Genomic DNA, 56,727 nt, shown 5'->3' with positions numbered 1-56,727 from the left:
CTTGTATTTTATCTTCATCAGTACCCGGCAGTTTATCCTTTGGTAACTCTCGATATAGTTTGTGAAGATTTGGATAGAAATCTTCCCCATATGCTAAATGAAGTTGCCAAAGCATAACAACTTTCACAAACAAGTCATCAATATTTTTATACTCTTTATCTGTTTGTTTTAAATATGCAAAGGCTCTATCGTAATCCCCCTCTTTTTCTAAACGCGTTGGTTGATTCGAGAATAATTGTTTTTGTGCAGCTAAAGAATATAGGTTAACAGTTACTTCAGTCATTCCACTGCGGTCATTCCACGTCCAAGGGTATTGTTGCCTTGTATGCCCTGCTTCATGCATTTGTCCCCATCCAAATTCATTTACATTTAAAGCACTTACAATTGCGCCATTATCAGTAGTAAATGCGACTCCATCCTGACCTGCATACATGTACATACCCGGTGGGTTGTTAGGATTTTCTACAAAAGCCCAAAGACGGCGAGTTGAGCGATGTAACGGATTGGAACTTGTTTCAGATAGTCCCGATATTTTATCTTGCGCTAAAATCATGTCATCATATTTTTTTAATAGAGGAACAGGATCTTGATCCACAATATATTTCTTGGCACTATCACGAGTAACAGTAAGTACTGCTTTCTTTGACTTTAATTGAACAGCCTGCGCATCTGGATACTTGTCCATCATCGCAATCCAGTCTGCTTTCGTATGCTTTCCTAATTCAAAGAATGGAACAGGGCTCCCGCCTTGTGTTACTTTCACCCTAACTGTTCTTTTCCCTTCACCGTTATCAAACCATAATAAACCACCATTTGGAGAAGAAATTGTGTTAGAACCAGGAGAAAGGCGGAATGTTTTTCCCCTTTCTTTATCATATTCATTTGTCCCAATAGCTGCGCTAAGCATTTCTAATCCTGATAGTCCCGATACTTCAACTGTGACTTGTTCATTCGGTTTTACATAGATTCCTGTTGGCACATAGTTTCGTTGCCCACTTCTTCTTTCTCTTTCTGCTTCACCCAGATAATGTCCTGTACTTGGAAGATCAAACGTCCTCGCTTCATATTGCGCCTGGGTTTGCTTAGTTTCAGCATGAATGTTCAAACTATTTACAGTCATAGATGTAAATAATGTCGTTGTCATAACAGCAGATGCCATCAATACTTTCATTGGTTTTTGTAATCCATGATTCTTTCTTCTACTCATATAAATCAGTCCTTTCATTTCAATCCATTCTGATGGTCATACAAAGCACCGATCCTGACCACTCTTTTATATCGTATAATTACATTAATATAATATATATTCCACTTAACTATGGCTACTTCGAAAATTTACTTATTCCTATCTGTAAAAATTATATCGGGAAAGCAGCTGGTACCTCATAGAAACCGTTAGGGCCCTTCCTACCACAGAAGGAGAACGTGGGTGCATGTCATGTTGTATTCTGCATAGTAGGTATGTCCAAAACCAAAATGGATATATATGGTTGTTAATTATATTAAAACATTTATGTATTTTGATTGCAAACACCTAATCTAGCATAACGATACTAACTTAAACATAGTTTATATATTATTAAATTGGGAAATTCATAACAAAAAATATAGTAATATAGTTTTCTATCAAAGAAACCAGCCATGCGCAAAGGTGGGATAATAGGAGAAATCATGTGTATTTTATGTTTTATTCTGCATAACAGCGACCTATTCGTTGAAAGATTACAGTTTGGATGAGCAACTTAAAAATGTTTGTAAAATAATGAAGTGATATTATGTAGAATATGACCCACTATACAAATATGCAAAATTGCATATTTGTATAGTGGGTATAACAAACACCAGAATTTAAAATTTCTGCTTCTAAAGAGATTATGATGAAATTTCGCCGTAATCAAGAAAACAGCATGCTGATACCCTATTACCATTAATCAATGGTACGATATTGAACGTTTTTCCCAATATATCGGCGATGCGACGCGGGATAAAGACCATTCGACAAATTCCGTTAAAAAAGACTACCTCTAAACGCGGATGAATTTCATCCAACTATGGAACAATATACACATCATATAAGAAGGAGATGACCCCCTGTTGTATACATACATCCTATACGATGCAAAAGATTCTTTCGGCATCAGCAAATCATATCATATTAAATGTGAAGTTCCGCCCCACCGCTTTCGAGCGATTATGATGGAGTTCCGCCGTAATCAAGAAATAGGAGAAAATATTAAAGAATTTATTGACTTCATGGAACGAGAATTTGATGAAGACTTCGAACTGTTTGAGTATGACGACATTGTGCAGTACGATGCTGACCAAGAAAACAGCATGATATTAGCAAATTTGCTGGATCAGACTGATGAACATGTCTGAAAGGAAAAAAGACACGTTATCACAAAGCAATTTCTTAAATCATTAAAAAATCCGTCCTGTGATAACGTGCTCATTTATATGTGTAAACGATTAATATCCCAAAATATCTACTTCAGCTGCTGAAGCGTATCCATTTCTTCCATTTGTTACTTCTATTTTTACATATTTTGCAGAAACAGGGTTGAATGTTGCGAATTCTGTTCCGCCATTACTTTTCCATGTTCCAGATGATACTTTTTGATAGTTAGAGCCATCTATGCTTGTGTAAATATTGTAGCTTACAATACGACCATTGCCCGACCAATCTTGCCTTGGAAGACAGGCTATTTTAGAAATTTTTCGTACTTTATCAAGCTCTAATGTTAAATTGTATGGGTATTGATTTTGTGCGCTCCACTTGCTATGCCAAATTGTATCTGGTTTGCCATCGATTGCGTTACTTGCTGGATCGCGCCATCCTTCCTCACTACTTGCACTTGCTTTCATTGTTTTTTTCGACAATACAGCCAGTGGTTTAACAGGTTTGGAGTCAGTTGCTTCCCATATAGGAGCAACTAATGTTGGATAATTTAAAGCTTCGATTTTTTGTCTTGTTTCTTCCGATGCTTTTAGTCCCCACTGATCAAAAAATGGAAGTACATTTTGTTTCGCTACTTTCGATGCATTATAAATAAATGCTTGTATTTTCTCTTCATCCGTTTTTGGAAGTTGATCTTCTGGTAATTCTCTGTATAGTTTGTGAAGATTCGGATAAAAATCTTCCCCATATGCTAAATGAAGCTGCCAAATCATAACAAGTTTCACAAACAAATCATCAATATTTTTATACTCTTTATCTGTTTGTTTTAAGTATGCAAAGGCTCTATCGTAATCTCCCTCTTTTTCTAAACGTGTTGGTTGATTCGGGAATAATTGCTTTTGTGCAGCTAAAGAATATAGATTAACAGTTACTTCTTCCATACCTCGAAGGTCATCCCACGTCCATGGCGATTGTTGTCTTGTATGTCCCGATTCATGCATTTGTCCCCATCCAAATCCATTTACATTTAAAGCACTTTCGATTGCATTACCAGCAGTCGTAAATACAGCTCCATCCCAGCTTGCATACATGCCCCAATCCTTTTCGTTAGGATTTTCTACAAACGCCCAAATGCGGTGAGTTGGACGATGTAACGGATTTGGATCTGTTTCAGATAATCCGGATATTTTATCTTGCGCTCGAATCATTTCATCATATTTTTTTAATAGAGGAACAGGATCTTGATCTACAATATATTTCTTGGCACTATCCTGAGTAACAGTAAGTACTGCTTTCTCTGATTTTAATTGTACCGCATGTGCATCTGGATACTTAGCCATCATCGCAATCCAGTCTGCTTTCGTATGCTTTCCTAGTTCGAAGAATGGAACAGGGCTCCCGCCTTGTGTGATTTTCACCTTAACTGTTCCTGTATCTTGGTAGTTATCAAATCCTAATAAGCCACCGTTTGGAGAAGAAATCTTATTAGTACCAGGAGAAAGATCAATTTCTTTACCCCATTCTTTATCATATTGATGTGTCCCGATAATCGCTCTTATCTTTTGCGTTCCCGATACTTCAATGGTAACTTCTTCATTCGGTTTTACATAAATTCCTGTTGGCGTATAGTTTTTTTGTTCACCTCTTCTTTCTCTTTTCGCTTCACCCCAAAAACTTCCTGTACCCGGAAGATCAAACTCCCTCTGTTCATATTGCGCTTCGGTTTGTGTAGTTTCAGCATGAACGTTCAAACTATTGACAGTAATAGGTGTAAATAATGCCGTTGTCAAAATAGCAGATGTCATTAATACTTTCATTGGTTTTTGTAATCTACGATTCTTTCTTTTTTTCATACCAATCAATCCCTTCATTTAAATTCGTTCTAACGTTCACGTAAAACGCATATTATATTATAATCTCTATATATAAATTATACGAATTTTTATTTAATTACAATATTTATCTTACATTTCAAAAAAAGGACAGACATTCTAATAACAAGGGGTCTGTCCTTTTTAACAGTGGATTCATCTATTTTCTATCATAACCGTCACTTTCAATTATTTTACTTCCACCGCATAATTCCCCGTTCCACTTCCATAATAGACAACAGGATGAATCCTCAATAATCTCCTTATTACTTTTGTAGTAGCTTCATAGTTGTACGACGCATTACTATCAATCACTAATACGATATCGACCATTTTCCCCAATATATCGACCGCTTTTGGGAATATATCGGCGCTTCGACACAAGATAAAGACCCCTCGACAAAATTCGGCACACAAAAAGAAAGAACGATTCTTTGAATCGTTCCACTGAATATAAATTACAGTCTTATCATTTTTTTTGCCTTCTCAGCTAGTTCTAAGTCGTGTGTTACAAATAAGATTGTTTTTCCTTCGTCATTCATTTTTTTTAAAATATCAAAGACTTGATCTCTATTTTTTTTATCTAAGTTACCAGTTGGTTCATCCGCAAAAATATAATCACATTTCTTTAAAATAACGCGAGCTAAAGCGATTCTTTGTTGTTCTCCGCCGCTAAGTTCAAAAATTTTCTTTTTCTCATAACCGGAAAGACTTACTTCTTTGAGCGCTTGTTGTATCTGTTCTTTTTTATCAACTTGATTTTGGTATTTTAAAGCAATTTTTAAGTTTTTTTCGACTGTTTCATTTTCGATAAGAGCATAGTTTTGAAACAGATATCCAAAACAGTTGCGTTGCAGCAACAACGTTTGTTTTGCATTCGGATTTATTTGACCATCTATCACAATATCTCCAGAGTCAGCTTTTTCTAATAAACCAACAATATTTAAAAGTGTTGTTTTCCCACTTCCACTTTCTCCAACAATCGCAATGAAATCGCCGTTCTCTATTTTTAAATGAAAATCTTCCAGTATCTTTTTATCATGAAATTGTTTATTAATATGTTTTAACTCAATCATTATTAATGCTCTCCTTTAATAATAGAATTGAAAGTTTTGCGACTTAATCTTTTATCAAATACATAACTTGCCAATAACTCTAGTGCAATAATACCAATTCCCGATAAAAGGATAATATTACCGAAATAAAAATACATAATAATCATCGGGATAACATTAATACTTAAGAGTAAACAAATCATTAATTTATTTCTCGCAATGGAACTATAACCAAATATTTTTTTTACATATAACTCTAGTTTGTTTTTTTGATAATAACTAGATACTGCGTTATAAGTAATCACTACATTCGCTACAATAAGCATGATAATAAACACGAGTAATTTTTCTTTTTCCTCTTTCAAATCTTGAATCTCTTGACCATGCTTATCATATAATGAATCGATGCGCTGAATAGATGATTGCGCATTACTCTTGTTGATTGCTGGTACAATAAAACTATACGGATCTTTATCCGTCGACTCAAAATAAAAACATCCAGAAGCATATGATAAATAGGAGGAAGAATGAAAATTCCCAGTATCAACAATTGCTATAGGATCTTTAATCATATTTTTATTTTCTTCTGCAATCATTGAATTATATGTAAAATAATTTTGATTATTTTCTGTATATATGATGTTAACCGATAAATCTTCTTCTTTAGTCGTATTGATAGGCTTATTTAACTCTTCATTATAAATGTTATCCACTTCTATTTTTTCGAAATAAAATCGTTTTCTATATTCATCTTTTATTCTGTTTTCATACTTTTGAAATTTTTTAGGCACTAATACATTCATTACATTTGGATCTCTTATAATCTTCTCTTTGATCGTACCGCCGCTTAATTGGATAGGGTTATAATATAGATAATTTAAATTTATTGTTACGCTTTTACCAGAAGGCGATAATTCAGCATCTTTTCCTTCTGTGTTTAAATTATAAACATATTCACTATTAAGCATGGCATAGTTAGAAGCATCTATCATAAAACCTTTATACTCTTTCTCCATATTATGATAGAATTCTTTCATAATTTGACCCGTTTTATAATTGACTTCCCGATTATTTTCACCGTTATATGTTACTCTCGTAGAATAAATATTTTTTGTCTTATTCCATAAAGACAGGTTAGCCATTTTTCGATTTAGTTCATTCTGTATTTGATTCCAATTGAAAATAGAGAATAAGAGAAAAACGATAAAAACACACTTTAAACCATAATTCAAAAAATTTACGAGTGTATAAGGTTTTTCACCCTTTATTTTGGATACATTCATATTCTTTATAAATACAGACATAACAATAAGAAGAATCGGTATCGTTAAAATCAAAATAAGTATAAAAGTGATCAACCAAAACCATAAAGTTAAATCTAAATAATAATCTAAACCTCTATTCAAAATATAATAAAGACTAAATAATACATAAGATGTACAACCAGCTATGAACATAATCTTAGTCAGTTTTAAGAAAAAGTTACTAGCAATACTCCAAAGCGTATAACCTAACATACGCATAATACTCAATTCTTTTAATCGATCAATCAAATAATGCGTAATCGCTATATAAGTACATAGAACCACTAAGGTCATACAAATAATTTGAAAGATATCGAAATTGAACATAGAAGAATTATTTTCCGCATGCACCTCTGCATTTGCTACATCTTTATTAATTAAATTGAGAATAGATTGGATGATTTTCGGATCTTGAGTAGATATATGATATACACCGTTCCCACTAAACGTTTTATACTCATCAAAATTTCGAATCGTAATCTTTAGGTTAGAATCTATTTGCTTCATTACACCAACTTGTTTCTTATCATCAAACTCAGAAGTACTTATAAAATCTTTGGAATATTCCTTTGGGAATCTCCCTTTTTTCAAATCAACTTGATTATGTAGACTAACATCAGTTGTGTATACAACAAGATTATTTCCATTTCTATACATATACCTTGAAATACTTACATCATGTTCTTTCGCTAATTTTTGAAAATATTCAATGTAATCTTTCGAATGAGGTTTACTTTCTTGAAAATTTACGATGATACTAGTTTTATTTTCATATAGTAACTTATTCATTTTTAATTCTTTAAATATACTTACTCCCCAAATTGCTACAAGTAATAATAAAGTAGTAAATAAAACATAAATAATCTTTTTCATAATACCCCCTCCAAAAAAAATACTAATATGGAAATATATATATATTTATCTTACATTTTTAATTTTAAATAGTGAATACATTTCTAAATTTGTTCACTAAAATATCAATATAAGGGGCTTACATAATATCTAAAAAAATATGTAACTATATGAATCCATTTTGATTTTCCAACATATAGATTGCTGCTATGCAGAAAAAAAGGAGCTTCCACTCGCTTTCTCTCTTTGTTTAAACTTCGCATGTGGCAGAAAAAGGCACTGACCGCTTCTATGCATGGCCAGATGCTCTCGCCCACCTAAAAAAGATGATTTTATGTCATTTTTAAAATTTGGATTTATATAGAAACAAGAGAGGTGAAACAACCTCTCTTGTTTTCCTTTTATTTATAATCATAATATGCTTTATTTGTACCCGCACTTGTCCAAGGTAAACTAGCCGTACTATATTGATTTTTTGGCTTCCAACCGCCATCTTCATAATCCCCTTCACCATTTACTACTGATGCACGGCCGTATTTCGTGTAGTGTTTATAAGATGAATAGACTTGATTACCTTTTTTTCCTCTAATCCAATAGCCGCCATCTTTAGCACCAGATGTAACTCCCTTAACACTACTTTCGTCAAAAGTTTTGCTAGCCTTTAATTGATCATTTTCATATACAATTTCAGATTTCCCCGAAGATTGCTCTGCAGCAAATGTACTTGATGCCATTGGAATAGCTAACATTCCTGCAGCAATTACGCCTACAATACCTTTTTTCATGCTTTTTTTCATAATATATCGCCCCTTTAGATTGTAATTGTGATACAACTAGATATTACCATTCAATTGGTTTTTTATGGAATATATAGTAAATTTTTATCAATAAACGAAAGAATATTCTGACATATGGAGTCGTTTTCTTATTAAGTATTTACGTGCAGGATGATGAACATGTCTAAAAGTAAAAAACGCCAACTTGCTTTTAACAAGTTGGCGTTTTTTACTTTATCAATCTATTCTTTTACAGAAAAAGCAAACGAAATATTTTTGTTAGACTCTATGATTTAAAATACTTTTTATAGTCTTCTTCATACTTAAATTCAACTGGGCCAACATCCATACGGAATCTTCCATCCTCATACAACAGCGGCGAAGCTTCCGAATGATCTCTAGAGTAACTTTCTACATGAGAAATTTTCATTTCGGATGAATTTGTAAAATCAATATGCGCAATGCATACCCAGTAAGCATGATCATTCCATTCAAGCAAAGGTGCTGTGACGACATTTCCCATATGGTTATCCACAACTGCTTTTGCTTTCATAGAATAGAAACTACCTACTCCATTACTAACAGCACTATACGCAGCAAATAAAATATACTTTAAAGCTTCTGGACGATAAATACGAATTGTTTCTTTACCTGGTTCTTGTGAATCTCCATCAAGTTCAATATAAGGCGACACTTTAGAAGAACCTAAATTTCTATAATATACCTTCCCTACTTCTCCAGTTTTAGTTACGTAGAAACAATATAAGTCTAGGTCATTATTTGTTTTCCATTCAAGAGTAGCTGTAACCATCTTAGATTTTTGGATATTTACAGATTGTTTCTTTTTCAGTTCAATCTTAGTGATTTGATTAGGAGCCTGAGCTGGTTTGTTTATTGGCGCTGCAGGCTTAGGTGCTGTTTTTTGTTCTGCAACCTCTATCCCAAAATTTTCACACAACGCAGCTAATCCTCCAAAATAGCCTGCTCCAACCGGATTAAACTTCCACTCTCCTGCATGTCGATACAGATCTCCTACAATAATGGCACTTTCATTTGTAAAAGAGTATGTAATCGGAAAGTTTATAATTTCTGCTCTTGTTTGTTCATTTACTATTTTCATTTGAATATGAGTCACATCTTGAAAAAATTGCTTCTTTTCCTCTGCATTATGAATCGTAATGGAAAACACAATTTTTTGGACTTCCTTCGAAATACGTGTGAGATCAATGAAAAATTCCTGTTTATTACTACTTGAACTATTTTGATTCAATTTAACTGTTTGGCAGCTCGAATAGGGTTGCCCATAAAATACGAAATCTTCTTCTTTTGTAATTTTCCCATCAACACCTACTAGAAAAGCCGATGCATCTACTTCCATATTCAGCGGTGCATTCCAATTCAATCCTACACGCAAACTACTTATCCCAGGATGAGTTTTTGTAATATCTATTTTCTGTCCTTTTACTAAAGTATGTACCATCTTAATTCTCCCCTCTTACAAACTTCGTATTTTCTATATAATTTGATTATACCTTTCTTTTTTCCATTCTCATATAAATGTAAAGCCCCCATATTATTATTTCGGCGATTCTTACCAATATATCGGCGCTTTTTCAAGTATATCGACCGCTTTTAGGAATATATCGGCGCTTCGACACGAAATAAAGCCCTCTCGACAAATTTCGCCAAAATAAAAGAGGCTGTTCATAGAAAATGAATTCTATGACAACCTCTTTTATTTCGGCTGGTATATCACAACCTACAGCTCAACCCTCGTCCCTACGCCATTTTTAACAGCTTTCTCATAAAAATACTTCGCCACGACAATATCCACAACAGCGAGTCCGACAGATTTAAAGACGGTAATTTCTTGATCGCTTTCCCGGCCCGTTTTTTCTCCACTTATGATTTGGCCAAGTTCTGCGTGAATGTCGTTTTCTTTAAAAACTCCTTCTTGCACTGGAACTTGCAGGTCACCTGTTTCTTCTAACGCTGCTTCTTTTGATTCCACTACGACTTTGTCAGCTGATGAGATGACGTGAGAAGGAAGTTCTTGCATCGCTGGTCTGAATGAACCGACAGCATTTATGTGAACACCGGGTTTTAATGTGTCTGAAAAAACGGGTGTTAACGAGTTCGTTGTCGTGACAACAATATCGGCCTCGCGAACTGCTTCATTTGCATTGGTATGTACACTAACAGGTTTATTAAAATTCTCCTTAATATACTTGGCAAATTCGATTGCTTTTTGTTCTGTCCGGTTATAAAGCATAATCTTTTCAATGTCCCGCACAGTAAGCATAGCCTGGACAAGTCCTTTCGCTTGTTCTCCTGTCCCGATGATGCATAAGTTTTTCGCATTTTCACGAGCTAAGTATTTCGTTGCAACGCCCGATAAGGCACCTGTTCGAACCATTGTTAAATACGATCCTTCTAAAAGGGCGAGCGGTTCTCCTGTTTGAAAATCAGAGAGCATCACAACTCCGTTAATTGTTTTCTTTCCGATTTTCGTATTATTCGGTGCTACCGTTACGACTTTTAATCCAAGCGCTCCTAGTTCTTCCGCTACGGAAGGCATCATTAAGGCCGTATTTTGTGAATTCGCAAATGGCAGTGAGTAGCGAATCGGAGTGATCGTTCTTTCTGCCGAAAATTCTTGCAGGGCAATCGCTGCATATTCAATTACTTCATTCATATCTACTAAACTTCTTTGTTCAGCTGCACTTATGACTAACATGTTATCTCGTCCTTTCCTTTAGCCAAGAAAACAACTCTTCTCCAAACATTAACCTAATAAAAATCCTTGTTTTAACGGATCTCTTGGGTCCACTAAAAATTGATGGAACCCTGTAATAAATGCCTGACCTGTTACTTTCGGGATTACCGCGTCATATTCGCCTACTTTCGTTAATGACAATACTTCTCCGCCAAATTGACCGTCAGTAATGCATTCGTGGACGAAACTTCCACCTTCTTGTAGCACCCCATTTTCGAAAAGAGTTGCGAGTCTAGCTGACGTACCTGTGCCGCAAGGAGAACGGTCTACTTGGCCATCTGCAAAAATGGTGACATTGCGTAACGTTGCATCTTCCCCATTTGGTTCGTCGGAAAAGATAACTCCGTATATGCCTTTTAAACCTCCTTCGAGAGGATGTTTTACTTCCATTTGACTTTCAATGTAATGTTTAATCTTCCCGCCCCACGTTTGAATAGCAGGTAAATCTTTATAATTTACTTTTAAACCAAGTTCTTTACTGTCGATGACCGCATAGAAAGCTCCTCCAAACGCGATGTCTACTTGAAATTCATGGCCATCAATTTTTACAGGAACATCTTTCTTGTAAACAAAAGAGGGTACGTTTTCAAATGACACGGATTCAACTTGGTTCCCATTATATTTTGCATACGCGATAACTTCTCCTGCTGGGCTATCAATAATAAATCTTTGTTCTTCACCTGTTACTTCGAACATACCCGTTTCGATTCCTACTGTAACTACCGCAACAATTCCGTGGCCGCACATTGTACTCCAGCCTTCATTATGCATAAACAATACTCCAAAATCAGCATGCGGGCTTGCCGGCGGTGTGATGATACAACCGTACATACCGTGATGCCCTCTCGGTTCATACATCAAAACTTCGCGAAGATGATCTAAGTGCTCCATACAATAAGCTCGTCTTTCTAATTGCGTTTCTCCTTTGATTGGCGGTACTCCTCCTGTAATAATGCGAAGTGGTTCCCCCGCTACATGCGCGTCAATTGTTGTGTACGTTTTACTAATATTCATTTCTTGTCCCTCCGTTATTTATATTCTCTTTACTTTTTATTAGCAAATACCGTGCCAACTCATAAAGCACACAATACAATTCATATTCAGTTAAATTTTTTTTACACTTTTTCAAAAAAGTGTATCCTTTTAGCGACAAATTTGTTTGCCAGTGTCTACTTTCTTTTACACATAACGATAAATGAGGTGACATGCTGTATTGGAATGAAGCAGCTCGCCAGAATCGTAGGACGCCCACGCACCCGACAGAGAGGCGCTTTTTGCCTCGTTCGAGGGGGCAAAACGGCCGGAGATTCTAGCATCTAGAGCTGGACAACAAAGAAATGTGGAAGTGGCTCGTCCAGAATGTGAGGGGGATGGAGCTTCTGACGTAGAGGTGTTTTTTACCTCGTAGGAAGAAGCGAAGCCACCGAACATTCTAGCCACTGGAACTGGACAATGCTTTCGCTGAATTTTGAGGTGGGAGTATTACTGCCTACGAATAGCGGGATAAAGAAAGATGATATTATGAATTTAAAAGTTTTTGAGAGTGAGAAAATGGTCTTCATCAGAGGACAGCGAAATACGCGAATCGGGCACCCTCCGGCTATTACCGAAAACAAACTCTTTTTCACAACCTATTAGCCAAGCTGTCCTTTCACTTATTGATGAAAAAGAAAACCTAGAGAAAACACGTATTCTCCAAGCTCTTCAAGAGGTCCCAACGACAAAATACATATATTGTACGCTAAGGATATGCAGGATTTCATGCAGGCTATGAGAACGGTTTGAACTGCCAAATGCTGTTGTGACAGGGATGTATGGAATCTTGTATATAGAGAAGGGGACGGAAAGCTAGAAAACTCTTGGTATGAATGGATTTCTGAGATTTTGTTACTGCTGATAATGTGGCGTTATGTTAACCGACCATGAATACAGTATACAGATAGGATTCTCCTCTATTAAAGGTCACAACACCAATATGGGAATTCCCTTGTTTTGTTTCATTTTCTTCAATGGCGGCGATAGCCGTTTATATACCTTAATTGACTGGTAGGGTTTTGCTATGTAGAAATACGAAGTAAACTTCGATTCAATATTGACATTTTGGTATATAGGTTGTATTGTGAAGTAAACTTCATATGAAGTGAGCTTCATATACAAAGAGGTGAGACATGAAAACAAAAGTGAAAGAACTCCGTACAGCTGCCGGGTTAACGCAACAACAGCTTGCTGATTTGGTGCATGTTTCTAACAGAACAATTATATCTATCGAAAAGGAACAATATAGTCCTTCCCTCATGCTTGCATATCGAATAGCACAGGTATTTGATACAACAGTTGAGGAACTGTGTTGTTTGAAAGAAAATAAAGCATTGGAGGATAAAAAGTATGAAAGTATATAATAAAAAGGGATTGATATGGGGCGGAATATCGACAATATTAGGCACATGGACCTTTATCCTTAATATTATGAAACCAAATGACTTCTTACCTGAACAGATAAAAAGTATCTTGCTTTCTGCTCTACTTATTGCAATAGGCATTAACGGTTTTATTCGTGCTTTTTCACGGAAAGCTACACAAGTAGATTTAGTCGAAAAACAGGATGAACGAAATCGTCTTATAATATTTAAAAGCAAAGCCAGAACATTAGATATCTTATTTTGGTGCCTTATCGTTATTCTGATTGGCGGCCTTGTGGGATATATCATTACAAAAAACATTGCATGGGGATTTATCTTTATTGTTCCGGGACTTTTAATTAGCTTCTATTGGATTACATATATTATTACCCTTGTATACTACGAGAAATATGAATAGAGAGAAGCGATCTACATAAATAGGGATAATACTACATCGCTATCAAGCTAAGGTTTTGTAACACGTCTTGAAGAGATTTAACTTCCGCTAACGAGAATTATGTAAATGAGCTGTCCATATGGACAGCTCATTGTATTTTTTTGCCTAGCGTGGTTTTTTCCGAAATGCGGGCACTACCACATCACCATCAAGCTAAGGTAATTTTGTATCTATTAAATAGCAAAATAATTTAAAAACTTTATACAAAAGTCTTTTCTTAGTTGGCAATCCTTGGTAATATCTAATTTAGAGATGTAAAGAAAGGGGAATCTGTACATATGTGGAATACCTTGAAATGATTGTTTAATTGGATATAGACAGTGGCGGTCCTTGGTTCTTAAGGATATGTTTATTTGTCTATCTTAAATCATTCAAGGGATACATGGTGTGGACAATTAAATTCCCATGGCCGAGCAGATACCTTTGTATATCTGCTTTTATTTATGGGTAAAAATACATCTCTGTTGACACAATCATAGAGTCCCTAAATTGGGGGAATTTTAATGAAAAGTCAGTACGAAAAAGAAGAAGCACTAACAGGAGGGAATGTCTCCAGTGTATATCGTTTGGGAGATACGGTTCGCCGAGAATTAAAGCCTGATAGTGTTAAAATTCATACATTGCTAAAGCACCTTGAAAGCAAAGGCTTAAATGGTGTGCCAAAGTTTCTAGGTATTGATGAAAAAGGGAGAGAAATCTTATCCTTTATCGAAGGAGAAGTTGGCAATTATCCGTTAAAAAAATACATGTGGTCGGATGAGGCTTTAAAAGGGATCGCAAAAATGCTTCGTCTCTATCATGATGCGGTGAGTGATTTTCCAATAGAAGAACATTGGCAACCTATTGATAATACCCCACAGCCATTTGAGGTGATGTGCCATAATGATTTTGCCATCTATAACATTATTTTTAATCGCGAAAAACCAGTAGGTGTGATTGATTTTGATTTTGCTGCTCCTGGTCCAAGACTTTGGGATATCGCCTATACGCTTTACACTTGCGTTCCTTTAAGTAGGCTTTATCATACGGAAGCAGGCGAAGCCATTTATTATGATTCGTTAAAGGATGCTGAGCGAATCAAACAAAGGGTTAAATTGTTTTTTGATTCCTATGGTATGGAGGGAATAAAAAAAGGGTTTTTAGAAATGGTATTGCTACGAGTAGAAGGATTATGTAAAACCATACAAAGGAAAGCCAAAGAAGGCGATATGGCGTTTCAAAAAATGATCGACGAAGGACATTATGATCATTATCAAGAGGAACTTCGATTCATTCGCGAACACGGAAAAGAGTGGATTTAAGAGAAAAGTCTTGGTGAACTAACGGAGTGTAGGCGTGAAAAAAAGAGACTATCAAAAGATAATCTCTTTTTTTCAAACTTCTGATAACTTTTTATTGTAGCGTATATATATAAATCTATATATGCAATATTGCATATAATAAAAACCACTTACTTTGTTATAATAGCAAAAGCGATGCTACTCCATACATAGCATCGCATCCACCTAGAATTTCATTATAAAAAAGCGAGGAATATTTATTATTCTTCGCTTTTTTGTTTGTTGCATATCGTTATGGTAAAGGTACTAATTCATAGCCAGATTGATATGGCGGCGCAGAACTTCCCCATAGTTTATCTTGATTTGAAAATGGTTGTTCTGAAGTCTCTAGCTCAAAATATGATGTAACCCCATATTCAGAATTTTGCGGATCTGCACTGTACCAATCACATGGTCTCCCCATTTTATCTCTAAAATAATCAGTTTTACCTGTTATTAAATTAATTTCCTTTGCATTTTGTTCCTGAACTGTTAACGTGCTTTTTGATTGGTCGCTAAAATAAATCCATCCGCGATTCCCTGCATTGACATATTTTTTAATTCCTCCTGCCTCAGCATTTGGCCCCCCAATCCACATTGACATGGTAACTGGCGTATTATGTCTTATATATCCATCACTTTCTACCCCATCTGGCGCCTCAAAATTGATAGGTGTACCATAATACTCATTCCCTTTTGTATCCTTATGAGTCTCAGCAGCACCATAATAAGATTTATCTTTATACTGAATCACATAATGCCAACCCGCAAATTTCTCATAAGTTACTCCAAGTCTCTTCTGACCTACACCTGCGAAAGCCGCATAACTCGGCTTACCGTCCCAAATTTTACGTACCATTATATAATCTTTAGATGTCTTGACTGGATCTCCATAAATATCAAGTATACGATTGTCCTCAGCTGCATAAGCAGAATTTGTAGGAAAAACGGTTACAATTAAACTAAATAAGAATAATAAGAACGTAAATATAGGTAGTTTTCTTTTAACGAACATATCTGAATCCCTCCTTCTTTTTTCTACATTTCTGTATCATCTTAGCATCTAGTTTTAAGGATGTAGATAGATTCGAAAATATATGCAAAATTGCATATTGATATGTTCACTTCTTCGCCATATGAATTTTACACAAAAATAGCAAAGGGTTCCTCAATTTCACCGAGGAACCCTTTGCTTGTTTCAAAAACACTTTAAGATTTCGAAATTGATCGTTCATTGACCGGCTGTACAGGTCGATTGTTTGTTGGGAATAATGTACGGAACTTTTCAATTTGTTCCTTTGACACCTCTATTTCTTGCTTCATTACAATCCATTGTACTCCTTCTGAACAAGGAGGAGTTGTTAATGAACCCATGTAACGAATTGACGATTGATCTGCAGGTAGAAGCTGTTTGACATCAATCGTGCGCTGCACATCATCTTTTGTATTTTTTGTTTTCGGCAGATTGTCCCACATTGCTGCAAGTGCTTCATTTTTTTGTCCTTCTTTAATCATCACACCAACTACCGCTAGTTCTTTTTTATCATTTTGATGAACGAAATGCACTTCCATATCTGTATTTTTCCCATCAAATTGATGTTCACTCGGTGTATGGAAATGGAATTGTTTTAACGTATAGCGACTCTCTCCAAGTGTGAGATAGTTAGTAGAATCGTTAGCTTTTACGGGCAGTTATCCCCCACCTATCTTCCTCGCTTCCCTTTGAATCTTGAGGTGGGGGTCTTACTGCCCGTTAATGCGGGATAAACATATGTTATATAAATCCATTTTAATTTTCCGACATAAAAGCCGCTGCTATGCATGGCCAGATGCGCTTGCCCATCTAAAAAGAAAGGTGTTTATATGTCGTTTTTTCAACTTGAATTTATATAGTTATACAATTTACTGCACTAAAATCGCACCGTAATGTCCATCAACCGTAAGAGTAACAGTTCCGTTCTGCACTGTGTACGTTTTACCAGTCAGTTTGTCTGTAACAACACTGCCATTTTGCATGCTGAGCTGCCATACAGGGACAGTTACGCTATGGCCTACAGAATCATTGTTAAGTGCGACTGCAATTCTGTTTGTTGTGTCAAAGCGTCCATAAGAATAGATTTTATTTGTATCATCTGTTTGCAGCGTCATGAACGAACCTGTTCTTAACGCTGGGTATTGATCACGAATACTAATAAGCTTTTGCGTTAAAGCTACCGCACGATTGGAAGTCGTACCCTGTGACCAATCAAACGTCCGGCGGTTGTCAGGATCAGCGCCGCCCATCATGCCATATTCATCTCCGTAATAGATTGTTGGCGTCCCAACATAAGTCATTTGAAAAATAAGTGCTAAATACGTCTTCCAAATATCGCCGCCCGCACGTTCGCCAAAGCGTGAAATATCGTGATTTGATAAGTGATTACTCATCGCTTGCTGCACGTTTGCTGGATAATTCGCGCGTGTCCCTTTTAACCAGCTATCAAACTGAGAAGTAGATAGGGAAGCTGCATTGTTGCTGAAATCTTTTCCTGTGATCCACTGGGACACTGGTTGTGTAAATCCATCAAAGTTTGTTGTACTATCCCATTGGTTCCCTTGATCTGTCCAAGAATTTGCATTTCCCCAGTACTCTCCAAATATTACTGCATTCTCGTTTACAGACTTCACTGCACTTCGGAATTCAGACCAAATTTGGTGATTCACTAAACTACCACCATTTCCTCCACCGGCATCTGCACCGCCAGCATCTGTATATTGAGGTGCATCTAATCGCCAGCCATCAATGTTATACGGTGCTTTTAAATACGTTTTTGCTACGGAATCACTATTGTTATAGATTTGATTTCTTACTGGTGAACCACTCGCTCCATAATCTAGCTTAGGCAAACTGTTGAATCCTAAAAAGCTAGCATATGTATTCGGCCAAGACTGGAATGTATAATAATTAGACCACTGGCTAGATTGAGACTCAAAAGCTCCTAAAAAGGAAGATTGATTGTACTTATCAAACCATGGATGAGTGTCTCCGGTATGGTTAAAGACACCATCTAATACTAAATATCCTTTTTCCCCGTTTGCTGTGCTATGAATATTAGATGATAGCGTTCGCAAAGTTTCGTTTGTCCCAAATGCAGGATCTACAGTCCTATAATCCTGTGTATCATACTTATGGTTAGAAGGAGATTTAAAAATCGGATTTAAATAAATAATGTTAGCTCCCAGCGTTTGCTTAATATAGCCGAGCTTCTGATTGACTCCCGCCAAATCACCGCCGAAAAACACAAGGTTGTTCGTATGACCAGGATCCGCATAAACACTGCTCCCCCAAGATTTTTTCTCAGTTGATGCGCCGTCATAAGTGTATGCATTCGTTTGCACATCATTTGAGGAATCACCATTATAAAAGCGGTCAGGGAAAATCTGATACATAACACCATTTTTCATCCAATCCGGCGTTTTAAAATTCGGGATAATATAAAAATCCCCTGATGATGGTTCAGATGTAGAAGAACCGTTCGCATTGTACCAAACAGAAGAAGACCCATCAGTAATTTGGAAACGATAATATTTTCGCGAAGAACTAGCAGGGATTGTTCCTTGCCAATAATCAAACGTTCCTGTAGAATCTCCGGAAACCCACGACATCGGAATGACACGGAACGATCCGTCAGCAGTATCATAGTACTTTATATTGACACCAGTAGTATCCCCTTTAAACGTCCGGAATTTCAGCGTCACACTTTGAGCAGATGTCGGTTCTGGCGCGCTATCATAAACAGGACCTTGGTCGTGAAATAAACCATTCCACTCAACATTATTATCATTAGCAGCAGCATAGGCCGAAGATGAATCTGGCGTATACAGCAAGGATGTTCCTAAAACAAGTGTCGATAATGCAATCGTTTGCATAATTGAGCGTGTTTTTCTATCTTTCTTTACTTTTCTCATCACAAACCTCCTATAAATGTAAGTGCTTTCATTTTTATTATATAAGTAATCTATTAAAAGTAAACGAATTTTTTTAATATATAAATACAAATTGAAAACTAACATAAAAACCCTTTTCTTTTTAGATGGTCGAGAGCATCTGCCATGCGTAGTAGCGGTTGGGGCCTGTTTCTGCCACATGCGATGTTAAAACAAAAAGAGCTAATCTCACCAAAGATCAGCTCTTCTCTCTATTCATTATTCTTCTACTAACTCTGATTGTACATACGCATAAATAAGCGCCTCCGTATGCGCAATCGATGTTTCATGTGTACGCTCGTAAGCGTGAGATGCATCGATGCCAGGACCAATCAGTCCATGTTTCACATCTGCTCCAGCGCGAATTGCTGCTGATGCGTCAGATCCGTAAAATGGATAGATGTCCACTTTATATTCAATATTGTTTGTTTTCGCAAGTTCTACTAAATGTTTGCGCATTGCATAGTGATATGGACCGCTTGAATCTTTCGCACAGATCGATACAGTGTATTCATCTGATGCTTGGCCATCGCCTAGTGCTCCCATGTCAACTGCCAAGTATTCTACTGTTTCTTCTGGAATATTCGAGTTACCGCCATAACCGATTTCTTCATTATTAGAAATTAAGAAATGCGTTGTGTATGGTAGTTTCACATTTTCGTCTTGTAATCTTTTAATCAATTGCAGTAAGATTGCTACGCTTGCTTTGTCATCTAAGTGACGAGACTTGATGTAGCCGCTGTCTGTCATTTGAACGCGCGGGTCAAATGATACGAAATCCCCTACTTCGATGCCAAGTTCACGTACTTCTTCTGGTGAAGATACACGCTCGTCGATACGAATTTCAATGTTTTGTTCGTCACGTTTTGCTTCTCCAGCATTTTTGTATACGTGTACGGACGTTTGATGGATTAAAATTGTGCCAGTATACGTTTTTCCGCTCGCTGTTTCGATTTCGCAATATTCTCCTTCTACGGCATTCCAGCGAAATCCGCCAATCATGGATAAGCGCAGGCGTCCGTCCGCCTTAATTTCTTTTACCATGGCGCCTAGTGTATCAACGTGAGCAGTAAGGAGGCGTTGCTTTGTATCGTCTTCTCCTTTTACCGTTATAATGAGGCCGCCTTTATTGTTGCGCTTCGTTTCTACATTCCATTCTTTTACGTAGTCCTCAATGAAATGAATAATTGTGTTCGTATTTCCAGATGGACTTGGGATTGAAACGAGTTGTTTAATAAGTTCCATTGTGTCTTTTACGTTATGTACCATATGTTTTTCCCCTCTCTTTTATCTTTCCAATTTTCAGTATAATAGAAAAACAGCGAAATAGAAATAAAAGACATCGCACTGATTGCGATGCCCTTTACTCCTAACTAACTTTTCGATACTCGTTTACTTGCTGCTTCCCATTTCCAATAAATCCTAAAGCAACATGAATGACAGGAATCACCAAACAAAATATAGCAAACGGTAAATATTGCAACGTAGATACACCAAGTGTTCCTGTAATAAATACACCACTCACTCCCCACGGAATCAATGGATTAACAGCCGCTCCGGCATTCGCTAAAATTCCTGAAAGATTTTTCCGATCTAAATGAATTGCCTCAAATTGTGATTTGAATGCTTCACCTGGTAAGATAACCGATAAATACTGTTCACCTAAAAGAACATTAATACCAATTGAACTTAATGCAGTCATAAGTATTAAATTTCCTTTCGTACTTACCATGCCTGAAATTTTAGAGATTAGCGTTTCAATAATTTTTACTTCTACTAATAGTCCACCTAATGCTAAAGCAAGAAGAATAAGAGAAACAGACCACATCATGCTTTGCATTCCGCCGCGAGTAAGTAGCATATCTACGTTCTTTACACCCGTTTTAGAAACAAATCCATCTTGCATAAAAGAAGCAATTTGCCCGAAGCTAGTCTGCGGGTGGTACATATAACAAATTACAATTGTAATTGCGATACTAAGTAATAACGTCGGAATCGCTGGTACTTTCTTTCTTGCACAGAAAAACAATACGAATACTGGAATTAGTGTAAAAACTGAAATCGTAAAAGAGGAATGCAGCGTTTGAACTAACTCATCAATCTTATTTCCTCCTGATCCCGCTGCCCCGTGTCCGACAAATAAGAAAAAGATAAGAGTTATAACAAACGCTGGAATAATTGTCCGCATCATACTACGAATATGTTCAAATAAATCTACTTCCGCAATCGCAGCCGCTAAATTCGCTGTATCAGATAACGGAGAAATGTTATTTCCTAAAAAAGCACCCGATATAATGGCACCTGCTACTATCGCTGGGTCCAAGCCCATCATTTGTCCCATTCCTAAAAATGCAATGCCCACAGTTGAAATCGTTGTAAAAGAACTTCCTACCATGATCCCTACAAGGGCACATATAACAAAAACAGAAGGTAAAAAGAATTTTGCGGATAAAATTTTAAATCCGTAAATCATAATGGTTGGAATTGTTCCTGCTGCTATCCAAACACTGATTAAAATTCCGATTAACATAAAGATAATGATCGGAATTAACCCTGGTAAAATTCCATTTTGAATCCCTTTATGAATTGCATCCCAAGAAAAACCTTTCATTTTGGCAAATAATATAACAATTCCTATAGCGATTAAAATAGGTACTTGAGGAGGTAAATTAAAACCTATAATACAAGTCCCGATAATCGTCAATAACACAACTAAAAGAAAGGCACTTTCTTTTAGTGTTACATCTCTTTTCATTTGAATAAACTCCTTATCCAGTTAATTGTTATAGAATGCTAAGTACAAATGCATTGATTTGTGAATAATTGCACAAATAATATCTAAACATGATATGAAACAAAAATCAATAAGAACAGCACCTCCCTACTAGATAGATCTATTTTCATTTTTCAACACCTTTGTCTAGCTCTGCCTCCTAAGCCCTCATGTCTAAGAACCTTAGCCAACGGGCCTAAACAGTCGGCTCCACTTTTCTGTATAAGTCGGTGTTATGCAGTATACAACATGAGTTGTACTCGCTTACCCCTTTTGTTTTAAATCTGGCATGTGGCAGAAATAGGCCCTGACCGATTCTATGCATGGCCAGTTGCTCTCGCCCATTTTAAAAATGATTTTCTGTCGGTTTTTCATAAAGTAACTGAACAGTTACTTTGTATTTATATAAATCCGCAACATTATACATTCATTATATAAGAACGAGTTTCTACTAAACTTCCTTCACTACATTTATAGATTGTTTCAAGTTTATCTTGAATCGCTTTTTCCAATTTAAAAGCATATTCTTCAAACACGTCCTTGTCATGAGCATATGGAGATAATGCGCAAGCACGTAATACTGTTATTTTCCCTTCACGATCCCATTCTGCTTCACTAAATCCGAGACTCTTCACAAATGAAAGTGGACTGTTCCCATAGTCAGGGACAGCAAAATCGGTATGCGATGTAATAAACTCATTATTGTATAATCCGCCTTTCACATACGAAGCTTGCTCAAAGAAATCGTGATTTAATTTGTTCATCTTTTCTAAGTCTCTGTTACCTTCTTCGTTAAATACGTAGTCAACCATATTAAAATCAGGTTTTGTTAATGGGTATACTCGAATTATTTTATCTCCCACTTTAAATTCTTTTCCAGTTAAGTAATTATAGAAACGATAGGCCCCTTCAATACTTGCACCAATTAATTTACCATAACCAGTTACATTTAGTGGCAAGACTTTATGCGCTGTCCAAACTGCTGCTGCAGTTGCGCCTGCTTTAGAACCTTCTAACATATATGCACCTAGTAATGCTGGAATATCTGCACCTTTTTCAAATACATAAGTTGCAAAGTAAGAAATGACATCACGCATTCTAGTGTCTTTAATGACAATACCGCCCGCAGAATAAGGAATATATCCCATCTTATGAGGGTCAATTGTAATCGTTTCTGCTTGATTCATTGCTTTAAATGAATGATAGATTTCTTCTGTTAACCATTCACACTTTTCAGTAAAGATGTTGTGTTTTTCGTACACCTCTTCTAATTGATCCCATTCGATAAATTCGTTACGTTCATCTAAGAAAATAGAGCGAGCATAACCGCCGTAAGCAGCGTCTATATGAATGTAGAAATAGATACCTTCTTCTGCTAATTTTTCACGAAGTTCTATCATTTTATCAATACGATCTATTTGTCCTTCTTCTGTCGTACCGATAACCCCAACAACACCAAGAATAGGAATGCGCTTCTCTGCTAGTTCACGAATTTTTTCTTCTAATTTATGAATGTCCATACGATAGTTATCATCAACATCGATTTGCTCTACACAATCAAGACCAACACCGATAATGTCAGCAGCTTTTAACCAAGAATAATGCTTCGTTTGCGGAATCAACCATTTCCCTAATTTTTGCAGGTGTTTACCGCTACGTGCAGAATGAGCTTTAATTTCATCCATTTTTTCTGGAATTTCCTCTAAAATATCTAAAATTTCTTCTGTAGACATATTCAGTAATTCCCATTCAGACTTACCTGCAACGAACTCAGGGGCTACTTCTTTAATTGCTAGTGGTAAAGACTTCATATTACGCGCATACCATAAGCCCTCTAAATTCGCGATGGAACCATCTGCACAAATATGCCCCCAACTTTCACCTGGTTTATAGCTCATAAGTGCAGCAAATTCATGTCCAACCTCTTCTTCCATTTGAGAAGTAGCTGGTGAAGATTCATATGCTACGTTATTCCCATTCCATAACATCGCAGCTGTATACGCAATGATTGACGGCATTAATGTTTCAGAGTTCATGTGTCCCCAAAAACGACCAGCAGTATGCCAAGGTAAAGAGTTTGTACGTAATTTAGAAGATAATACATTAAACACACTGCGAATATGATCTGCAGTTTCCTGGAAACTTTTCGAACTTCTATCTTGAGGTGTAATAACAGGTAAATCTTGAGGCATATAATTTTGTCTCCAACCAACATGCTCATCCACCATTTTTAACAATAATTCTTTAAATAAATCTACATTTTCTCCTTTATCTCCTAAAAATAATGCTTTTAAATTAATATCTGGAATTTCATACTTCATTTTCCATTTCACTCCTTTCCGTAATTGTATTATTCAAATATATAAAAATCAATATTTTACCATAAGATTGTTTGAACATTCTCCTTTATTCATTATTCCCACAGACCTTGAGTTAGGAGAATAGACTTCTTACTGCCCGTTCATACAGGATAAAAATCACAAAAAAAGAAGAGTAAACTTCCGTTACTCTTCTTTCCAAGAAAAAGGTATACATCTTATACTAAACTATTATTTAAAAAAGATTTTTCACATGTATTCTGAAACCTAAATCAATACCTCATTCATCCGTGCTACGTTTATATTATCCCAACTTCACCAAGCTGTAGTTCTTTTTCCCTTTACGGATAATAATAAATCTTCCATCAAATGAATTCTCTACCGTAACATCTGTATTTACATCCGTTACTTTGTCTCCATTCATCAAAATAGCTCCGTTATTAATATCTTCCCTTGCTTGACGTCTAGAAGGTTCAATTCCTAAGTCTACTAGCCACTCAACAATATTTTTCGTTTCCTTTGTAGCAGAGAAAGTCGGCATATCTTTAAAGCCTTGTTCAATTTCATCCGCAGTTAATGACTTTATATCCCCGCTAAATAATGCTTCTGTAATTTTTACTGCTTGCAAGAATGCGTTCTCACCATGAACAAATTTCGTCATTTCTTCTGCTAATACTTTTTGTGCTTCACGCTTATGAGGCTCAGTTTGAACTTTACCTGCTAATTCATCAATTCTATCTTTTGTTAAGAACGTGAAGAATTTTAAGTATTTAATGACATCACGATCATCTGTGTTCACCCAGAACTGGTAAAATTCAAATGGTGTTGTCTTTTCAGGATCTAACCAAACTGCGCCGCCAGCTGTTTTCCCAAATTTCGTACCGTCTGATTTTAAGAGTAGTGGAATGGTTAATCCAAAGACTTTTGCATCCGGTCCTTCTTTCTTACGGATTAAATCTAAACCACTAGTAATATTTCCCCATTGGTCACTACCACCAATTTGCAGTTGCACGTCTTCCTCTTTGTATAAGTGATGGAAATCCATCGCCTGGAGAATTTGGTATGTGAATTCTGTAAATGAAATGCCTGTATCTAAGCGGCTTGCTACAATATCTTTTGCTAACATACTATTAATACCGAAATTTTTACCGTAATCGCGTAAAAACTCAAGGATACTTATTTGATGCGTCCAATCGTAGTTATTTACCATTTTCACTTCGCTATTCCCGCCAAAATCAAATAGCTTCTGCATTTGCGCTGTTAACGCTTCGACATTATGCTGCACTTGTTCTAACGTTTGAAGCTGTCTTTCTGTTTGACGTCCACTTGGATCACCGATTGTCCCCGTTGCTCCGCCAATTAAAATAACTGGATGATGCCCAGCTAATTGGAAGCGCTTCATCATCATAAACGGAATTAAATGTCCAATATGCATGCTATCACCAGTTGGATCTACACCACAGTACAAAGAAATCTTTTTCTCTTCTACTAGTTTACGCAATCCTTCTGCATCTGTTTGCTGATTGATGGCATCGCGCCATTCTAATTCATCAATGATATTCATGTCTTTCCAGCTCCTTTAATTTGTAAATATTGTTTACTTTAAATTCCTAACAATAAAAAAGTCCCTATGTCTACATTCGACATAGGGACGATCTTTAACCGTGTTACCACCCAGATTGCATAAATAGCATTACTATTCATACCACTCTTGGCAATAATATCGATTGCCGCTCCGCTTAGCATTACCTAAGATACTCCAAAGTGTAATTCACAAGTTTGTTTGTGCTAGGTTCCAGCAACCCCTAGCTTTCTCGATAACAGTGACAAACTGCTACTGGGCTTTTTCATCGTATTTGAAATGTTAAATTATAGCCAATTATAGTAAATCAACATTTTATTGTCAATTATATACAAAAACATTTTGAAAAACCGACATAAAAACACCTTTCTTTTTAAGGAAGGGTGAGAGCATCTGGCCGTGCATAGAAGCGGTCGGGGCCTCTTCCTGCCACATGCGATGTTTTAAAACAAAGGGAAAAAGCGAGTACAGGTGGTGTTGCAGTCTGCATAACAGCGACTTATGTAGGTAATTCCCCTCTCCCCTACCCCTCACTCACTTCTACTAAATACACACCTTTTTCAAATCCGCCGCGCTCCGCTTCTTTCTCTTTACGAATGCGCTCAACATCTTCTAACGTTACACCTTCTGCCTTTGCCAACGCTTTAATTACTTCCAATGCATCTGCTAAAGAATCTAATGCATGCTCACGTTCTTGCATAGATGCAAACTCCCGCATTTCTTCTACGCCAATTTTCGATAGTTCTTCTATGTACTCTTGTTTACTTAATTTTTTCGACGTATATGTTTTACCAGACATTAAAATCATTTCTGGTACACGGTCGCGGACAATTTTATTATAGACTGACATGAGGACACCTCCGTTTTCTTCTATTTAAAAACACCCTAACTCTGCATAATATAAAAACCAATGTTTTTTTACACAAGCTGACGACATATAAATGCTAGATGACATGTGACGTATTTCTGGAAAGTGATAATTTTCATATTCTTTCTCTGGCACACCGTAAAAAGCGCGAAGATGATCTGGGACAACGCCATCATATAAATCTCCCATTCTCTCAATCTCACTTTGCATAGCTGCCTTTGGATTGCCAGATAGAAACATCGCAGTTCGAATTGCTGCGGTTGGTGTGCGGTGTAACAGCACATATATGAGTAGCCATGCACCTATTATGATCATGGTTATTCTTTTTTGTTTGCGACTCATTCACTTCTCCTTCTATCATTCAAAAAAAGTGCTAACACCATTATACAAAAAATGTGTTAACACTTTCTATTTTTGTAAAACTTTTATTCCCCTTTAAACACCGGTGGACGCTTCTCTAAAAACGCAGTAATTCCTTCTCTGTGGTCCGCTGTTTTTCTCATTGCATATTGACCGCGTTTTTCAAGCTGAAGCGATTGTTCTAACGAAGAACGATTTAATTCAGCCAAAATTTGCTTCGTTTGAATCATAGAAGCAATTGGCCTTTGCAGCCATTCGCTAATTTTTTGTTTCACTACATCTTGGAAATTCTCACCGACTACTTCATCAATCATGCCAATTTCAAGCGCTTCGCTTGCTGATAATTTCTTTCCTTCCCAAATGATCTCTTTTGCCATATGCTCTCCAAGACGTTTTTGTAGGAAGAAATGGCCGCCGCCATCTGGAATTAAAGCAATTCCAATAAAATTCATTGCAATAGTAGATGAAATATCAGCCATTACGCAATCAGCTGTTAAGGCAATACTAAGGCCAAGCCCTGCCGTTGGACCATGAATCGCACTAATCACAAGCTTTGGCATTGTATACAGCGTGACAATAATTTCTGAAATAGTATTCATAATGCCGTCAAACGCACTTTCATCTCCGCTTGCTAGCATCGATTTAATATCGCCGCCCGCCGAAAAGCCGCGGCCGTTTCCGCATAGCACAACGACATGAACAGAACTTTCAGCTACTTCTTTTAACTTTTGCAGCAGTTCTTTTAATGTTTGCTCATCTAATGCATTTAACACTTCTGGACGATTTAACATAATCGTCGCAACTCGTCCTTCATATTTTACAATTACTGATTCCGCCTTGCTCGAAACTGTCATAAACTCTCTCTCCTTCTATAATCTGTTATCCTTATATAATTATAGAAAGGGCTTTCAAATACCTTCTTTTTTCTTAATTTTCTGTCGAATTTACACTAAATTATTTTACATTTATTTACCATATTACTAAAATAGTGTATTGTGAAAAAGTAGCATACATTTATCCCGCTATTCATGGGCAGTAATACTCCCTCCTCAAAATTCAGCGAAAGCATTATCCAGTTCCAGTGGCTAGAAAGTTCGGTGGCTTCGCTTCTTCCCCCTCACATTCTGGACGAGCCACTTCCACATTTCTTTGTTGTCCAGCTCTAGCGGCTAGAATCTCCGGTCGTTTCGCCCCCTCGTACGAGGCAAAAAGCGCCTCTCCGCCCTGTGCGTAGGCGTCCTGCGATTCTGGGCGAGCCGCCTACGCTTTTCTAAAGAAGTTAGGTGGGAGATAAACTGCCCGTAAAAGCCCGATTGGTGAGGGCTGATAATCAGTGGGGGATGAAGAAAATCCCCACTGATTAAAGTTTCACTTTATTTCTTCGATTATGAAAGGGGACAAAATGGGTACGAAATTGATACAAAAGGAACAAAATTTCACGTATTTCTTTCTATTATTTATCGCACTGCAACCTGTCTTGGATTTGTTAACATCATTGTCAATTCAAATGTTACATATGGATGCAACGTTAAGTATTGTCGTACGTTTTAGCGTGATGCTTCTTGCGATGATCTATCTATTTATTTATCAGAAGAATAAAAAACCTCTCGTATATATTTGCCTACTAGGTGTTATCATGGCAGCTGGACTTCTTAATAATCTCGTTGTAAAACATCCAATTTCATTTGGAGAAGAAGTTAAGTTTATGGCCAAATGTATGTATCCAATCGTTATGTTGTTCGGATATATTCTTGTATTTAAAACTTTGCAAGGCAAGCAAAATTCGTACGATACATTATTACAGTATTTCTTATATGCCAGTTTATTCATGAGTATTATCATGGTCATTTCCATCGCAACTGGAACAGACTATCAAAGTTATACAATATCGGAAATCTCGAAAATCGGCTCGAAAGGATGGTTTTATGCTGCAAACGAAATCAGTGCCATTTTAGCCATTACATTCCCAGTTGTTGTCCTATATTCGATCCATAAGACAACTTCTTTTACGCAAGCATACTACTGGCTTCCGACAATACTAGCACTATATTCCAGTATTATGATAGGAACAAAGGTTGGATACATATCTAGTATTGTGACATTAGGAGTGGCACTATTCTTTTCGTTTATCGAATATATGATGAAGCGAGGCCGTCCGCAGCTCATTAATACAATCTTAGCCTTACTCGTATTAGGAGGAACCGCAATTGCAACGCCGTTTACTCCCATCGCCAAAAACATGGACATTCACTTACAATTCTATAACAAACAGCATGTAAATAAACAAGCCGAACAGCCTAGTAAACAAGAACAACAGCCTAGCAAACAAGAACAACAGCCTAGTAAACAAGAACAACAGCCTAGCAAACAAGAACAACAGCCTAGCAAACAAGAAGAACGAGCTTTAACAACTGGAGAAGTAAACAGTTTAATTTATAGTGATCGTGACCAATTTCTAAACATGCACCAAAAGTACTTTCAAGAAGCACCACTGTCACAAAAATTATTAGGCATGGGATATGCCGGCAACTATGAAAAAGCACCGAAAGTGATAGAAATGGACTTCCATGACCTATTCTTCTCGTTTGGAATCATTGGATTTATCCTGTACCTACTGCCATTTGTTTACTTCGGTATCAGGCTTATGTTTCGTATTCTCACAAACTTCAAGTCTATTTTAACGATAAAATATATGTTGCTTGGCACGACAATCGTACTTGCAATTGGCATCGCATTTACAGCTGGACATGTATTTACCGCACCGGCTGTCAGCATTTTCTTTGTTGCCTTGCTCGCTTATCTGATTGTGGACTTACAAGCAGAGTGATATAATGAACCATCATATTATTAATACAATTGCAGAGGACCTACGTTAACTTTTGAAGAAAAATTAACAGCTGAAGAAGTAAACAGTTTAATTTATACTTAAATAAAGACAGCTATCCTACTAGATAGCTGTCCTTTTCTACTCCTTATTATATTTTCTTTTTCCATACCCCCATCATAAGAGCTGATGTAACAGATCCTATCAATATTGAAAGAATATATAACATCGGTTTATTTACTAACATAATAACAAACAAGCCACCGTGAGGAGCCGGTAATGTAATTCCAAACAACATCGATAATGCACCAGCAAGACTCGAACCAACTACACAACTTACGATCACACGAATTGGATCTGCTGCCGCAAACGGTATTGCTCCTTCAGTAATAAATGAAGCTCCCATAATATAGTTCGTCAAACCTGACTTACGCTCTGCTTCTGTAAATTTCGCTTTAAAGAATGTAGTCGCAAGTGCAACTGCAAGTGGAGGTACCATTCCACCAGCCATAACAGCCGAATGTATACCAAAGTTCCCAGCCTCAATTGCCGCAATGCCAAATGTAAATGCTGCTTTATTAATTGGACCTCCCATATCAATAGCCATCATACCGCCTAAAATGAGTCCTAACAATACAGCATTTGTACCACCTAAACCATTTAACCAACCCGTTAATGCTTCATTCAGTGCAACTACAGGTGGGTTTACAATTTTCAGCATAAGAACACCCGTAATTAATAACCCAAAGACTGGATATAATAAAACTGGTTTAATCCCCTCTAACTGTACTGGTAAATTCGCAAATAGTTTCTTCAAACCAAGAACAACATATCCAGCTAAGAAGCCAGCAATTAACCCACCTAAAAAACCAGCGTTTGCTTGTGCTGCTAGAAATCCACCGACAATACCTGGCATAAATCCTGGGCGATCTGCGATAGAGCTAGCAATAAATCCTGCTAGTATTGGAACAAGAAATGCAAACGCACCTGTTTTCCCACCACCAATACTCATCAAAACCTCTGCAATTGGACCTTCTGCTTTAATTCCACCAAAGAAAAATGCTAGTGCAATTAAAATCCCGCCCCCAACTACAAACGGTAACATATTACTTACACCATTCATTAAATGCTTATATATACCCAATCCTTTTTCTTTTTCCGCTCCTTCTGTTTTTCCACTTTCTTTTATCCCTTGAAAAACCGGAGCATCTTGATTCACAGCACGCTGAATGAGCTGTTCTGATTTTCGAATACCATCTGCAACCGGCACCTGAATAACATGTTTTCCAGCAAAACGATTCATTTCCACTTGCTTATCCGCCGCAACAATAACTACTGTTGCACGTTCAATATCTTCTTTTGTTAGTTCATTTTTCACGCCAGTTGAACCATTCGTTTCTACTTTAATCGCAATCCCTAATTCTACTGCTTTTGCTTTCAAACTATCTGCAGCCATATATGTGTGAGCGATACCAGTTGGACACGCTGTTACCGCTAACACATAGGGTTCATTTTCTTCAGGCTTCATCGTTTCAGTTTGTTCTTCCTTTTCATTCTCTTTTTCATCAAATAAACGAAGAAGTTCTTCTTTACTTTCCGCTTCTAAAAGTTGTTTTCGAAACCCTTCATCCATTAATAACGTAGATAAACGTGATAATGTTTCTAAGTGCGTATTATTCGCTCCTTCACTTGCAGCAATCATAAAGAATAAATGAGCCGGTTGTCCATCAAGTGATTCATAATTGACACCGCTTACACTTCGACCAAAACAAATAGCAGGTTGTTTAACTGCTTTTGTTTTGGCATGAGGGATAGCAATCCCTTCTCCGATTCCTGTTGTACTTTGCATCTCACGTTGTAAAATGGCCTCTTTAAACTCTGATTTACTATTTAATCTGCCAGCCTTATTTAATTTCTCTACTAATTCATCAATGACAGCTTCTTTAGTCGAAGCCATCAAATCCATAATGATTGTATCTTTTTTTAGAAGTTCTGTAATTTTCATATACTGTTCCCCCTATCGCTTTGTAACGATTACTTGCGGTAATAATTCTTCCACCTTATCTTTTGTACATAAGTCTGCCGAAAATGCTGTTGCACTCCCTGTTGCAACACCATAACGAAATGCTTCTATCACATCTTTTGTTTTTTCATATATCCCTACAAAGCCTGCAACAAGAGAATCTCCTGCTCCAACAGAATTAATGACTTTTCCTTTTGGTACAGTTGCTTCATAGACACCTTCATTTGTAAACAATAAAGCACCATCCCCGGCCATTGAGACAATTACATTTTGTACACCCTGCTCAATTAATTTTTTTCCATATGGAAGAATTTCTTCGACTGTTGAAAATTCTTCTCCAAACAATTCTCCAAGCTCATGATGATTCGGTTTTATTAAAAACGGTTTATTTTTCACTACATGCTCTAAGGCACTGCCACTTGCGTCAACAACTACTTGAATACCATGTTCTGCTCCGTAAGCAGCTACCGTCTCATAGAAGTTTTTTGGAACAGAAGACGGTACACTACCAGCTAATACAACACAATCTCCGGCCTGCATATTCTCTATTTTTTTCATGAATTGCTCAAACTGTACATCGGTAATGATAGGTCCTTGTCCATTTAACTCTGTTTCTTCCTGACCCTTTATTTTCACGTTAATTCGTGAATCCCCGTCTACTTGTACAAAATCAGTACTAACATTTTCACTTTTCAAAGCCTCTTTAATAAATTGTCCTGTGAATCCTCCCGTGAAACCAAGGGCTGTATTCGAGACACCAAGACGATGCAGCACGCGGGATACATTAATTCCTTTTCCCCCTGGAAACTTCATGTCGTTCTTCGCTCGATTCACTGCTCCTAGCATGAAAGAATCCATTTGAACAACATAATCAATGGATGGATTTAAAGTAACGGTATAAATCATTGTTTATCAACCTCAATCACATTCGTTTTTCGTTTATATTCTTCTAACTCTTCTTCTAATACGTTTGTAATAATCATTGCCTCTTCAATATTAGCGATTTTCGCAAACGCAACTTCTGAAAATTTACTTTCATCTATTAAAAAATAACCTTCATTCGCTAATGTTAATGCCATTTTTTTCAGCAATGCTTCCTCTGGATCTGGCGTTGTATATCCGAGTTGCTCATGTACGCCATTTGCTCCCAAGAAACATTTATCAAAGCGATATTTCTGCATACTCTCCTGCGCCATGGCACCAATTAGAGCTTTCGTTCGACTCTTCATCATTCCACCAAGTAAATATGCCCGAATATTATTTTCAACTAAAGCCTCAATATGCATTAGCCCATTTGTAACAACTGTAACGTCTTTATTTGTTAAATATGGAATCATTTCAAATGTTGTACTTCCCGCATCTAAATAAATACAATCACCTTGTTCAACAAACGATGCAGCACAACTTGCAATTTGTTGCTTGATTTGAACGTTTTTGGATGATTTTTCAACCATCGTAGGCTCTTCACCTTTTCCGGTCAATACAGCAGCCCCGCCATGGACTCTCTTTAATAAACGTTGTTTTTCTAATTGCGCTAAATCACGACGAATTGTTGATTCTGAACTTTTTGTTTGTTCTACCAACTGTTGCAATTTCACTACTTTTTTCTCTTTCACAAGCTGCAAAATTAGTTGATAACGTTCCGGAGTTAGCATATTACTCACCTCACCTTTGATTACAGTATAATGAAAGCGAATCCAAAAATCAACCAAAAACATTCAAAAGCAACCATAAATAATCAATACCAATTATTAACAACCAAAACGACCTTATAGCGATGCTCTACAGATCTTTACTACATCTTCTTAACGTTTTGAAGTTTCACCATCCGTCAGCATGTTCTTTGTCTTATTGTTCGCTTATTTAATTGTGGACTTACAAGCAGAGTGATATAATGAACCATCATATTATTAATTACAATTGCGGAGGGTTTATGATAACTTTTGAAGAAAAATTAACGATTATCGAATCATTTCCAGAGCTAGAAAGAAAAAGTGTCTCTCTAGGACGCATTAATTTTCATTACGAAGAAAGCCGCCTAGACAAAAAGAACGTCGTGTTCCATTTACACCCGAACGGAAATGGCTTCGTATACGCGGGGCATCTGAAAGGCTACAAAACGAATGATAAAGGAATGGTGAACATCCGTGATTTTTCAGCGGAAGAACTTCGCTCCTTACTTGAAAAATCAATTGCTGGCCTTTCACAAGAACCAGTTGAAGAAGTTGCAATTGCGGAGAACTTTCAAGAAGAAGAGTGGGTAAATGAGGACAAGCATATCTTAACTCTTATTAAAGAAGATGAAGATATGTGGAACGTTTATGCTGGAATACAGTTAGATGGTACATTCAACTCTTACAAAGAAGCAGCACAATACCTTGATGAAGAGGGATTTAGACGTAAATCATAACCATCCGGTTTGCACAAAGACTATGGTACTTACACATCCATTTTATATGTGCCACTTTATTAGCCAAAGATACTCACTTTCTATCCTTATTTTAGAGGCTTGAACAATCTCTATATAAAAAGCGAAAGTGAGTTTTTTCATATAACAATTTATTCCCCCCGTATAGCGGAAAAGGGGGGATTTTATGTTTCTCCCTCTTCAGGCTCAACAAACTAAAGTCCATAATAAAAAAGCAAGACCAAAAGTCGTGCTTTAAAAATAAAGAAACTAGTGCATATATGATACAACTACCTCTGATCTATTTCATCTTAACGTTTGTAAATTTTTCTTATTTTTTTGTATATTTCGTCCAAGGAAATACGCTTATGTTTCACTATATACTTGGATATCTAACGTTCCATCTTGACGAACAGATTTAATAAGGATATCTATTGTCCCTTTTCCTCTTCCTTCAAAATAACCAAAAATAGTCACTTTGTGTATTTTTTTATTATGATCTTGATAATTTAAAGTTAAAGTATTTTCTCCTACATCTTTTAACTTAATTTTAGTTTTATATTGTTTATTAGAATGAATAGTAGGTATCATAAATGTTTGAAGTTTACGACCATCAGTAATTGTAAGATTTCCAATATCTTGATCTGTTTTATTATTAATTGTAATATCAAAACCACTATTAAAAAATAAAAAATAGACTGCCCCTACAAGTAGAATACTTATTAACGCCAAAAATGTATAAAATTTATTTTTTTTCATCATTTTTTTCTCTCGGATAAATTTTATACAATTCTTGAATATCTTGGTTTAATTGTTTTTCAATTCGTTCTGATCCTACTTTTTTCAGCATAATATCCCCCTTAATATTTCATATTCACAAAAATATTTTACATTCTGTAATATACAAAATTCAATGATTTTTTACATTTTAAATGTAATTATAGTAAAAATATACATCTTTAGTGGGATTTAGTTTGATGGTAATATAGCAGGACCAACTATTAGAGAAAAAATGCAATCAAATGAATCGCTACATCAATATGGATAATTTAACCATAAGAATTCGAATAAAAAACGCTCTTTCCAAGTAGGAAGAGCGTTTTTTCTCTTTATCCTAACAGCGCAAGAAGCTCACTCAGTTCCTTCTCAGTCAAATCTCGCCACTGTCCTGTTTCTATTCCGTCTACTGTTATGTTCATAATCCGAATGCGCTCTAATCTCGTAACGGTATAGCCAAATGCGCGGCACATCCGGCGAATTTGTCGGTTCATCCCTTGCGTCAAAATAATGCGGAATACAAGGTCGCTGATCCGATATATATCACACGGATTCGTTTTTCCATCGCGAATTGTGACGCCGCCGGCCATTCCTTTTAAGAACGCATCGTCAAACGGCTTATCAACTGTGACAATATATTCTTTCTCGTGACCGTACTCGGAGCGCATCATTTTATTTACGATATCACCGTCATTTGTCATTAAAATTAATCCTTGTGATGCTTTATCTAAGCGGCCAATTGGAAAAATGCGTTCTGGATAATTTACAAAATCGATAATATTTCCTTCAATATGCTTCGCCGCTGTACAAGTAATCCCTACTGGTTTATTGAATGCAATATAAATAGGATGCGTCTTCTTCGGAATCGGCTTCCCATCAACAAGGACGATATCGTCAGGCTCTACTTCTTGCCCAGGCTCACAAATTTCGCCGTTCACCGTAATTCGCTTTGCAGCAATGAGACGATTCGTTTCTCTTCTTGAATAATAACCTGTTTCACTAATTAATTTATTAATTCTCATGCAAAGTTCCTTTCCTTATTTACGCTTTTCCCATTCTACCATGAATGGGAAAAGCAAAAAAATGCACAGCTTCAACATCAAGCTGTGCATCCTCTTTCCATTATGATTTCTTCGCTTCCTTCAACGATTCACGAAGTATAAACTTCTGCAATTTCCCACTCGCATTACGCGGAAGTTCTTCGGCAAATATATAATGACGAGGGCGTTTATAATCAGCTAACTCATCACTTTCCTTACAGTAACGCTCTAATTCTTCTTCTGTTAATGACTGATCTTTCTTCACAACTACCGCGACAACGCGCTCGCCCCATAGTTCATCCGGTTCTCCAAGTACCGCCACATCTAACACACCATCATGACTATGCAAGAAGTCTTCAATTTCACGCGGATAAACGTTCACGCCGCCGCTAATGACCATATCATCAACGCGATCTGCTACGTATAAATAACCATCTTTATCGAAGTAGCCAAGATCACCAGAATGATACCAGCCTTTATACATGACTTTTTTCGTTGCTTCTTCGCGGTTATGATATCCAGCCATCATACTTGGCCCGCGTACAATGATTTCTCCAACTTCGTAAGGCGCAAGGATATCGTCTGGTTCGGATGGTTCATCTTCATTTGACTTCACGATGCGCACTTCATGGCTAAAACAAGGTGTACCCGCTGATCCTGCTTTTGTAATTTGATCTTCTTCTACAAGAAACGCGATAACAGGGCCAAATTCTGTCATTCCGTAAATTTGTACAAGATCGATATACAGACGGTCTTTACATTCCTTCACAAGCGCCGGCGCCATTGCTGCTCCGCCGTAAATTCCAATCTTCATCGAAGTTAAATCGTATTCTGTTAAATCTTCTTGCAGCATCATGTTCCACATTGTCGGCGCCCCAAAGAATGTTGTAATTTTTTCTTTTTGAATTGTTTCTAACACTGTTTTCGTATCAAAATGATGCAAAATTACATTTTTCCCGCCAACTTGAATGCGCGGTAAAATACCAGCGTTCAATTCGCCGCAGTGGTATAGCGGTGCAACAACTAACCCGACACTATCGCGTGTATATTTTATATAATATGTACAAATCATACTATGTTCAGCCATGTCTCGGTGGCGGTGCAGCACCCCTTTTGGATTCCCAGTCGTCCCGCTCGTATATAACATAGAGCAATAATCCATTTCATCAACTTCAATATCAATTGGTTCTGCTTTTTCCTCATTTACTTTTTCATGATAAGAAGCTGCATAAGACGGCGTGTCCTCTTCAATATACCAAAATGAAGTATGCGGAAAGTCACGTTCAATTAAAGCAATTGTTGATTCAACTTCTTTTTCAAACACAACAACTTTAGAGGAGGCATCTTGCAATATATAAGAAACTTCTTTTGCTTTTAAACGGAAATTAATCGGGTTAAAGATTGCGCCAATCTTTGCACAAGCGAGATAAACAGTTACAAATTCATTTGAATTATATAAGTAAACAGAAACGCAGTCCCCTTTTCGTACGCCTTCTGCAAGAAGTGCGTTTGCCGTTTTATTTACCTCCATATCCCACTGTTTATATGTCCAGCGAATGTTTTTTGCAGGTTCTACCAACGCTTCTTTCTGTGGATATTTTTGCACAGCTAAATCAAAAATTCTGCCAACAGTCATGTACATACCGCATGTTCCCCCTTTTAATTTTCATAATTTTATGAATTCGTTCACAAATAGACATTTCCTGCTCAATTTTACTTCCTTTTTCTGATCATTCTCGACAGCGTTTTACAATATTGTTATGATGGCTTTTGTAGCAGGATTAAAAACTGTAGTCTCTGAATCTAATACAAAGAAATATGCTGGATACATTATGGAGGTAATTCAAATTTTCGCTCCTCTATAAAATCAGTTTTTGAAAGGTAAGAAAAATATGACAGATGATTCAAATGAACCAAACAAAAAAAGTCAAGAATTAGAAGAGAAAAATCAAAAGTTAATGGAAACAATTGATATGCTAGAAAGAGAATTAGATAAAACACAAACAAAATTATCACAGATTCAACATACAGTAGAAAAAATTGTTCAAATTGCTTTTCCTAATGATTTTAAACTGGATTTAGATTATATTTCTTTAATACAATGCTTGAATGGTGACGAATCCCATCAAATAAAATTGCTCCCTTATCACATTGAAAAACACTATCGTAAAACGGGAGAAGCTCCAACTCTAGAAGAATATCATAATCAGTTGCTTGAACTTTTAAAAATTGAAGGAAGCGATAAGATAAATTATCCTATCGAGCTTTCAATAAACATGTTAAATAATTTAAAAGATCCTATATATATGAATAGATTTACCTTTCTTAATAAAATTTTAGAAGATTGAAAAAAGCTTAACAAAGTATATATAAATCCAATTTATTTTTTTTACATATAGATTGCTACTATGAAAAAAGGAACCTGCACTTGTTTGCTCTTTTTGGTTTTCGCTGCGCATATGGCAGAAATAGGCCCTGACCGATTCTATGCATGGCCAGTTGCTCTCGCCCACCGAAAAAGAAAAGGGTTTTTATGTTAGTTTTTCAATTTGCATCTATATATGTACTTGTTGACCTTTTTTAGTGGGAGTGACAGGGTAGCTTTCATAATCCGGAAAGTAACTTACTAGAAAATCATCACTGCGAACGCTTTTCGGATAAATCCACTAATGACGGTTACCAAAAATCACAGTTATTAATAATAGATAGATTACTTAAAAAGGAATACGGAATAATAAAGAAAAATCAAAATTTTCATTTCAAATTAAACGAAACATTAACTTATATGTAATGACGATTCTTATATATGAGATAAACACTTATTTTCATCATATAAAGTATTAACATACTGTTTTAAGTTCTTGATGAATAATAGAATCTCTTGACCAGACATTCTAGCATGTTGAAGATGAAATATGTTTCCTTCTCCGATTTCTAACTCGTTTGAAGTCAAAGTAATAGGGATATTCCTAAAGATATGCCACGGAAAATACAAGTGTACAAAAGTTTCTCTAAAATATATACCCGATTGACAAATTAATACGCCATCCGATCCTTTACTCAAATTACCAAGGACAGACGTATCTAAAAAAGCAATGATTTCTTCTTCTTTCGAAATAATGTATCGTTCTAAAATTTTCTTTAACTTTTTGTCTGAAATGTGAGTGCCTACAAACAAGCCATTATCAGTTTCTAATAATTCATCATACTTCTCAAACAAAGTGCAGATTGATTTTATCTCATCAATTTTTATAACTGGATGTATATCATTTTGCTTTGAATTATGGAATGAACTTCTAAGAGTTATAAGTAGTTCTTTAAATAACAGTGGTGGATAATCACTCCCGTTAATATTAAAACTTTTTTGTGCATCAAAAGATAAATAAGCATCTTTGTCAATTTCGATTTGTTGCACTTCATTTAATTTATCCCATTTCATATTCCCTTTACCTAATAACCAATTTTTCCAATATAAACCCGAACTTGTAAAGTAAACACCATATTTTCCTGAGCCAAACAAATTGCAACTTAAAAAAGCAATAATTCGATCGTCCTTTGGTATAGAGAAACGTTTTTTCGCAATTGATAAGAAATCTTCAGGTATTCTGCTAACATAAAATCTAGACTGTTGATATTCTAAACAAATATCAGTTAAACGATTAATATCTATATTTAACATGATAATTCCCCGTTTCTTATATATTTTCAATATAGTAAATCATAACATTATTAGGTAAATATTTACAATTAAATTTCACTTGAACTGAAAGGTATTCTGTTGGATTCTATATAAATCCAACTTGACTTTCCAACACACAAGTCGCCGCCATGCTAAACAAAAAATAACCTCCTACTTTCGTTCCCTCTTTGTTTGAACTTCGCACGTGGCAGAAAAAGGCCCTGACCGCTTCTACTCACGGCCAGACGCTCAGGGCAACCTAAAAAGCAAAGGGGGTTTATGTCAGGTTTTTAATTTGTGTTTATATATAATCAATTAATATTAAATTGAAAAACTGCACCTCCAATTGTTAGACACTGTCTAACAATTGAGGTGCAGTTCATATTGGTAACCTCTTATCCGAATAACTCTTGTAAAATTTTAAGCTTATCTTCTGTATACTTTATATAACCATCATTATATGATTTTGGATCTTTCGGGTTCGCGAAGTGCGTAATCGCCCCTGTCTTTGGATGAACAAATTTACTTGATGCACCGCAGCCAAGACCGATAATAGACTGCACTTCTTCCATGATCACGATGTTATAAATACTTTCTTGACTTGGCATTGCATAGCCAACGTTCTCTAAGTTACCTAAAATATTCTTTTGGCGATATAAATAATACGGTACGTAATTATGCTCTTTCGTCCACTCCTCTGCTTCGTGCATCATCGCTGTAATCTCTTCGCGGCCTGCTACTTTATATTTGCGCTTATTTTGCGTCATTTCAGAAGCACGCTTAAAGGATAATGTATGCACCGTTAACGATTCTGGCATAAGCTTTTCTGTTTCTTCTAGTGTATGTTTAAAGATATCTAATCCTTCACCTGGAAGACCGATAATTAAGTCCATATTAATATTATTCATACCCATTTCGCGAGCAAGATGATACTTTTCAATCGTCTCTTCTACTGTATGATGACGTCCAATTGCTTTTAATGTTTCTTGATGGTACGACTGCGGATTAATACTAATACGGTCGATATTCCATTTGTTTAACACATCTAGCTTCTCTGGTGTAATCGTATCTGGACGCCCTGCTTCTACTGTTACTTCACGAACTTGCTTCACATCTGGGAACGACTCATACATTTCTTCATACAGCATGTCCATTTCTTCTGCTGTAATACTTGTTGGCGTACCGCCGCCGTAGTAAATCGTCGTTACTTTCACGCCTTTTTCTTTTAAAAACTTACCAATTTCACGAACTTCATAATGTAAACCGCCTAAGAATGAATCAACAGATCCTTGGCGTCCATTAATCGCATACGCTGGGAATGTACAATATGCACATTTCGTTGGACAAAACGGAATCCCAATATAAATACTTACTTCTTCTTTTAAACGATATAAATCTGGAACAACAGCTAATTGACAATCCACAATGCGCTGCATCAGCTCAATTTTTTCATCGTGAATTAAATAGCTTTCACGCAGTTCATTATGTGCTGCTTCTTTCGTCATACCGCTTTGCAGCATTTTATGAAGAAGCTTCGTTGGACGCACACCCGTTAAAATGCCCCACTTTTGCTCCACGCCTGTTAACTGCTGAAGAACAGATAAATATACATAAGAAACAACATGCTTCACTTGCTTCATACGTTCCTTTTCTTCCGTAAAGGACGATAAATCTTTAGAAAATGTCTCTTCATATACGTTTCCTGTCAGGGTTTCTGTTAAACGAGCAGAAGCCGTTACATTTCCTTCTATATTTATATCAACAATGATATTTGCATCTTCTTGTTCAAATGCTACCGTACTTTCCTCAAAAAATAAGCCGCTAATATTTTGCAGCGGACGTAAAAAACGATCATCTTGTAACGTTTTAATTGAAATTAACAACAATCATCACCTTTTCTATTTTCAAACTTCCTTTAGTTTACTTGAAGGGTGATAGGAGGTCAACAAGGAACTCCTGGGATGGGAAAACCCCTCTTTTTTTAAATAGGCAAGAGGATCTGGCCATGTGTGGAAGCGGTTAGGGCTTTTTTCTGAGGTGTATCTATGTCGAATATTGTAGAGTGGTCTTTAAATCGTGTCGAAACGCCGATATATCCAAAAAGTCGCCGATATATGAAAAATCTCAGGCACCTGCCTGAGATTTCTTATTACCATCGCTTCATTTGCAAGTGATTGTTTAAGAACTTAATTGGAAACTGTTTTCGAAAGTGCTCTTTGATCATGTATTGTACGCCGTTTTCATTATTGGAGCGCGTGATCCAATCGGCTGCTTTTTTCAATTCGATTGGGGCATTTCCCATGGCTACTCCTAATCCAACGCTTTCAATAACATCTAAATCTTCGAGACCATCGCCAATGGCTACCATTTCTTTTAATTCAATATTAAGATGCTCGCCTAATAATTGCAGCCCGCGTAATTTCGATACATGAGGCGGTACGATTTCGATTTGTACGTTTCCACACTCGATAAACTCCACATTTTCAAATGATTTTTGTAAAGTCGTAAGTGCCCGCTGCTTTTCACTTTGACTTGCAAATGTCACATCAATTTTCGGAGCAGCGACTGGTTGATCGCGCAGGGCATCGCCAAGCGAATCTACAAATTGAACCGGATAAAAGAGCGGATCGGAAGTAGATAAAACTGTTCGAGCAATTAAATTTGGCGTATGCTGATGGCGATTGCCAATCGAAAATCTTTCGTGAGAAATGCGCACGTTACATTCAAAATGTTCGAGTACTTGCACAATATTAAACGTTGTTTCTTCCGATAATCGTTTTTGGATTAACGGTTTATCTAATGAAGATGAAATAAATGCACCGCCATGCGTCACTAATATGGAATCCAATTTTAATGATTTCGCTACTTTGTGAGCAGATTGAAAGTTTCGGTTCGTAAAGAGTGTAACGTATACACCTTTTCTCTTTACAAACTCAATCGCTTCACGTGTTCCTTTTTGAAGCTTTCCATTTGAAAGCAGTAATGTTCCATCTATATTAAGAGCTAACAAACGATAAATCATGATGCAGTACCCCCTTTTCTTAGCTGCACTGTTCTATCATTAATTTATGAAACAATAATGTTAATTAGAACGAATTAGCATTTGTGCGGTGAATTTGCTTTAATAAGAGATAAAGCTGCGAAAGGAGTTTTCTAAATGAAATGGCCACTCTCTTTGTATGAAGGCGATACATTAGACGTTGCGAAACGGTTGCTTGGACATAAACTCGTTCACGTTGTAGATGGCGTAAAACGAAGCGGAATCATTATCGAAGTAGAAGCATATAAAGGACCTGATGATAAAGCAGCCCATAGCTATGGCGGCCGCCGCACAGAACGAACAGAAATTATGTACGAATCTCCTGGGCACGCTTATATATATCTTATTTATGGTATGTATCATTGTTTTAATGTCATTACAGCACCGAAAGGGATTCCGCAAGGTGTGTTAATTCGGGCATTAGAGCCGGTAGACGGCATTGAAGAAATGAAGCAAGCAAGATACGGAAAAACAACAATTACAAAATCACAGTTCAAAAACTTAACAAACGGACCAGGGAAACTATGCAAAGCAATGGGAATTACGTTAAAACAAAAAGGAATTCTCCTTACGGGTGATGAGCTATATATGGAACAGATTTCTCCAGAACAGCACCTTTCTCATACATATAACATCATCGCAGGCCCGCGCATTAATATTGACTACGCCGAAGAAGCAGTGCATTATCCATGGCGTTTTTACTTTCAAGGGCACCCGTTTGTTTCAAAATAAAAAAGGCACTTCAAAAGTGCCTCTTCCTTACGATTGCATATATACGTTATATAAATCTTCAAGCGGCTTCATGATGATTTTGTTTACGTCGCCGATTAAAACATTTAAACGTTGCTCTGCTTGCATTAAGTTTGTAATTTTTGCGTTTTGTTGTACTAATGCTACAACTTCTTGCGCTTTTTGGTTATCTTCGTCTGTTAATTGCTCGCCTTGCATCATTTTTTGTTGAAGCTCCATTTGCATCATGCGGAAACGCTCAAATAGTTGTTTCGCATCTGCGTCTGCTTGTACTTCTGCATAGCTCACTTTTAATGATTGAAAATCAGGATGTTCTGCAATTGCTTTTTGTAATTCATACGCAACATCATGCATATTGTTTGCCATTCTATATATCCTCCTTGCAATGCGATACATTGTCACATTGTTTATATGTTTTCGTTCCTTACATACTCTTCCTACGATATCAGACTATGTATCATATGTGAAGTAATTTCACTTTATGACATTATAATTAATAATATGCCTTGCAGGGCTCCAATTAAACCGCCAAGTAATGCACCTAAATACGTAATCATTTTCAATTCACTTTTTGTAATAGATAAAACTAATTCTTCTATACGCTCAATTGGAAATGATTCTACTTCTTGCTGGACAATATCAGCTAAATGCAAACGCTGCATAATATCCCCGATATGATTCGTCGCCCACTGTACCCCCTTGCGCACAGCACTTGGAATCACATTATTTCTTACATTGTCATAAATCGGAGCACATACATCACGAACAGATTGATTGAATACAGTACTTACCGTTTGTTCCACTTTCACAAAAGACAGAATGCCTTTCAGGACAGTTTCTTTTGAAACGAACGCTTCTACTTCACTCACTTCACGCTGTTTCAGCTTTTCCCACTCTTTTTTCATCACATCAGATAGCAATTGTTTCGTTCCCTCTTGCTGCAAGAATTTAATTACTTCTGGCTGCAACTTGTCGACTAAACTTACATTCCCTAAAAACATGCCCACTAAATTTAATAATGTCCCGCGCGATGCAAAAAAGTCATCAATCATTTTAGAGAGACGCTGCTTGCCTTCTTCACTTTCAAAGAAATCGACAGCTTTTCGAATCATAAAAGCAGCTGCATCTGGCATTTTTTCATCAATCTTTTCGTGAACAGACAGCGGCAAGGCTTGTTCCCACGTATACGCACGATATGTTTCAAATAATGAATCTACTTTATGTATGATGATGCCTTCAATTTGCTTTGTAACGCGTTCTTCCATATGAATCATATCCAGCTTCTCTAACACTTCGTGCAACGTTTGTTCATTCATCAGAAGCTTGTCCGCTGCTGTTTGTCCCCATCCAATCAGCTCTTGCTGGAACGACTCATTTGTTAACTTCTTCTCAATTCCTTCTGGTGTTAATAAATGATCAACAACCATCTTCCCTAATTGTACAGCTAACTCATCCCGGCGCTTCGGAATTAATCCAGGTGTAAAGGGCATCCGAAACTTTCCAATATATTTTGGATGATGCGGTCGAAATAACATTTTAATGGCAAGATGATTCGTATATCCCCCAATAACCGCGCCTATTCCTGTTGTTGTTAACAGATTTAGCCACATATTCACAATATATCAACCTTCCGTTTCTCAAATATACATACCCTTCATTATAACTGCTATACAATGCGCCAGCAAACAAGATACTAGTCGATTCATCAAAAATAGTACTCATAGTTGGTATAAGACACATTTCTTTGAATATTCTCAAGTAGATACATGTTTAGCACCCTATAAAAGGAGGTTGTCTTATGGTTCTCGGACTATTAACATCACGTTTCCATCATGAGCAAGAATACTACACAGAAATTGCAAAACGCGCCTGCTTCCATCATATTACCGTTGCACAGTTTACTCCCTTTAGTATCAATCCCCAAACAGAGCTTGTGAACGGACTTGTTTTTGATGCCAATCAGCAAGATTGGGTAGAAGAGCAATTCCCCATTCCATCTCACATATACAACCGATGCACATACAAAACTGAAAAAAATGTGAAGAAGGCGCTCCCTATTATTAAATGGTTGCAAAACCGCCCGCAATCCGTATTTTTAAACGCCGAACTTCCAATTGAGACCAATGTATATGAAATTCTTGCAAAAAATAAAAAACTAGCACCATATATCCCCGCAATCAAACACGCAAATGAAAAGACAACTCTGCAGCTATTACAAACCAAAAAAGATGTGATTTTAAAGCCCTGTCATCCATTCTCCAAACAAAGCATACACCACATTTCTTATCAAAACCGTATGTTCCATGTTACTGCATTAGAACAAAATCAATTTCCAACAAAAACATACGAAACAAAAGAACCATTTTTCTCTTGGTTACAATCGTCGCTGCAAACATGTGAGTATAACGTACAATCGATGGTCCGAACATCTCCTGTGCATATTCGTTCTTTTTTACAAAAAAACAAAAGCGGTATATGGGAAGAACAAGCAAAGCTAATCCAAATAGACGACACACCATATTCTTTCTTATTTCCTCTTACACAGCAAATACGTTTTATTCCGTTTACGAGGTGGCAACATCAGCTATCTAAAATTGACTTTACCCTATTGCAAGATAGTTTACACATTATTACGAAAGAGGTACCTGAAGCGTTAGAAAATGCCTTTTCTCATCTATTTGAATTAGAACTTTCCATTGTAATGGACAATAAAGGTGCCGTTTGGCTCTATCTAATAAATCCGAATCCTACTTATACTCCTTTTACCAAACATAATATTGATTTGGCTGAAAAAGTATTTACCGCGCCGCTTCATTATTACCATCATCTAAATCTAAACAAAAACAGTAAACTAGAACTGTAGATAAGCGAAAAAACCCGTCTCAACTTTTTGCTGAGACGGGTTTTCATATAAGTTGTACAGTAACTTCGGTTTGCTTTTCACAAACCGGGCAATATAAAAGATGAAGGCAATACCGCTCTGAGTCATGTGCAGATAATCCATCAACTTTCTCTAGCAGCTCTTGGTCCTGATATGCACTATATGGTCCTATATAATCGACTGTTTTCCCGTAATCTTGCATTTGGCTCGTACATGTAGGACAAGTATATTCGTTATACGCTAATGCATTACAAAGCGGACAAATCGCCATTTTGATTCCTCCAAAAAAGGGACGGTATTCCCGTCCCCTATAGCCATTTTCATTTATTTTTGGAAACCGCCTAAATGTTGCTCTGCATAAGATACAAGACGTTTTGTGATTTCACCGCCAACAGATCCGTTTGCACGTGATGTTGCATCTGGGCCAAGTTGTACGCCAAACTCAGTTGCGATTTCATACTTCATTTGATCTAAAGCACTTTGTGCACCAGGAACTGCAAGACTATTGTTTTTAGCCATGTTATCTCACCTCCTTGTATTGGTGTACTCATAGTATGTAAAAGCATCATTTTTCTATGCAAACAGAACATGTGTAATTTTTGGCATTATTTCAATTTACAAATTTTACAAAATGATAACTCGCATATCTTTCTACGTATCATCCATACTATGATTACAACCACTCCACACGATGGATTAGTGCCAAACGGGGCAATCCTGGTTCAACTCCAGCTAATCCAACCAAAACTCACACTAAGGAGGACATATCCTATGACAACTCAACGTTCTAATCAATTAGCAGTACCTGGTGCACAGAATGTTCTAGACCAAATGAAATACGAGATTGCAACTGAATTTGGAGTAACATTAGGTGCTGATACAACAGCTCGTGCAAATGGTTCAGTAGGTGGAGAAATTACAAAGCGTTTAGTAGCAATGGCTGAACAAAGCCTTGGCGGATTTCAAAAATAAATATATATGGCAAAAAGGTCTCAAGCATCGCTTGAGACCTTTCTATATACACAAACATAAAACCACTCTTCTTCTTTAGAGAAGGGCGTGAGCAACTGACCATGCATAGAAGCGGTCAGGGCCCTTTCCTGCCACGTCCGTTGTGAAAACAAAGCGAACAAACGAGTATATATCACTTTTCGTTTTACATAACAGCAACTTGGATGCTGAAAAATCAAAATGGATCTATATATTACTGTAACATTTGTAAAAACTTCTTCGTCCGCTCTTCTTTCGGATGTACCAAAACTTCTTCTGGTGTTCCTTGTTCAACGATGACACCACCATCCATAAAAATAACACGGTTTGCAATTTGATGTGCAAAGCGCATCTCATGCGTAACAATGACCATCGTCATCCCTTCCTGGGCAAGTTCTCGCATTACTTTTAGCACTTCTTGCACAAGTTCAGGGTCAAGCGCTGATGTCGGTTCATCAAATAAAATGACTTGCGGCTCCATTGCCAGCGCACGCGCAATCCCTACGCGCTGCTGCTGTCCACCTGAAAGCTGAAATGGATATAAATCCATCTTATCGCCGAGTCCCACTTTTCTTAAAAAGTACTCTGCTTTTTCTTTTGCCTTCTCTTTTGAAACTTTCTTCACCGTAACAAGGCCTTCCATTACGTTTTCACGCGCTGTAAAATGCGGGAATAAGTTGTGATGTTGAAACACCATACCAGTTTGCGTGCGCAAGTTTACGATATCACGCTTCGTCACCTTTTTCGAAAAATCAAGTGTTTCCTCACCGATTCGAATAACACCGCTATTCGGCGTTTCTAGTACGTTTAGACAACGAAGCAATGTTGTCTTTCCTGAACCAGAAGGCCCAATAATTACAACGACTTCACCTTTATCTACGGCCATATCAATTTGCTTCAAAACGGTGTTATCACCGAAACTTTTTTGTAAATGTTGAATTGAAATCATAGAAACAAAAACTCCTTTTAACAAGGATTATTTTAAAACATAACGCTCTGTTCGTTTTTCAAGCACTTGCTGTACAATCGATAATACGAAACAAATGACCCAGTAAATCAGTCCTGCTTCAGTATAAACGATTAAGAATTCATAGTTTGTCGCTGCAATTTCCTGCGCTTTTCGAAACATTTCCGTTACTAAAATTAATGACGCCAGCGATGTGTCTTTAATCAAACTAATAAATGTATTGGAAAGAGGCGGAATGGAAACGCGCGAGGCCTGCGGCAAAATAATGCGGCGCAGCGCTTGCGGGTACGACATACCAATTGTATACGCAGCCTCCCATTGCCCTTTCGGAATCGATAAAATCGAAGCGCGAATAATTTCTGAAGCGTATGCCCCGACGTTTAAAGAAAATCCAATAATCGCTGCTGGAAAGGAATTAATTGTAATCCCTATTGTCGGCAGCCCATAAAAAATAATAAACAACTGAACAAGAAGCGGTGTACCGCGAATAATAGATACATAGATGCGTGCAATCCATTCTAGCACACGATTTCCAGAAATGCGGCATAGCGCTGTTAACGTCGCTAACGCTAAACCAATTACAAATGAAATCAATGTCAGCGGTATCGTATCAGAAATAGCACCCTTCAGCATAGGCATGAAGGATGCTTTTGTTATATCAACCCAAACAGATAATCGATCTAAATCCAATATAGCATTACTTAGATACATCTTCACCAAACCATTTCTTCGATATTTTTTCGTATGTGCCGTCTTTTTTCATATCATTTAATGCTTTATTTACTTCAGCAACTAATTTGTCGCTGCCTTTACGGAACATGAAACCACTTTTTGATGCTTCTTTTTCTGTATCAACAATTTTTACTTTTGCATCTGGTTTTGTTTTTAAGTAATTCAATACAGATAAACGATCATTAATTGTAAAATCAACGCGGCCAGAGTTTAATAATTCAACCGCTTGGTTAAATCCTTCTACCCCAACGATTTCTGCACCGTTTTTCTTTGCAATGTCGCTGAAGTTACTTGTTAAAGACTGTGCTGCTTTTAAACCTTTCACATCTGTAAATGTCGCTGGTTTATCTTTATCTTTTGGAATCACAAGTACTGCTGAAGATGATACGTATGGACTAGAGAAGTCATATTTCTTTTGGCGATCTTCACGAATTCCGACTTCGTTCGCAATCATATCAACACGCTTTGCATCAAGCGAAGCAAATAAACTATCCCATTGTGTTTCTTTAAATACTGCTTTCGCGCCAAGACGCTTTGCTACTTCTTCTGCAATTTCAACATCAAACCCAGTTAACTTTCCACTTCCATCATGGAATGTGAACGGCGGGTATGTACCTTCTGTTCCAACAACAAGCTCTCCGCTCTTCTTAATTTGGTCAAGCGCATCTTTGCTCGTGCTCTCTGCTGTATTATCTTTTGCTTGTTTTCCGCAACCTGCTACGACTCCTATAACAAGTAGTGCAAGTACGAAAAATGAAAGTAATTTTTTCATAATGACAATCCTCCAAGTATTCTGATAGGAATTAAAGAATAATGTGATGAATCTATTCTATTCAATCTTTCAACATTTTTCAATCAAAATGTTTTCACTTAGTGTATCCTTTTTATGCAAAATCAAACAAAATTAAATACAGACATAAAAAACCTCTCTTTTTTAGATAGGCGAGAAGTTCTGGCCATGCATGAAGCGGTCAGGGCCTTTTCCTACCTCGGACGTCATTCAAACAAATAGAGAATCCTAGCGCAGGTCACTTTTTGTTTACATAACAGCAACTTACTATACTGGAAAATCAAAATCTAGGTTCGACATATCTTTGCAGGCATGTAAAAAAAAAGAACTTGCCACCTTGGCAAGTTCTTCAAGAATCTAACACACAATATCCAATCATTCCGCATAATAACAAAAAGAATGCAATGTTAAACGTAACTGATAATTCCTCCATTCATATTCCCCCTTTCGTTCAACTTATCATATAAACAAAGGGAGAATACGTCCTACTTGTAAACATTACTTTAAAATTATCTGAACATTCCGTGAACATTACGCACTTTGACTATTTGCCATTTGCGTTTTATACATTTCATAGTAACGACCTTGCTTTTCCATTAACTCTTCATGCGAGCCTTTTTCAAGAATCGTTCCACGGTCTAGTACGATAATTTGGTCAGCACTTTTAATCGTCGATAAACGGTGGGCAATAATAAATGTTGTTCGCCCTTTTTTCACGACTTCGAGCGCCTGTTGAATCATTGCCTCCGTTTCCGTATCGATGCTAGATGTTGCTTCATCCAAAATTAAAATGGCTGGATCAAAGGCAAGTGCCCGGGCAAAAGAAATGAGCTGCCTTTCACCTGTTGAAAGCGTACTTCCTTTTTCCGTTATTTCTTCCTCAATGTTACCCGCAAAACGCTCTGCTCCAACATCACGGAGCGCCTTCACAATCGTTTCCTTCGAAATTCGTTCTTGCTCTAAACTTACATTAGAAGCAACTGTTCCTGTAAAGAGAAACGGATCTTGCAGAACAATTCCCATATGTTCGCGAAGCGCTTGTTTTGGAATTTCTTTTATATCGTATCCATCAATTGTAATGCCGCCTTTTTGAAATTCATAAAACTGAAAGAGTACATTCATAATCGAACTTTTTCCTGATCCAGTATGGCCGACTAAAGCAATTGTTTCGCCTTTCTTTGCTTCAAAGGAAATATTTCGCAGTACTTCATCTTTCCCGTTATAAGAAAACGAGACGTTATCAAAGCGAACATTTCCTTTTATCGCCGGAACGTGTTCTTCCTGCACCGCTTCTCCCTTTTCATCTAACAATTCAAACACACGCTCAGCAGCAACGCGCGCTTGCTCTAAGTTTGCTAACTGATTCACCATATTGGTAATCGGCGAAAATAACCGCGTTAAATAATCAACGAATGCATATAACACACCTAACGAAATCATTCCTGCGGCACTTAATGATGCACCGCCAAAGTACCAAATCACACCTGTAAATGCAATATTGCGCAGCACGCCAACTAAGTTATGAGACGTTGCTGCATTTAAACTTAAAATTTTATTTTGGTACATATAATACTCTTCGTTTAATTGCTCAAATTCTTGCTTTTCCCTGCGCTCTTGACGAAACGCTTGAATAATCGGCATCCCTTGAATGGATTCATTCACTTTTCCATTAATGTCCGATAAGCGTGAGCGCATTTTATGATTGTATACAGATGCGTATTTTCGGTAAAAAATCGCCCACACATATAAAATCGGGATAAGGATTAAACACATAAACGCAAGTTTTACATCCAATAAGAACAAGGCAATAAAAATACCGATAATATAAATAAAGCTAGAAAAGAATGTTGATAATACCGTTACATAAAACTCGCGAATCGCCTCCGTATCATTTGTCACACGAGAAACAATTTTCCCGGCCGGCAAATGATCAAAGTAGCGAATCGGTAAAGTTTGAATGTGAGAAAATACGTCTTCTCGCATAATTTGAATAATTTTATTCGCGGCTTTTTGTAAATAAAATTGTTTTCCATATGCAAAGAGAGATACAACAAGTAATAGTGCTAAATAGCCGCTTCCGAGTATAAGTAGTCGTTTTATTTCTGGCTGATAAAACGAGAAAACTTCCTCTCCTGTCAGCTTCGTCCCTTTATATACTTGCGTTGCTTCCCCTTTTTGGATCGTCACCATATCTCCTTTTACAGACCGCGTTCCTTCAAGTGAAAGTTTATTTGGAATAAAATAATAGTCGCGGCCAATTTGAACAATGCGCACTTCTTTTCCTTTCTTTTCGCCTGCTTCAAACCGATCGCTTCGCTTATACCAAGCGTTGTGATAAAAAACAGCATCATCTCCTTTTACCGTTTCATACCAAGGTCTTTCAATGCCAACAATATGTTCATCAATCATCGTTTTCGCAACAAACGGCCCAGCTAATTCCGCAATAACGAAAATAAATAACATCGCTAAAGCAATTCCAATCGTTGCTTTTACTTTCATCGCATATTGAAATAATCGTTTTCCAACGCTCATATTTTCACCTCACCTTCAACGTTTTCCCCTTGTTGTCTTTCAAACTGTTCTGTATACCAACCGCCCTTTTGAATGAGCATGTCATGCGTTCCTTCTTCAATGATTTCCCCATTATCCATCACGAGAATCCAATCCGCATGCTGCGTTGCGGATAAACGATGCGTCGTAATAATCGTCGTTTTCCCGCTGCGCTCTTTCCGGATATTTTCAATAATCGTCGCTTCCGTTCTTGCATCAACCGCTGATAACGAATCATCTAAAATTAAAATTTCTGGATTTTGAATGACGGCCCGTGCAATGGAAATACGTTGTTTTTGTCCGCCAGATAGCGATACACCTTTTTCTCCAACAAGCGTTTCAAGTCTATCCGGCAAAAATTCCAAGTCTTTCGTAAAAGCAGCAATTTCAATTGCCTTTTGCAGCTCCTCTTCACTTGCTTCTCTGTTCCCAAATAAAATATTTTCCCGCGCTGTTTTAGAAAACAGGATGTGTTCTTGCGGGACATATCCAACCCAGCTTAATACTTGATCGATGTGAATATTTTGCATCGGTATACCTGACACTGTAATTTCCCCTGTTCCTAGTGGATACTGACGCAGAAACTGCCGAACGAGCGTCGTTTTCCCGCTCCCTGTTTTCCCAACAATCCCAAGCGTTTCTCCTCTGCTAAGCGAGAACGAAACGTTTTTTAAATTGAGCGTAGAAGATGACGGATAGGAAAACGTTACATCTTCAAAATCAATACCATCTGGCTGATGTACGCGCACTGGTTTCTTTACGTTTTGTACATCTTGCTTATACGCTAACGTTTCATTGACACGATCAAGCGAAGCATTCCCGCGCTGCATGACATTAATCAGCTCACCAATCGCAAACATCGGCCAAATCATCATGCCAAGGTACACATTAAACGATACAAGCTCCCCAAGCGTTACCTCATTTTGGAACACTAAAAATGCTCCGTACACAAGGCCAATTAAATAACTCATCCCAACAAGCATTTTCACTGTCGGTTGAAAAAGCGAATCAATTTTTGCGACCTTCATATTCTTTTCATACACATCTGTCGCTAACGTATTGAAGCGCTTTTCATCTTCTCTTTCCTGTACATAAGCGCGAATCACACGTACACCGGCAATCGACTCCAGCACTTTATCGTTCATATCTCCAAAGGCATCTTGAGCAACTGTAAAGCGATTGTGTAATTTATTTCCATAAACACTCACTGCATATGCCATAATCGGCAAAGGTAATAGTGCTGCAAGAGTTAACTTCCAGCTAATTGAAATCCCCATCATAAGTACAATTGTCAACATATATAAACTCGAATCAACGAGCGTTAAAATACCAAATCCAGCCGTCATGGCAATGGCTTTCAAATCATTCGTTGCCCTTGCCATTAAGTCACCTGTCCGGTTTTTCTGATAAAAAGTTGGCGTCATTTTCAGCAAATGTCCCATAAATTTGGAACGCATCGTTTTTTCAAGCTCAAATGCACCGCCAAATAACTGATATTGCCACACATAAGAAAGTACATAACCAGCAGCTGCTGCCCCAAGCAACATCCCTACATACTTCATAATTCCTATGTTTGTTAAATCTCCGGCTTTTATATCATCAATTGCTAACCCAATTAACCTTGGCGGGATTACCTCAATGACATTGACAAAAAGTAAACAAACAATAGCAATGCTATACCTTTTCCGATGTGTCTTAAAAAACCATGTTAATTTTTGTAATACAGAAAACAATGTAACCTCTCCCTTCTCGTTGTTGTGTAAACATCGACTCGTTATCCGCTATCTAGCGTCTCCGTTTTTACCATACGAACCTCATACTTTTCCATCGTCATTCCTACCTTTCTGAAATTGATTATTGAAACTATACAAATGTATAGGAACAATCTAAAAAAAGAGACAAAAAAAGGCATACCGTCGCTTTGACGATATGCGAAAAACGCATAAAAGCGTACGTCACGACACACGCAACGTACGCTTTCTTTTCATGCTAAAAAGAAGCGTTATTTGTCCGTAGAGGTTGCGTGATGATATTTATTTTGTAAAACACCTAAGCCAGCCACATATACGATTACAATCATCACGCACACCTCCTTCTTCTTTTATCCCGCATTAACGGACAGTAAGACCCCCACCTCAAGCTTCTTAGAAAAATCGAAGAAGATAGGTGGGTGATAACTGTCCGTAAAAGCCCGATTGGTTCAACTAACCATCAATGAGGGATAAGACCCTCCCTCACTGATGGAAGTTTCACTTTATTTTCCATTTTTAATTTTATAACTTTAAAGACTTTTCTGTCAATTACTTTTTTTAACTTTTATGCCAAAGAAAGCGAATGCAAAAATCATGCCAAAAATAGATTTCACAAACATTTCATTTGAATTCTTTTTTCAAACCCCCTACAATCACCATATACTCACTCTTACAAGTCACTATTTTTAGGAGGACTTACAATGCAAACTAGCAAGACGTACAAATTTTATATAAATGGAGAATGGAAAGAAAGCTCTTCGGGGCAAACAATCGACATTTCATCTCCATATCTTCATGAAGTAATCGGACAAGTACAAGCCATTACTCGCACAGAAGTAGATGAAGCGATTCAATTAGCGAAAGAGGCTCAAAAAGACTGGGCTGAAGCGTCTCTTCAAGATCGTGCACAATATTTATATAAATGGGCTGATGAGCTCGTGAATATGCAAGATGAAATTGCTGACATCATCATGAAAGAAGTCGGCAAAGGGTATAAAGATGCACAAAAAGAAGTTGTTCGTACAGCGGATTTCATTCGTTACACAGTAGATGAAGCAATGCATATGCACGGTGAAAGTATGATGGGCGATAGCTTCCCAGGCGGCGCTAAATCGAAACTTGCGATTATTCAGCGCGCTCCGCTTGGCGTTATTCTAGCAATCTCACCATTTAACTATCCTGTCAACTTAGCAGCTGCCAAGCTTGCACCGGCTCTTATTACAGGAAACGCAGTTATCTTTAAGCCGGCTACACAAGGTGCAATTAGCGGCATTAAAATGATTGAAGCCTTGCATAAAGCTGGCCTTCCAAAAGGGCTTGTTAACGTAGTAACAGGACGTGGTTCTGTCATCGGTGATTATTTAGTCGAGCATTCTGGTATCGATATGGTATCGTTCACAGGTGGTACACATACAGGAAGACATTTAGCGAAAAAAGCAGCAATGATTCCACTTGTCCTTGAGCTTGGCGGAAAAGACCCTGGTATTGTACGCGAAGACGCGGACTTACAAGAAGCTGCCAAACATATTATTAGCGGGGCATTCTCTTACTCTGGCCAGCGCTGCACAGCGATTAAACGCGTCCTTGTACATGAACATGTAGCAGATGAACTTGTTCGATTATTACAAGATGAAATTGCAAAACTATCTGTTGGTTCTCCGGAACAAGACAGCACGATCGTACCATTAATCGATGATAAATCTGCTGACTTCGTTCAAAGTTTAGTAGACGATGCAATTCAAAAAGGGGCAACTGTTGTCATCGGCAACAAACGTGAGCGTAACTTAATCTATCCAACACTTCTTGATCATGTAACAGAAGATATGAAAGTCGCTTGGGAAGAGCCATTCGGTCCAATTCTCCCAGTTATTCGCGTTTCTTCTGACGAACAAGCAATTGAAATTGCAAACAAATCTGAGTTTGGGTTACAAGCAAGTGTATTTACAAAAGATATTAACAAAGCATTTCACATCGCAAACAAAATCGAAGCAGGTGCTGTGCAAATTAACGGCCGCACGGAACGCGGCCCAGATCACTTCCCATTCATCGGTGTAAAAGGTTCTGGTATGGGAGCACAAGGTATTCGTAAAAGTCTTGAATCGATGACACGCGAGAAAGTAACGGTATTGAATTTAATGTAAAGACAAAAACCTTCTTTTTTAGGTGGGCGAGAGCACCTGGCCGTGCGTAGTAGCGGTCAGGGCTTTTTTTTTATCACGGGCGAGGGTTAAAACAAAGAGACCATGCGAGTGCAGGTCTTGGTTTGTTTTGGATAGCAGCAATTTATCGGTTGAAAAAACAATTTCTTTTAGGTTGTCAAAAGCACCTGGCCGTGCGCAGTAGCGGTCAGGGCTTTTTTTTTGCCACGGGCGAGGGTTAAAACAAAGAGACCATGCGAGTGCAGGTCTTGGTTTGTTTTGGATAGCAGCAGTTTATAGGTTAAAAAATGAAA

The 56,727-nt window shown here is 37.1% G+C and carries 47 protein-coding genes, 1 pseudogene and 1 other annotated feature; of the genes and pseudogenes, 11 read left to right on the top strand and 37 right to left on the bottom strand.

The window, feature by feature from the left end; all coding sequences use genetic code 11:
• Positions 1–1,207: M60 family metallopeptidase (locus tag Q9306_RS09845; protein ID WP_306197774.1), on the bottom strand; the 1,207-nt coding region annotated here is incomplete at its 3' end.
• Positions 1,208–2,094: 887 nt separating this feature from the next.
• On the opposite strand from Q9306_RS09845, the gene Q9306_RS09840 reads away from it, so the two are divergent.
• On the top strand, positions 2,095–2,379 hold the full coding sequence (locus tag Q9306_RS09840) for a hypothetical protein (protein WP_306197773.1): 285 nt from the start codon (positions 2,095–2,097) through the stop codon (positions 2,377–2,379).
• A gap of 90 nt (positions 2,380–2,469) precedes the next feature.
• Here Q9306_RS09840 and Q9306_RS09835 read toward each other — a convergent pair whose 3' ends face one another.
• The 8 genes from Q9306_RS09835 to Q9306_RS09800 all read right to left on the bottom strand — a co-directional run bounded on the left by Q9306_RS09835 (position 2,470) and on the right by Q9306_RS09800 (position 12,046).
• Positions 2,470–4,251 (bottom strand): M60 family metallopeptidase, encoded by a 1,782-nt coding sequence (locus Q9306_RS09835; RefSeq protein ID WP_306197772.1) that lies wholly within the window; start codon positions 4,249–4,251, stop codon positions 2,470–2,472.
• Between the two features lie 207 nt (positions 4,252–4,458).
• Positions 4,459–4,653 carry a hypothetical protein gene (locus Q9306_RS09830; RefSeq protein WP_306197763.1) on the bottom strand — a complete coding sequence of 65 codons (195 nt, stop codon included), beginning with the start codon at positions 4,651–4,653 and terminating at the stop codon, positions 4,459–4,461.
• A gap of 74 nt (positions 4,654–4,727) precedes the next feature.
• The gene (locus tag Q9306_RS09825; protein ID WP_306197761.1) at positions 4,728–5,345 is read right to left on the bottom strand and encodes a putative bacteriocin export ABC transporter; all 618 of its coding nucleotides are present in this window, start codon (positions 5,343–5,345) and stop codon (positions 4,728–4,730) included.
• A gap of 2 nt (positions 5,346–5,347) precedes the next feature.
• Entirely contained in the window at positions 5,348–7,501 is a 2,154-nt protein-coding gene (locus Q9306_RS09820) for a DUF1430 domain-containing protein (RefSeq protein WP_306197758.1), read from the bottom strand.
• Positions 7,502–7,881: 380 nt separating this feature from the next.
• On the bottom strand, positions 7,882–8,277 hold the full coding sequence (locus Q9306_RS09815) for a lactococcin 972 family bacteriocin (RefSeq protein WP_306197756.1): 396 nt from the start codon (positions 8,275–8,277) through the stop codon (positions 7,882–7,884).
• A gap of 265 nt (positions 8,278–8,542) precedes the next feature.
• A complete protein-coding gene (locus Q9306_RS09810; RefSeq protein ID WP_306197754.1) occupies positions 8,543–9,736 on the bottom strand; it encodes a TerD family protein in 1,194 nt (397 codons plus the stop codon).
• Positions 9,737–10,015: 279 nt separating this feature from the next.
• Entirely contained in the window at positions 10,016–10,993 is a 978-nt protein-coding gene (locus Q9306_RS09805; protein ID WP_306197752.1) for an ornithine cyclodeaminase family protein, read from the bottom strand.
• Between the two features lie 48 nt (positions 10,994–11,041).
• Entirely contained in the window at positions 11,042–12,046 is a 1,005-nt protein-coding gene (locus Q9306_RS09800) for a proline racemase family protein (RefSeq protein ID WP_306197750.1), read from the bottom strand.
• Between the two features lie 1,154 nt (positions 12,047–13,200).
• Between Q9306_RS09800 and Q9306_RS09795 the strand changes: the two genes are divergently transcribed.
• The 3 genes from Q9306_RS09795 to Q9306_RS09785 all read left to right on the top strand — a co-directional run bounded on the left by Q9306_RS09795 (position 13,201) and on the right by Q9306_RS09785 (position 15,189).
• Positions 13,201–13,431, top strand: a complete 231-nt coding sequence (locus Q9306_RS09795) for a helix-turn-helix transcriptional regulator (protein WP_306197748.1) — start codon at positions 13,201–13,203, stop codon at positions 13,429–13,431.
• Positions 13,418–13,849 carry a hypothetical protein gene (locus tag Q9306_RS09790; protein WP_306197746.1) on the top strand — a complete coding sequence of 144 codons (432 nt, stop codon included), beginning with the start codon at positions 13,418–13,420 and terminating at the stop codon, positions 13,847–13,849. The genes Q9306_RS09795 and Q9306_RS09790 overlap by 14 nt, the downstream gene beginning before the upstream one ends.
• A 542-nt stretch (positions 13,850–14,391) precedes the next feature.
• A complete protein-coding gene (locus tag Q9306_RS09785; protein WP_306197744.1) occupies positions 14,392–15,189 on the top strand; it encodes a phosphotransferase enzyme family protein in 798 nt (265 codons plus the stop codon).
• Between the two features lie 271 nt (positions 15,190–15,460).
• On the opposite strand, the gene Q9306_RS09780 is transcribed toward Q9306_RS09785, so the two are convergent.
• From Q9306_RS09780 to Q9306_RS09735, 10 genes and pseudogenes are all read right to left on the bottom strand, one after another.
• Positions 15,461–16,222, bottom strand: a complete 762-nt coding sequence (locus tag Q9306_RS09780; RefSeq protein WP_306197741.1) for a hypothetical protein — start codon at positions 16,220–16,222, stop codon at positions 15,461–15,463.
• A gap of 194 nt (positions 16,223–16,416) precedes the next feature.
• Positions 16,417–16,890: pseudogene (locus Q9306_RS09775) on the bottom strand (carbonic anhydrase); the annotation flags it as partial.
• A gap of 219 nt (positions 16,891–17,109) precedes the next feature.
• The gene (locus Q9306_RS09770; RefSeq protein ID WP_306197739.1) at positions 17,110–19,155 is read right to left on the bottom strand and encodes a glycoside hydrolase family 13 protein; all 2,046 of its coding nucleotides are present in this window, start codon (positions 19,153–19,155) and stop codon (positions 17,110–17,112) included.
• A gap of 237 nt (positions 19,156–19,392) precedes the next feature.
• Positions 19,393–20,442 carry a M42 family metallopeptidase gene (locus Q9306_RS09765; protein WP_306197737.1) on the bottom strand — a complete coding sequence of 350 codons (1,050 nt, stop codon included), beginning with the start codon at positions 20,440–20,442 and terminating at the stop codon, positions 19,393–19,395.
• Between the two features lie 100 nt (positions 20,443–20,542).
• A complete protein-coding gene (nhaC, locus tag Q9306_RS09760; protein WP_306197735.1) occupies positions 20,543–21,928 on the bottom strand; it encodes a Na+/H+ antiporter NhaC in 1,386 nt (461 codons plus the stop codon).
• Positions 21,929–22,365: 437 nt separating this feature from the next.
• Complete coding sequence (tdc, locus tag Q9306_RS09755) at positions 22,366–24,267, bottom strand: tyrosine decarboxylase (RefSeq protein WP_306197733.1); 1,902 nt, start codon at positions 24,265–24,267, stop codon at positions 22,366–22,368.
• A gap of 301 nt (positions 24,268–24,568) precedes the next feature.
• Positions 24,569–25,828: a tyrosine--tRNA ligase gene (gene tyrS / locus Q9306_RS09750; protein WP_306197730.1), complete on the bottom strand. Its 1,260-nt coding sequence runs from the start codon at positions 25,826–25,828 to the stop codon at positions 24,569–24,571.
• An 80-nt stretch (positions 25,829–25,908) separates the two neighbouring features.
• Positions 25,909–26,124, bottom strand: a binding site (T-box leader).
• A gap of 245 nt (positions 26,125–26,369) precedes the next feature.
• A complete protein-coding gene (locus tag Q9306_RS09745) occupies positions 26,370–26,696 on the bottom strand; it encodes a nucleoside triphosphate pyrophosphohydrolase (RefSeq protein WP_306197728.1) in 327 nt (108 codons plus the stop codon).
• A gap of 24 nt (positions 26,697–26,720) precedes the next feature.
• Complete coding sequence (locus tag Q9306_RS09740) at positions 26,721–27,056, bottom strand: hypothetical protein (RefSeq protein WP_306197726.1); 336 nt, start codon at positions 27,054–27,056, stop codon at positions 26,721–26,723.
• Positions 27,057–27,139: 83 nt separating this feature from the next.
• Positions 27,140–27,928 carry an enoyl-CoA hydratase gene (locus Q9306_RS09735; RefSeq protein WP_306197724.1) on the bottom strand — a complete coding sequence of 263 codons (789 nt, stop codon included), beginning with the start codon at positions 27,926–27,928 and terminating at the stop codon, positions 27,140–27,142.
• Between the two features lie 548 nt (positions 27,929–28,476).
• Between Q9306_RS09735 and Q9306_RS09730 the strand changes: the two genes are divergently transcribed.
• The gene (locus Q9306_RS09730; protein WP_306197722.1) at positions 28,477–29,901 is read left to right on the top strand and encodes an O-antigen ligase family protein; all 1,425 of its coding nucleotides are present in this window, start codon (positions 28,477–28,479) and stop codon (positions 29,899–29,901) included.
• 148 nt (positions 29,902–30,049) lie between these two features.
• Here the strand turns inward: Q9306_RS09730 and Q9306_RS09725 are convergent, their stop codons facing one another.
• The 3 genes from Q9306_RS09725 to Q9306_RS09715 are packed head-to-tail and all read right to left on the bottom strand — an operon-like array spanning position 30,050 to position 33,576.
• Entirely contained in the window at positions 30,050–31,903 is a 1,854-nt protein-coding gene (locus tag Q9306_RS09725; RefSeq protein WP_306197720.1) for a PTS fructose transporter subunit IIABC, read from the bottom strand.
• A gap of 12 nt (positions 31,904–31,915) precedes the next feature.
• The gene (gene pfkB, locus Q9306_RS09720; RefSeq protein ID WP_306197718.1) at positions 31,916–32,827 is read right to left on the bottom strand and encodes a 1-phosphofructokinase; all 912 of its coding nucleotides are present in this window, start codon (positions 32,825–32,827) and stop codon (positions 31,916–31,918) included.
• The gene (locus tag Q9306_RS09715) at positions 32,824–33,576 is read right to left on the bottom strand and encodes a DeoR/GlpR family DNA-binding transcription regulator (protein WP_306197716.1); all 753 of its coding nucleotides are present in this window, start codon (positions 33,574–33,576) and stop codon (positions 32,824–32,826) included. Before Q9306_RS09715 ends, pfkB begins: the two co-directional genes overlap by 4 nt.
• Before the next feature lie 278 nt (positions 33,577–33,854).
• Here Q9306_RS09715 and Q9306_RS09710 point away from each other — a divergent pair, with 278 nt between their 5' ends.
• Entirely contained in the window at positions 33,855–34,331 is a 477-nt protein-coding gene (locus Q9306_RS09710) for a hypothetical protein (RefSeq protein WP_306197714.1), read from the top strand.
• Between the two features lie 363 nt (positions 34,332–34,694).
• On the opposite strand, the gene Q9306_RS09705 is transcribed toward Q9306_RS09710, so the two are convergent.
• From Q9306_RS09705 to Q9306_RS09695, 3 genes are all read right to left on the bottom strand, one after another.
• Positions 34,695–35,087 carry a hypothetical protein gene (locus tag Q9306_RS09705; RefSeq protein WP_306197712.1) on the bottom strand — a complete coding sequence of 131 codons (393 nt, stop codon included), beginning with the start codon at positions 35,085–35,087 and terminating at the stop codon, positions 34,695–34,697.
• A gap of 350 nt (positions 35,088–35,437) precedes the next feature.
• Positions 35,438–36,127 carry a pseudouridine synthase gene (locus Q9306_RS09700; RefSeq protein WP_306197709.1) on the bottom strand — a complete coding sequence of 230 codons (690 nt, stop codon included), beginning with the start codon at positions 36,125–36,127 and terminating at the stop codon, positions 35,438–35,440.
• A gap of 100 nt (positions 36,128–36,227) precedes the next feature.
• Positions 36,228–37,787, bottom strand: coding sequence for a fatty acid--CoA ligase (locus Q9306_RS09695; RefSeq protein WP_306197706.1), 1,560 nt, complete (start codon positions 37,785–37,787; stop codon positions 36,228–36,230).
• A 250-nt stretch (positions 37,788–38,037) separates the two neighbouring features.
• On the opposite strand from Q9306_RS09695, the gene Q9306_RS09690 reads away from it, so the two are divergent.
• Positions 38,038–38,493: a hypothetical protein gene (locus Q9306_RS09690; RefSeq protein ID WP_306197704.1), complete on the top strand. Its 456-nt coding sequence runs from the start codon at positions 38,038–38,040 to the stop codon at positions 38,491–38,493.
• Positions 38,494–38,945: 452 nt separating this feature from the next.
• On the opposite strand, the gene Q9306_RS09685 is transcribed toward Q9306_RS09690, so the two are convergent.
• From Q9306_RS09685 to Q9306_RS09675, 3 genes are all read right to left on the bottom strand, one after another.
• A complete protein-coding gene (locus Q9306_RS09685) occupies positions 38,946–39,824 on the bottom strand; it encodes a hypothetical protein (protein ID WP_306197702.1) in 879 nt (292 codons plus the stop codon).
• A gap of 395 nt (positions 39,825–40,219) precedes the next feature.
• On the bottom strand, positions 40,220–41,710 hold the full coding sequence (locus Q9306_RS09680; RefSeq protein WP_306197700.1) for a coproporphyrinogen III oxidase: 1,491 nt from the start codon (positions 41,708–41,710) through the stop codon (positions 40,220–40,222).
• Between the two features lie 263 nt (positions 41,711–41,973).
• Positions 41,974–42,846 (bottom strand): Cof-type HAD-IIB family hydrolase, encoded by an 873-nt coding sequence (locus Q9306_RS09675; protein WP_306197698.1) that lies wholly within the window; start codon positions 42,844–42,846, stop codon positions 41,974–41,976.
• 135 nt (positions 42,847–42,981) lie between these two features.
• On the opposite strand from Q9306_RS09675, the gene Q9306_RS09670 reads away from it, so the two are divergent.
• Positions 42,982–43,596, top strand: coding sequence for a DNA-3-methyladenine glycosylase (locus tag Q9306_RS09670; RefSeq protein WP_306197696.1), 615 nt, complete (start codon positions 42,982–42,984; stop codon positions 43,594–43,596).
• A 27-nt stretch (positions 43,597–43,623) separates the two neighbouring features.
• On the opposite strand, the gene Q9306_RS09665 is transcribed toward Q9306_RS09670, so the two are convergent.
• Positions 43,624–43,980, bottom strand: a complete 357-nt coding sequence (locus Q9306_RS09665) for a YlbF/YmcA family competence regulator (RefSeq protein ID WP_306197694.1) — start codon at positions 43,978–43,980, stop codon at positions 43,624–43,626.
• Between the two features lie 113 nt (positions 43,981–44,093).
• Positions 44,094–45,224: a DUF445 domain-containing protein gene (locus tag Q9306_RS09660; RefSeq protein ID WP_306197780.1), complete on the bottom strand. Its 1,131-nt coding sequence runs from the start codon at positions 45,222–45,224 to the stop codon at positions 44,094–44,096.
• 188 nt (positions 45,225–45,412) lie between these two features.
• Here Q9306_RS09660 and Q9306_RS09655 point away from each other — a divergent pair, with 188 nt between their 5' ends.
• Complete coding sequence (locus tag Q9306_RS09655; protein WP_306197692.1) at positions 45,413–46,477, top strand: YheC/YheD family protein; 1,065 nt, start codon at positions 45,413–45,415, stop codon at positions 46,475–46,477.
• A 43-nt stretch (positions 46,478–46,520) separates the two neighbouring features.
• Here Q9306_RS09655 and Q9306_RS09650 read toward each other — a convergent pair whose 3' ends face one another.
• Positions 46,521–46,766, bottom strand: a complete 246-nt coding sequence (locus tag Q9306_RS09650; protein ID WP_306197688.1) for a hypothetical protein — start codon at positions 46,764–46,766, stop codon at positions 46,521–46,523.
• 53 nt (positions 46,767–46,819) lie between these two features.
• Positions 46,820–47,014, bottom strand: a complete 195-nt coding sequence (locus Q9306_RS09645) for an alpha/beta-type small acid-soluble spore protein (protein WP_306197686.1) — start codon at positions 47,012–47,014, stop codon at positions 46,820–46,822.
• Positions 47,015–47,266: 252 nt separating this feature from the next.
• Here Q9306_RS09645 and Q9306_RS09640 point away from each other — a divergent pair, with 252 nt between their 5' ends.
• Complete coding sequence (locus Q9306_RS09640; protein ID WP_098917366.1) at positions 47,267–47,467, top strand: alpha/beta-type small acid-soluble spore protein; 201 nt, start codon at positions 47,267–47,269, stop codon at positions 47,465–47,467.
• Positions 47,468–47,699: 232 nt separating this feature from the next.
• On the opposite strand, the gene Q9306_RS09635 is transcribed toward Q9306_RS09640, so the two are convergent.
• The 5 genes from Q9306_RS09635 to Q9306_RS09615 form a co-directional block, all read right to left on the bottom strand.
• Positions 47,700–48,434: an amino acid ABC transporter ATP-binding protein gene (locus Q9306_RS09635; protein ID WP_306197683.1), complete on the bottom strand. Its 735-nt coding sequence runs from the start codon at positions 48,432–48,434 to the stop codon at positions 47,700–47,702.
• A 27-nt stretch (positions 48,435–48,461) separates the two neighbouring features.
• Positions 48,462–49,163, bottom strand: a complete 702-nt coding sequence (locus Q9306_RS09630; protein ID WP_306197776.1) for an amino acid ABC transporter permease — start codon at positions 49,161–49,163, stop codon at positions 48,462–48,464.
• Positions 49,150–49,956 (bottom strand): amino acid ABC transporter substrate-binding protein, encoded by an 807-nt coding sequence (locus tag Q9306_RS09625; RefSeq protein WP_306197681.1) that lies wholly within the window; start codon positions 49,954–49,956, stop codon positions 49,150–49,152. Before Q9306_RS09625 ends, Q9306_RS09630 begins: the two co-directional genes overlap by 14 nt.
• Before the next feature lie 549 nt (positions 49,957–50,505).
• Positions 50,506–52,506 (bottom strand): ABC transporter ATP-binding protein, encoded by a 2,001-nt coding sequence (locus Q9306_RS09620; RefSeq protein WP_306197679.1) that lies wholly within the window; start codon positions 52,504–52,506, stop codon positions 50,506–50,508.
• Positions 52,503–54,257, bottom strand: coding sequence for an ABC transporter ATP-binding protein (locus tag Q9306_RS09615; RefSeq protein WP_306197678.1), 1,755 nt, complete (start codon positions 54,255–54,257; stop codon positions 52,503–52,505). The genes Q9306_RS09620 and Q9306_RS09615 overlap by 4 nt, the downstream gene beginning before the upstream one ends.
• A gap of 719 nt (positions 54,258–54,976) precedes the next feature.
• Between Q9306_RS09615 and Q9306_RS09610 the strand changes: the two genes are divergently transcribed.
• Entirely contained in the window at positions 54,977–56,416 is a 1,440-nt protein-coding gene (locus Q9306_RS09610) for an NADP-dependent glyceraldehyde-3-phosphate dehydrogenase (RefSeq protein ID WP_306197675.1), read from the top strand.
• The last annotated feature ends 311 nt before the right edge of the window (positions 56,417–56,727 follow it).

Source organism: Bacillus multifaciens (genome assembly GCF_030756675.1).
Classification (GTDB): Bacteria; Bacillota; Bacilli; order Bacillales; family Bacillaceae_G; genus Bacillus_A; species Bacillus_A multifaciens.
Note: the sequence above shows the minus strand (reverse complement) of the source record. Positions and strands in the feature narration are given on the sequence as shown.

Excerpts from the sequence above, each read along its gene's own strand:
- Q9306_RS09835 (WP_306197772.1), bottom strand. The coding sequence starts at position 4,251 with ATGAAAAAAAGAAAGAATCGTAGATTACAAAAACCAATGAAAGTATTA.
- Q9306_RS09825 (WP_306197761.1), bottom strand. The coding sequence starts at position 5,345 with ATGATTGAGTTAAAACATATTAATAAACAATTTCATGATAAAAAGATA.
- Q9306_RS09820 (WP_306197758.1), bottom strand. The coding sequence starts at position 7,501 with ATGAAAAAGATTATTTATGTTTTATTTACTACTTTATTATTACTTGTA.
- Q9306_RS09815 (WP_306197756.1), bottom strand. The coding sequence starts at position 8,277 with ATGAAAAAAAGCATGAAAAAAGGTATTGTAGGCGTAATTGCTGCAGGA.
- Q9306_RS09810 (WP_306197754.1), bottom strand. The coding sequence starts at position 9,736 with ATGGTACATACTTTAGTAAAAGGACAGAAAATAGATATTACAAAAACT.
- Q9306_RS09805 (WP_306197752.1), bottom strand. The coding sequence starts at position 10,993 with ATGTTAGTCATAAGTGCAGCTGAACAAAGAAGTTTAGTAGATATGAAT.
- Q9306_RS09800 (WP_306197750.1), bottom strand. The coding sequence starts at position 12,046 with ATGAATATTAGTAAAACGTACACAACAATTGACGCGCATGTAGCGGGG.
- Q9306_RS09795 (WP_306197748.1), top strand. The coding sequence starts at position 13,201 with ATGAAAACAAAAGTGAAAGAACTCCGTACAGCTGCCGGGTTAACGCAA.
- Q9306_RS09790 (WP_306197746.1), top strand. The coding sequence starts at position 13,418 with ATGAAAGTATATAATAAAAAGGGATTGATATGGGGCGGAATATCGACA.
- Q9306_RS09785 (WP_306197744.1), top strand. The coding sequence starts at position 14,392 with ATGAAAAGTCAGTACGAAAAAGAAGAAGCACTAACAGGAGGGAATGTC.
- Q9306_RS09780 (WP_306197741.1), bottom strand. The coding sequence starts at position 16,222 with ATGTTCGTTAAAAGAAAACTACCTATATTTACGTTCTTATTATTCTTA.
- Q9306_RS09770 (WP_306197739.1), bottom strand. The coding sequence starts at position 19,155 with ATGAGAAAAGTAAAGAAAGATAGAAAAACACGCTCAATTATGCAAACG.
- Q9306_RS09765 (WP_306197737.1), bottom strand. The coding sequence starts at position 20,442 with ATGGTACATAACGTAAAAGACACAATGGAACTTATTAAACAACTCGTT.
- nhaC (WP_306197735.1), bottom strand. The coding sequence starts at position 21,928 with ATGAAAAGAGATGTAACACTAAAAGAAAGTGCCTTTCTTTTAGTTGTG.
- tdc (WP_306197733.1), bottom strand. The coding sequence starts at position 24,267 with ATGAAGTATGAAATTCCAGATATTAATTTAAAAGCATTATTTTTAGGA.
- tyrS (WP_306197730.1), bottom strand. The coding sequence starts at position 25,828 with ATGAATATCATTGATGAATTAGAATGGCGCGATGCCATCAATCAGCAA.
- Q9306_RS09745 (WP_306197728.1), bottom strand. The coding sequence starts at position 26,696 with ATGTCAGTCTATAATAAAATTGTCCGCGACCGTGTACCAGAAATGATT.
- Q9306_RS09740 (WP_306197726.1), bottom strand. The coding sequence starts at position 27,056 with ATGAGTCGCAAACAAAAAAGAATAACCATGATCATAATAGGTGCATGG.
- Q9306_RS09735 (WP_306197724.1), bottom strand. The coding sequence starts at position 27,928 with ATGACAGTTTCGAGCAAGGCGGAATCAGTAATTGTAAAATATGAAGGA.
- Q9306_RS09730 (WP_306197722.1), top strand. The coding sequence starts at position 28,477 with ATGGGTACGAAATTGATACAAAAGGAACAAAATTTCACGTATTTCTTT.
- Q9306_RS09725 (WP_306197720.1), bottom strand. The coding sequence starts at position 31,903 with ATGAAAATTACAGAACTTCTAAAAAAAGATACAATCATTATGGATTTG.
- pfkB (WP_306197718.1), bottom strand. The coding sequence starts at position 32,827 with ATGATTTATACCGTTACTTTAAATCCATCCATTGATTATGTTGTTCAA.
- Q9306_RS09715 (WP_306197716.1), bottom strand. The coding sequence starts at position 33,576 with ATGCTAACTCCGGAACGTTATCAACTAATTTTGCAGCTTGTGAAAGAG.
- Q9306_RS09710 (WP_306197714.1), top strand. The coding sequence starts at position 33,855 with ATGATAACTTTTGAAGAAAAATTAACGATTATCGAATCATTTCCAGAG.
- Q9306_RS09705 (WP_306197712.1), bottom strand. The coding sequence starts at position 35,087 with ATGAAAAAAAATAAATTTTATACATTTTTGGCGTTAATAAGTATTCTA.
- Q9306_RS09700 (WP_306197709.1), bottom strand. The coding sequence starts at position 36,127 with ATGAGAATTAATAAATTAATTAGTGAAACAGGTTATTATTCAAGAAGA.
- Q9306_RS09695 (WP_306197706.1), bottom strand. The coding sequence starts at position 37,787 with ATGTACATGACTGTTGGCAGAATTTTTGATTTAGCTGTGCAAAAATAT.
- Q9306_RS09690 (WP_306197704.1), top strand. The coding sequence starts at position 38,038 with ATGACAGATGATTCAAATGAACCAAACAAAAAAAGTCAAGAATTAGAA.
- Q9306_RS09685 (WP_306197702.1), bottom strand. The coding sequence starts at position 39,824 with ATGTTAAATATAGATATTAATCGTTTAACTGATATTTGTTTAGAATAT.
- Q9306_RS09675 (WP_306197698.1), bottom strand. The coding sequence starts at position 42,846 with ATGATTTATCGTTTGTTAGCTCTTAATATAGATGGAACATTACTGCTT.
- Q9306_RS09670 (WP_306197696.1), top strand. The coding sequence starts at position 42,982 with ATGAAATGGCCACTCTCTTTGTATGAAGGCGATACATTAGACGTTGCG.
- Q9306_RS09665 (WP_306197694.1), bottom strand. The coding sequence starts at position 43,980 with ATGGCAAACAATATGCATGATGTTGCGTATGAATTACAAAAAGCAATT.
- Q9306_RS09660 (WP_306197780.1), bottom strand. The coding sequence starts at position 45,224 with ATGTGGCTAAATCTGTTAACAACAACAGGAATAGGCGCGGTTATTGGG.
- Q9306_RS09655 (WP_306197692.1), top strand. The coding sequence starts at position 45,413 with ATGGTTCTCGGACTATTAACATCACGTTTCCATCATGAGCAAGAATAC.
- Q9306_RS09650 (WP_306197688.1), bottom strand. The coding sequence starts at position 46,766 with ATGGCGATTTGTCCGCTTTGTAATGCATTAGCGTATAACGAATATACT.
- Q9306_RS09645 (WP_306197686.1), bottom strand. The coding sequence starts at position 47,014 with ATGGCTAAAAACAATAGTCTTGCAGTTCCTGGTGCACAAAGTGCTTTA.
- Q9306_RS09640 (WP_098917366.1), top strand. The coding sequence starts at position 47,267 with ATGACAACTCAACGTTCTAATCAATTAGCAGTACCTGGTGCACAGAAT.
- Q9306_RS09635 (WP_306197683.1), bottom strand. The coding sequence starts at position 48,434 with ATGATTTCAATTCAACATTTACAAAAAAGTTTCGGTGATAACACCGTT.
- Q9306_RS09630 (WP_306197776.1), bottom strand. The coding sequence starts at position 49,163 with ATGTATCTAAGTAATGCTATATTGGATTTAGATCGATTATCTGTTTGG.
- Q9306_RS09625 (WP_306197681.1), bottom strand. The coding sequence starts at position 49,956 with ATGAAAAAATTACTTTCATTTTTCGTACTTGCACTACTTGTTATAGGA.
- Q9306_RS09620 (WP_306197679.1), bottom strand. The coding sequence starts at position 52,506 with ATGAGCGTTGGAAAACGATTATTTCAATATGCGATGAAAGTAAAAGCA.
- Q9306_RS09610 (WP_306197675.1), top strand. The coding sequence starts at position 54,977 with ATGCAAACTAGCAAGACGTACAAATTTTATATAAATGGAGAATGGAAA.